Below are 57,671 nucleotides of genomic sequence, written 5' to 3' on the forward strand. Positions count from 1 at the left end.
CCCATCATCGACTCAATCTCCTCTTACGACGAAGATTGAATCAGTGCTTCAGGACTGCTGCAACCCGGACTTTTTCAACACTATCCACCCCTTCCGGTCGTTCGCATTTACGAGTCTACGACCAAGCAGGTGCGGGTCCACCGTGATGAGCTTCGTCGCCTCGCCCATGCGGAAGCGGAAATGGCGTCTCGCGGTTGCCCACACTGGCGAGTTCCCCCGAGAGGTCGGTGAGTTGGTGGGCGACGAGGTGGACCACTTCGCCCTCACGCTGGATCTTGCCGCGGACGCTGAGCATCGAGGAGGAGAGCAGAACGCGGCGAAACTTCTCGAAGACCTTGACCCAGACCACGACATTGGCGGCGCCGGTCTCGTCTTCCATCGTCAGGAACATCACGCCCTTTGCCGAGCCGGGCCGCTGGCGGACCAGCACGAGACCTGCCGCCTCCAGCCAGCGGCCATCGCGGGCCTGCATCGCTTCCCTGCAGAAGACGATGCGGCGCCGGGCGAGATCGGCACGCAGGAACGAAAGGGGATGGTTGCGCAGGGTGAGACCGACATGACCGTAGTCCTCGACCACTTCCCGGCCGGCCGTCATCGGACGCAGCGTCAAAGCCGGTTCATGGATTTCCGACACGGTTTTCTGCTCGCGAGCCGATGCGGCGGCAAAGAGCGGCAGCGGTTCGTCACGCAGGCCCTTGAGCGCCCATAGCGCCTCGCGGCGCGCCAGACCCAGATCGGGACGGAAGGCGTCAGCCTCGGCGAGTTGGACAAGCGATGCCGCCGGCACGCCAGCGCGATGCCAAAGATCGTCGATGGAAGCGAAGGTCTCGTCGGCCCGGGCCGCAACGATCGCGGCAGCATCTGCATTGGCCAGCCCCTTGACCATACGCAGACCAAGCCGGACCGCGAAGCGTCCATCGTCGCCCATCGGTTCCAACATGCAGTCCCAGCGGCTCGCATTGATGCAGACGGGCCGAATCTCGACGCCATGGGCTTGGGCGTCTCGCACGATCTGGGCCGGCAAATAAAAGCCCATTGGCTGGGAATTGAGCAGGGCGCAACAGAAGACATCGGGATGGTGGCATTTCATCCAGCTCGAGGCGTAGGCGATGAGCGCGAAGCTGGCCGCGTGGCTCTCGGGGAAGCCGTAGCTGCCAAAGCCTTTGAGTTGTTTGAAGGTGGTGGCGGGCGAATTCCGGCGCGTAGCCGTTGGCGATCATGCCGCCAATCAGCTTGTCGCGGAACTTGCTAACGCCGCCGGTGTGCTTGAATGTCGCCATGGCACGGCGCAACTGGTCGGCCTCGCCGGCACTGAAGCCGGCGCAGACCATGGCGACCTGCATGGCCTGCTCCTGGAACAGGGGAACCCCTAAGGTCTTGCCGAGCACGCGCTCGAGTTCGGGAGTCGGGAACTCGACCGGCTCCTTGCCTTCCCGGCGACGAAGATAGGGGTGGACCATGTCGCCCTGAATCGGACCGGGCCGAACGATGGCGACCTCGACGACGAGATCGTAGAAGGTGCGCGGCTTGATGCGGGGAAGCATCGACATCTGGGCGCGGCTCTCGATCTGGAAGACCCCGATCGTGTCGGCTTTGCGGATCATGGCATAGGTCGCCGGGTCTTCGGCCGGGATAGTGGCCAGGTCGAGGGTCATGCCCTTGTGCTCGGCCAGCAGGTCGAAGCTGCGCTTCATGCAGGTGAGCATCCCGAGCGCCAGGACATCGACCTTCATGAACTTGAGGATGTCGATATCGTCCTTGTCCCATTCGATGACCTGGCGGTCGACCATGCGGGCCGGCTCGATCGGCGCCAGGTCATCGAGCCGGTCATTGGTCAGAACGAAGCCGCCTGGATGCTGCGACAGGTGCCGCGGCGTCCCTTCCAGTTGCTGTGCAAGCTCGAGAGTCAGCCGCAGCCGGCGATCGGCCAGGTTGAAATTGAGCTCCCGGGCACGCGTTTCGTCGATGCCTTCACCATGGCCCCAGACCTGGGAGGAGAGCATCTTGGTGACGTCCTCGGGCAGACCGAGGGCCTTGCCGATATCGCGGACGGCGCCCTTGGTGTGATAGCGCACCACGGTCGAGCAGAGGGCGCTGTGGTCGCGGCCATAGGTGTCGTAGACCCACTGCATGACGATCTCGCGCCGTTCATGCTCGAAGTCGACATCGATATCGGGAGGTTCGTTCCGCTCCTGCGAGACGAAGCGCTCGAACAGCAGATTGTTGCGTTCCGGATCGATGCTGGTGATGCCCAGCACGTAGCAGACCGCTGAGTTGGCGGCCGAGCCTCTGCCCTGGCACAGAATGTCCCTGCTGCGCGCGAACTGCACGATGGCGTTCACGGTCAGGAAGTAGGGGGCGTATCGCAGGGTTTCGATCAGGCGCAGTTCATGCTTGATGAGAGCCACCACCTTGTCGGGCACGCCCTCCGGATAGCGCCGCGCCGCGCCTTCCCAGGTGAGTTGTTCGAGCGCCTGCTGCGCCGTCAGGCCGGGCAGCATCCTTTCTTCGGGATATTGATATGCGAGTTCGTCGAGCGAGAAGCGGCATTGCTGAGCGATCTCGACGGTACGCGCGAGAGCTTCCGGGCTGCTTTGCCGCCGCGTTTCTTGCCCAAGGTCAGCAGCCGGCACAGTCGGGAATAGGCGGCCCGGTCGGTCGGATAGACCAGCACCGACATGCCGTCGACTAGATCGAGGCGGCAGCCGACGATGAGCCTGACGCCAGTGTCCTTGGCGGCCTGATGGGCCCGGACGATGCCGGCGAGCGAATTGCGATCGACGACCGCCAGGGCCTCGATGCCGAGCGAGGCGGCCTGCGCGAAGAGGTCATCGCAAGAGCTGGCGCCGCGCAATCGGACTCGTTGCATCGCTGCCCAGACTGCACTCTGTCGCGTTGCGGTCTATCTTGAAATGCCGACAGGTGACGCAGGGACGACGAAGTGGGCGAGCGAGTTGACAGCGGCCTAGAAGTGGATGCGCCGAGGGCAGGCACGGCCATCCTTCGAAAGATCATCCATGTCGACATGGATGCCTTCTTTGCCTCGGTGGAGCAGCGCGACAATCCGGAACTGCGTGGCAAGCCGGTGGCGGTCGGCGGCTCGGCGGCCCGCGGTGTGGTGGCCGCCGCCAGCTATGAGGCCAGAAAGTTCGGGGTCCGATCGGCCATGCCCTCGATCACCGCGAAGCGTAAATGCCCAGAGTTGATCTTCGTGCCGCCCCGCTTCGATGCCTACCGGGCCGTCTCACAGCAGATCCACGCGATCTTTGCCGAGCACACGCCACTGATCGAGCCGCTTTCGCTAGACGAAGCCTATCTCGACGTTACCGACAATCTGCAGGGCATCCCGGTCGCCACGACGATCGCCGAGATGATCCGGGCGAAGATTAAGTCCGAGACTGGCCTCACGGCTTCGGCCGGGGTCAGCTACAACAAATTTCTAGCCAAGCTCGCCTCCGGCGAGAACAAGCCCGACGGGCTGTTCGTCATCACCCCAAAGCTGGGGCCGGCTTTTGTCGAGGCCTTGCCCGTGCGGAAGTTTCATGGGGTCGGTCCGGCGACCGCCGATAAAATGACCCGGCTCGGCATCGAAACCGGCGCCGACCTGCGCGCACAGAGCTTGGCGTTTCTCGAGGAGAAGTTCGGGAAGTCGGGCCCGTACTATTACTGGATCGCCCGCGGCATCGACGAACGCCCGGTGCGGGCCGATCGCGAGCGCAAGTCGGTCGGCGCCGAGGACACCTTCTCGACCGACCTGTTCGATATCGAAAGAGGTCTTAGGGAACTACGGCCATTGATCGGAAAGGTCTGGCGATATTGCGATGAACGCTCGATCCGGGGCCGCACGGTGACGCTCAAGGTGAAATTCGCCGATTTCCAGCAGATCACGCGAAGTCGCACGATCACTGGCGTCATCGAAACCGAGACTGCCCTCGCGAGCGTCGGCGCCGCGCTGCTCGATCAGGTATTCCCCGTCACCAAGGGGATACGCTTACTCGGGGTGACGATCTCGAATTTGAGCGAAACGCGATCCGAGCCAGATCGGCAATGTCGCTGACCATCTAGGAGGCTGGAATGCGATTGCACGTCACGTCGGACCTACCGAGTGGAAGGGCGTCTTACAGCGGTGGCGCGAAAACGGCAAAATCTTGCCTTTCAAGTCGCGGGCACTTTAAACGGTAGCACGAACTGTCCGTCCGGTTCAGCGTGGAAGCTGGCGCGGACGCTCGTGACCCCCAGTCGTCCAAGGTCGTCAGTCGCATCTTTGCCGAAGAATTCGATTGGTGAGCCACCGATGCCGCCGGGCCGTTGCCAAGTCGCGAGCCGGGGGCCGGAGCGTCGGGAACGCCGAGACCTAAGAGAGCGTCCCGCGCGTGCGGGCTGAGTTCACAACCGTAGAAGATGCGGGACGTGGCGTGATGCAAAATCTCGTCACTCTTAACACCGAGGGCATCAAGGCCTTCTCGTATCTGGCGCAGTCGCGGGCTTGTCCCCTGACCGAAGCGGCTATTCACGTGAGGAGAGTCGTGACGGGCGATCGCCCTGCTACGCGAGGCCTGCACAGTCTCTCTTCCCAGATGCTTTATACGCGGGATCGAGTCATCCCCGATTGATGATTTACTCCATGAGCGCCTTGAAAACTGCGTCAGCACCGTCCTTGTAAAATTCAATGCTGATTTTCGTCCAAAGGTCGTCGGGAAGGTCATTCAGCTGCCGGCGTGCGGAGACAGGCATCAGAAGAGTTTGTGCTTGTTTGTCGATCGCAAGTTCCGCAATTCGAACAGCGTTCGGTATCATCTCAATAGAGCCGCCAAGGTTGAGCGCGCCGACAACGATGGTCCCGCCTCGTGTGTTGCGTCCAAGAAGGCCACCGCACAACGCGACGAGGACCGGGATCCCCAGTCCGGTCCCGGTCTTATCGGAGTCCATCGGACGCATCTGAACCGTGAATTCCTCCTCCCGCGGGTTGCGGTCCCCAACCAACTCCTTGGATCTGGAGTAAAGATTTTGTTCGCCGACGCGCACACTCTCGCGAAACGGGGGTGGGGTGGGTTGATTTAGGATCTTTACGCCGCCACCGGGTCCGCAGGTCACGTCAATCCGATAAAGTCCAGGGCCAGTTTCACCCGCTCCTAAGCTGACACCCCAAACCTGACCGGGCGGTAAGGGGTCGCTCTCAATCGCTTCATCGGTATGCAGCTCTGGAGTCGATACGAACTGCTCGGCACCATCGGGTCCCAAAATATAGCTGAAATGTGTATTGCGAAATTCACTCTTGAAGACGCGCCGCTGCTGCTCCTTCACACGGCGCCTGGCCTCCAAGGCAACTCGAACGATCCACTCAAGGTCCTCGTCGGGGACAGGCATTTCCGAATCAGGAAATAATAGCTTTGTCAGCCCACTCACGGTCTTGTTGACCGCCTCGAGGTCTCGACCGCTTAGCGCACCGCCCAGATGGACGCGACCCTGCAACACCGAAACGCGGTTGCCGGCGCGTAGCCTGGTCCAGCACTCGCTGAGGAAATCGCTCACGAGACCAAAATGATCGGTCAGGTGTTCGCTGGGCTTCAACTTCGGATAGTCCCAGCCAGGCGCGTAGCCATGAATTCGATCCATGAATGCCGTATCATCGCGCATCTCGGGTGGCATCGGGCTCAGGAGGTGACCGACCTTCTGCTGTTGCTCTACATCGACGTCTAGATTTCCGACCATGACGACGCTGCCCTCGGCGCGGATGCTCTCTTTACCGCGGCTGAATTGGCCGGAGGCCATGTAGCCCTTCATGACGTTGACGCCGTCCTTCTGGTCGAAGGAAATCCCAGAAACTTCGTCGAAGCAGACGACATCATATTGGCAGACCAAGCCGCGTTGCCCGCTCGCGTTGTTTACGAACATCTTCGCGACTGTCGCCTTGCCCCCCGAAATCAAGTGGGCGTAAGGCGATATCTGCTGGAAGAGGTGACTCTTGCCAGTTCCGCGGGGCCCGAGCTCGATGAGGTTATAGTTCCGTTCGACGAAGGGGACCATGCGCAACAGGACAACGCGCTTTGCGCGCTCATTGAAAGCGGCTGGCTCGAGACCAATGGAACGCAGCAAAAAGTCTATCCATTGATCAGTGCTGAAGCTGCCGCGGGCCTTGGCATAGACGTCGAGCACATCGGCCTTGGACATTTGGATGGGGCGAAGGGAAGACACCCCGAACGGGCGCCCACCCTTTTCCTGAGCGATGATCCCGTCGTACGCGAGGGTGACCTCGGCATAGAAGCCGTCTGTCAACATCCGCTCATTGTCGCGCACGAGCTGATCGTCGATGCGGACGTCGCGTAAATTCAAGCTCGGCAGCTCCGCGACATAACAATCGTTTTTTGCGTCAAGCTTTGCGCGCAGGATGTCGATGATCTTGACCGATCCCGTCTCCTTGGCGCGGGCCTTGAACAACTCTTCATCGCCGGTTCGGACGGTTCGATCCTTGAGCTGCTTTTCGACGATCTCCAGCCCTTCGGCGATTTCGCTTTCGTTGACGCTGGCACAATAGCGTCCAAGCAGGAACTCGACGACATAGGTGGGAACTGGATACTGGCGGGAGTATTTTCGCACGAGGTCCTTGCGGACGAGGTATCCGTCGAAGACCGAGGCGGCCAGTTTGTCGAGTTCGTCGAGTTCTATGCTCATGCGTCTTCTCCGACGGTTGTCGGCTTGGAATCGAGTACCCGTCCCGAGGCGTCGGTGACGACAACCGAGGCAGCCGCGCCCTCATGCTTATCGTCCGAGACCGCGAGGCTCGCTTCGCCGTTGCTTCCCACTTCCTTGTCAGACGCGACGATGCTCGAGGCTGGCTGTTTCCAGTTGAGACGAAGGTCGACTCGTAAGCCGACAGCCTTGGATTTCACGGCTACCCTACATCTCATGCCGCGCCAGCTGATCTCGGCGATCGTGGCAGTCACGGCCTCCTCGCCGCGCTCCACGATGAGTTCGGGAATGACGCATTCCTGAAGGCTGATGCCGCCATGTGCGTATTCGGAGTTCGCCACGAAAGCGCCGATGCCAGCTGGCGAAGCGATGCGCAGCACTGGGTTCCAAAACCAGGGATAGGTGGGAATGCTCGGGGCGGAGCCGCCTTTGACGGCGGCGCACCGGGACCACTTGGTCGCAACCAAGTGTGGGGAAAGCTCGACCTTCGGCAAGCCGCCGGGAAGAAGGAGCCAGCCATGATCCGTGACGACACGAACCTTGCTCCATCCAGCGTTCAGTAAGCCGCTGATACGATCGAGGAGGGCGTCGATTTCCGGGTCTATCTGACGAACAAGGAGCGCATCGAGCGAATGTCCCAGAGCGTCGAGCTTACCGCTCTCGGTCCAACCGCCCCCTTCGCCACTTGCGGCCATTTTGGACTGGTCCTGGTCGAGAATTTCGACTCCCGCACGCGCCATCGCATCGCGTAGCCGAGAGGCATTCGCGGCCTGATTGGTTGACGTGATGATCGGGGTGAAGTCTTCAGCATCGGCTTTGCCGGAACACGATCCGTGCCCCGGAGACGCGACCGGTTTCGCCGTCGCCGTAACCGTCGGTATCGGTGCAATTCGATGCGAAATTCGCACCCGCAAGCCCTGGGCTTCCAGGCGCTCCTGCAGGGTCGCCCCCACATCAAAGCGAAGCCCGTCGGCAAACAGCACGCATGTGTCTCGTTCCGCGGCGACGGCCAGGGTCAGCTTGTGCGGATCCACACCTGGGGCGGACATCAGCTCCTGAAACCGACGCGCTGAGCGATCGAGCCATGGTTCGTAAAGCGCCCGCACGACCTTCGTGACCAGGCTATTTTCAGCGCCTTGCTTTAGACGACAGAGCGCCTCCATCGCCGCACGGTCGCAATACCAGCCGTGGGATGCATAGTCTGCCGCAATGGCTTCAGCCGTGGCGCCGCCGAGCGTGGTCTTGGCCGCTTTCGCAAGCCGTCCGAGCGGCTCAAGGGCCACGGCGTAGGGGCTCTCTCCGAGTTGCGCCCAAACCCAGCCACGCCGTTCCTTATGCTCGTTGTCGAGCTTCTCGACTTTGTCGCAGGCCTGGGCATGCGGGAGGGACACGGTGGCTTCGAGTTCGTTGCGAAGCCTGTCCTCCTGCTCTTCGTTGAGTCCAGGCCGACGGGAATGGTCTGCGAGGCCAAGCAGATCGCGCGGGCGGGCCTGGCGCAATACAGCCGACACACCTGTATAAAGGCGCGGTGCATCGCAAAAACGCCTCCAGACGTCATCCCATTTGCCCCCGCCGTGAAGCAGGGCATCGGCGGCCCCTTGGGTTCCGTCCTCGTCAGGATCGAAACTAAATTCGCGCCAGCAAATATCTTTGAAGGTCGCCCAGCGATTTGGATCGCAGCGTCCCTCGAATCCATCCTTGTCGCTCATCCAGCTGAGCAGATCGCGAACTGGGTCGCCGATGGCCAGTCGGTCGAAATCGTCAGCCTCCAACCGGCGTCCACGCAGGCCAGCGAGTGGCTCGGGCGCCAACAACGCCAACGCCCGGAGCATGGAGTCGCGGGTGCGATTGTCCCTGGCGATATCGAGCCCGACGCCATCCTCGGACGTCAGGAAAGCATCCACGGTCCAATCGCGACCGTTGCGCTGGTGCCAGACCGCGCCGCGATATTGGAGCTCGATTAGGGGCCGTAAGTTGGCGGCGCAATCGCCGCCGGCCCGAAGATCCTGCCGACTAACGTTAGGCAGATAGAGGATCGGCACCACGTCAGCCGCCGGCGAGCCGTCTGGCAGGCTCCGCTCGACGATACACCTAAGCCAGATGACCGGCCCCTGCCGCTCTTCAGGCGCGAAGGACCCGAGCGCGTAGAGCTCGGGAATGGCTTTCGTCAGCGTCGGAATAAGCGGCCGCCACTGCCCGTCTGCGTCCGTCCAAAGGAGCGCGACTGGTGCGGCGGTGCCATCCGGCGAGCGCAAAGCACCGGTAAAGGACTGCAGCAGGGCATCGATGAGCGTCTTGGGAACAGAAAGCGTCAAGCCTTGCCTCCCACGGACGGGCGGTGGCGATCACGAGCGGACTGCTTCATGGCACGGCTGTAGTGGAGGTCGTTCCAGCGATTGCCATCGAACTCCGCGCCGCCCGCGAAATCAGCGCTCGACTCGTCCCAGCTCGAGAACCAGGGATAGTCGGTCTTGTCGCGAGTCGGCTCCTTGCCGCGATCTTTGTCCCATTTGATCTTCGGCGTTGCGCGTAGGATGCAAGCGTTCGCGCCGCGAGCGTTAAGCGGGCGTGCGGACATGAAGGGGCGTATGTTCATCCTCACGCCGTCGTTGATGTCTGGGTCCCAGCCGATCGACTGTTCATGTAACGGCTTCCAGCGCACGAAGATGTCGTAGGGCGCCTCGCCGTTCAGAATCTTGATGAGTTCGGCCTTCAGATGCTCGGCGTGCGCGACGCGTGCATCCGCGCCCTCGATGTCCGCACTCTGATCGGCGCGCTGGCGGTCGATCCAGTCGCCGAGATAGGAGTAGATTAGCTTTTCCAGCGTTCGCCGGCCTTCGCCGTTCGGCGCGGCAAGGTAGTGATAGTTGACCAGCGCATGGAAGCCGTCGCGCCGCCCGTCCCAGATGTGCCAGATGAAAGGTCGCTGGTGGAACAACTCGCAATGCCGCGCGAAGAACCCGTCACGCAGCCAGTCATCGAGCGACTTGCCGGCATAGCCGGCATCGGACAAAAGGCCGGCGAGTTTCCCGGCCGACCAATCGGCCCCGAAGGCGTCGGAGAGAAGCGCGTTCAGGCGCTGCTCGGCCGGCGGCTCGCCTTTGAGTGCGGTGAGACAGACGATACCATCGGTGTCAGCATGTGGCTCAAGACAATCGCCATCGATGCGAGTGCAACCACCTAGCTTGCACCCCGACTGACGTGGCCACAAATACCCTGCAAGACGGATCGTGCCAACCTGCAAGGTCTCGTCTGTGCTCCGCGGATGTCCGCTAAAGAGCCATTGATTTGGATCATCTGATTCCGGCGCGGGAAGGTCGTCGTCAAAATCTGCGATGGAGATGGTTTGCCATCGATCGATATCGAATGGAACCTTCAGCATCGTTAGGTTCGGTATTTTCAATGAGCTCCCATCAATCTTCTTCACTTCTGAACGGAAGTCGTCCGATCTACAAAATGAGAAAATAGCCCCTAGGTGATCCTCATCTTTTGGGATTATGACAGCTGTATTTTCGTCAAACAGGTCGCCGGAGTACAGTGATGTACTGAGGCTACTCATCTGACTTACGGCGATGCCCCGCCGTCCCCACGCTTCGCGACCGCGAAGCCAAGCCCCCGTCTTCCCCTCGCCCAGCTTTTCAGTCACAAACTCGAGAAGATGCCCGCTTCCCGACTCCCAAAAAATCGCATCCGATCGGCCGCCATAAATAACGTTCTCGCCGACGCTCACCTGTAGCGGAGCCCACAGCCCACGTTCTAGCGGATACTCCCAGAATTTTCCGATGAATCGATTGAGGTCACCCGTCGCAACTCCCTTGTATGAGCTCGCGTACTGCGAGAGCAAAGGGAGATCGTCTTGGTCACTCAATCTTAGTCTGGAATCGGGGTTTTTCAGCTGGTCAATTTGTTTAGTGCAGAGAACATCGCGCGTCCGCAAGCCTAGTGCTTTAGCTCGCGGGTCGAGTTCCTGAGTAACATCAACTGTCGAAATCTGACTTTCCTGATCCCAACTGTCCTTGGTCGCCGCAGAAAGGGAAACATTCACGATCTCTCCCGTGATCGTCTCAAACGCGCGCGGGCCAAGCGGGCACAAGAATTGCCAGGACAGATTCTTAAGCAATAATATCCGCGCGCCCTTATAGGGGCCAAGATAGAGCCAACTTTGAGGGGACACTTGTGAGATAGTCCCGCCGGCATGCGAGAGTTTCTGCATCCTTAAAAGGAAGGCGACTGCGATGTCGCTTTTCGCATCTTGATATTTGTCGTTTATAAACTCCCTCAGATCATCATCCTGCTTCCCCCGACCAAGGTACGGGACGTTGGTCGCGACCAGCGTGAACTGCTTGCTCAACAGCTCCGCTGCCCTCGCCATACCCTGCGCGGCCACAGTCATTTCACGCGCATCATCCGTGTCGGCCGCTGCCAGGATCGACGCCAGCAGCGGCTCCAACTTGTCGAAACCCTCGCGGAAAATGTCCGCGCCGGCACGGCGGGGGTCGATCAGGCTGCCGAGCCACGGCGCTTTGGCGAACAGGTCGTAAAGCGCTTCAAGCCCGTTTTTGACGCGCTCTTCCAGCCCGACCGTCAGCAGGTTCTTCTCGACACCAAGTAGGTCGCGCTTCGCCGCGGGGTCGGCCGCCGTCACCGCCTTCTCCGCCAGCTTTAGCCACTCGGTTTTGGTGACGCCGATGGCGAGACCTGAGCAGGCGAGATTGAGCTGCGGTAGCAGCCGATGGCCGACCTTACGCCACGCCGCGAAGGCGAGATTGAAAGCGGCAATCTGCGTGCAGCGCGGGTCGATCTCAAGCCCGAACAGATTGTCCTTGAGCACGGCATCGACGGCCGCGGATTGCGACAGAGCTTCCTCGGCCATGCGGATGGCAACGAGAATGGGCAGTGTGAAGACGAGGAAATGGCCCGAGCCCATGCAGGGATCGAGCACGGTTAGGTCTTTCGCGGCCTTGGGCCAGCCCTCGAACACTCCTCCGGCGGGACGCCATGGTCCCTCCGTTCCGTCCTCACTCTTGTCGCGCACGAAGCGCAGATAGGTCCAGTTGACGTCTCCAACCTTGCAAGCAGCCCGCAGTTCGTCCTCGCTCTTCGCCGAAGCGGCGAGTGCCGAATTTACCGCCAGCATCTTGCCGGCCCACCAGGCGCCCAGCGTGTTATGGAGCAGGAAAAGGACCATGTAGTCCTCGGTGAATAGCTGAGTGACGGCCGGCAGCTCATCGGCGCCGATCTTCACCTCAGACTTGTTGACCTCGTCCTTCTTGTCCGCCTGCCAGAACTGATAGACCCAGCCTATGCTGTCGTCGGCGTCGAACACCGGCTTCGTCAGACTTTTGAGCAGGTCCTCCATCTCCGAACGCGTTTCGGGCGGTAGCGAGATCTCAAGCACCGGATCGTCCTGGCGGAAGATCTGCGGCAGCATCCGCTCGGCATAATCGCTGGCGAGCGGCAGCCAGTCTGTCGCCTTCTCGCGGGCAAGCTCCTGCACCTCTTCGAGCGTGATGGCGACGCCGGACTCCGGCTCGATTAGCATGTCTGATTCAGCGAGGAAGCGTGCAAATAGCATGCGGTGCCAGTGCTCGTAGGCGCACTCTTGCAGCAGACGCGCGCTTGCCTGCACGCCCGTTTTTGGGTCGCGCCGGTCGCCCAACTGTCGGCTATGCGCGCGCAGCCGATTGCGAAGCGCGCGTTGCTCGGCCGAGAGGTGCTTCGGTGCTTCTGCCTCTGACACGCCAAGCTGCGCCAGAGCCTTGCGAGCGCCGGCCTCAGCCACGCGCCGCGCCTTCCTAACGGTGGTTTCAAGTTCCTTGCGTAGAGGCCGATCGAGCGATGCCATCGTGCGTTCCTCAGCTCACCAACACGGGGCCGTCGGCGACCTTCGACAGCAGCATCGTTCTCTGTCGTTCAATCCAGCCTTCGACCTCCGCCGGATCCCGAAGTGTCGAGCGCTCGAGCGTTACGGTTTGAACCTTGGGCTCCAGAAGTCGTGCTGCGCGTTCAATGGCCTGATTGATTCGGCCGGCAATGGCGTCGACGTCGGCCTGGCTTCCGGAAAGCGGTTTGCGGTCCAGCGTGTCGGCAAGGGCTTCATCCGTTGCCACATCCGGCCTAGGCGGCGCGGTGAGGCCGACCGCCGATTTGATGCTGTCCTGATCGGACGGCTTCAGCTTCGCCCAGATGCCATTCGTTGCCAGCGTCGCTTTCGCAGCCGTGAATGCTGCGTCGTGAGCAGCATGGCCCTTCTGGACGGCGTCGCGCAAAAGGGTGGCGAGAGCCTGACGGACAGCATTGGCTGGGTCGCCGGTTTCAAGGAGAAGACGCTGCGACCGGATCGCGTCGATCTGGTCGAGCTGCGGCTTCGCTTCAGGGATCTCTGCCGCGTGTTTTGCAAGACGGCCGACGATATCCCAGGCGGGGAGGCGCCTTGCAATGAGGTCGCGCGTTCCACTCCATGCCTTTATTCTGTCCTCCCACTCGGTCGCCTTGATCTTGATGGCGACTAACTGCTCGTTCCCGATCAGCCGTTGGACGTCGTCGATCTCGGTCACTGCAGGGGCGGCTGGGAGCGGAGCATCTCCGCCCGCGGCCTTCGCCAGCGCAATCAGCCCGGCCAGGAACTCGCCGGCGCGCACGGCCTCCTCGCCGCTCTTGCAGGACAGGCTGAGGGCTTGGAACAGTTTGCGCAGGACCAACCTATCGCCCACCGACAGTGTCGCATGCTCGAGGCGGAACTCGGCCTTGGCGATCTTGTTCTGATCGAGCTGGCCAAGAGGAACGGCCTGTCCGTTGAGCGTTGCCGTAATGTGCTGCAGCCGGTGAAGTGCGATCAGTGCGGCATCGACCGCGTCGCGCGGCCAGCCAAACGGCGACCCGCCGAGCGTTTTGCGAACGTCTGACCCAGACTTGCCGGCTCCGATCGTGGCGATCACCTGCTGGCAGACGGCATGCTTCTCGGTGGCGTCAGTATGGCCGGTCGGCTGGAAGGGATGATCTGCGCCCTCCCTGGCGCGCTTGATGACCGCTTCCCAGGCCGCAGAGTCCGCGTCCTTGAATCGCGGAAACATCCGGACTAGCGAAGCCTCTGTGGCCGTCTTGATTCGCTCATCAAGCGACGTCAGCAGCACCTCGCTCCCGCCGCCCTGAAAGACCTTGGCGTTCGCCACGACCTCCCGGATCAAACGATCGCGATCGCCCACCGCGCGCGCTCGGCGACTGTCCATGCTTTGGCGGGCTTCCTGGCCTTCTGCTGTCGTTGGATTGCCCTTGGCATCGAGTGTTTGTTGGACAGCATCGGCCTCGACGATCAGCCGTCGAACGTCCTCGGCCGACTGGCGCGGAATGAACACGAACAGGATCGGACTATCGGTGCCGGCAGAACGCGCCGCCTCCACGACATCTTTCTCGGCGCAGGACCAGCCATCGCGAATCCAGATCGGGACGCTGCTGCCATCAACCACCGGTGCGGTCTGTTCCCGATGGATCAGAAATTGTCGTGGTTCTTTCGCTGCGCCGTGCATGACGCGGACTGCGCGAACCGATTTATCGATATCGCCGTACAGAAGTTGGTCGCGCTTGAACTGGATCGCCGCATCGTCGTTGTTGAGCTTGGTTTGCCGGTTGCGGAATTCGCGGTCCCAGTCACTGCCTTCTCTGGTCTGAAGACGATACTCGTCGCCGACAGGCATCAGCATGCCCCGGTCGCTCAGCTTTTTGAGCTTGTCTTCCACCTCCGACCGCAATTTGCCGTTGTCCGCCGCCAAATCGTCGATTAGCAGATCGGCTATGTGATCCTTTGTAGCCCGAACGCCGATATCTGCGCCGGCTTCGCGCTTGAGCTTTCCGATCAGAAAGACCAGGCCGCAAATGCGCTGCGCGATCGGCCCTTCGGTTCGGCCCACCAGAATGATGCGCTCGTTGATTTCACGGAGCAGCACTCCCGTATTCACCATCTCCGGTGCGAGCGCCTCGAAAAGCTCGTCGGCGGGCACGACCGAACCGAGGGGGCGGTCGGAGACATTGGCAACCGCGTCGTGGATGATGCGCAACTGGGAGCGGAGTTGGCTGCTTGTGCCGGCCGCATCGATCTGGCGGAAACAATTCTCCCAGAACCGTCGCCGAACTGGCAGCAGCGGGTAGTCATCGACGATGATCGCACGATCCTCGATTGTCTCGCCGATGCGCGTGCCCTGAAGCTGCCGCGAGACTTCGCCCGCGTGCTTGTCGAGCAGAGCGCGCACATCCGCGACTGCTGTAGGCTTCTTTTGCAACAGCACCTTGCGAGTGACCGTCTCGACCTCGGCGTCCGACAGTGGGACGCGGATCGTGAAGCGGTCGAGCAGGTACGTCAGAAGCTGAATCTCGGTCAGCGCACTTTGACCTGCCGCGACGACCATGACGTGGCCGTCCAGTTGCTTTGAGACCGCTTCGGTCACCTCGGTGAGAAGCGACGCGCGTTGCTGCGAGTCACCGATGTACTGCTGAGCTTCGTCGAGAATGAGCAACGTGCAGGGAAGCCGGCCATCTTTGGCTCGGAGCTTCAGAGCCTCTTTTGCGACCAACAGGAATTGTTCCGTGGTGATGTCGGTGGCCTGAGGCGGAAACTGCGCTTTGAGAAGCTGTCTTGCTTCTGCTTCGCTGGCGGCGAAGTTGGCATCGCTCGCCATCACCGCACGGGCAATTGGGCCACTGACATAAAGGTTGTTGAGTTCGCGCTCAAGGGCCTTTCCGCTGCCTTCGACGGCTGCTTTCACCTTGTCGAACTGACCTTGCGAGTACAGCCACAGGCAGAAGCGGGCTTGTGGGTATTGCTCGGGAAGACCGACGGCGCGAAGCAAGATGGACAGTATTGTCAGCCGTACGTTGTCGGACGTGCCGCTGAGCAATGCGCCCGCGGCGGCGATCAGTCCGCCAGATCGCTTGCCGGCGGTGTCGAGCTCCCGAAGTAGGGCACGAAGATCATCGGGCATCGAAGGCACTAAGTTCCTGGCGGTAGAGCCGTCAGGGAAACTCGTGTCCTGCCACAAGTGGCAGAGCATCTTCAGCAAGTGTGATTTGCCGCTGCCGAAGAATCCGCTCACCCAAGCGCCGCGTTGGCTGGTCCTGCTGGAGTTATCGAGGAAGGAGCGAACGATCTTTTGAATGCCATCCGCGTACTGGCCTTCACAGACGAACGTCTCAAGTTCACCGCGCAGTTCAGCTTGTGTGCGCTCGTCGCCGCTATCGGGAATTCGAGCCTGGCCCTGGTTGACCAGAGGATGGGAAGCGGGATCGCGCTGTAGGGCGTCTTTGATTTTCATGGGGTTCCTCCTTCGCTGTGCAACGTGATCGGCACGGCGAGGTAATTCCAACCGTCTCGCGCATCGAGCAGCCGGTAGTTGTTACGTTCAAACTGACCTGGGAAAAACACGACGAGGCGCCCTCGAATATCGGCCTCTACAATCTTCAGCACTTGAGAAATTCGAGCGAATCCGAACAGGGCGCCCACACCTAGAACGGCAACAACAGTGTTAGGCGTGACATCGGATTTCTGAAGCTCTGCCCGGAGGCGTTCCGCCACGAACTCGGGAAACTCGGCATCGAGCTTGAGTTGAAGGTCCTCCGGCGATCGGAAGTATTCGTCGCGATAGTCGTCCGCCGCCATCCACTCTGCGAAAGTGCCGGAAAGGTCGATTTGACGCCAGTCGTGCCCCGCCTCGTGGGTCGCCGTTTCAAATGCAAGGACGCGTGCGCGCAATGAGCGTTCAAGCTCTTTGTCGTACACCACCATCACAACGCGCTGCGCGCCGGCAATAGTGCGCTGCCACGGAGTGGCTATATGGCGTCCATAGCGCTCGGCGAGATCTTCAATGCGCGCCATAATCATGCCTTCGCGGTGTAGGGATCGAGGCGCGACAAATTGAGCTCGACAACATCACCGGCCATTCGCAAGTCGAGCAAACCAATCCGCTTTGCATCGAGTGCGAGCTCGCGGGCCTGAGACGGGTCGCAGTCGAGCACCCTCAGCCACCCGGACGAGAAGATTTCAGCGCCTCGGAAGCCGGCGGCATGGGCGAGGTAGATGGCGAAAGTCACCGCGGTCGGTGATGGCGTCACCATTCGTCGCTTCTTAAATGTTCGACCTTCCAGGTGGCCCGATTGCGCCCAAGTGCTCGCCGCATTGCGGCACACCTTTTCCAGCGTGCTGTCGTTGAGCCGATTTCTGACGGCGGCTTGAAGCGCGCCCTTCAGTGCTTCACGCTGAAGCTCGGAATTCGCGGGCATAGTGACAATCGCTGGGCAGGTCGCGGCCAGTAGCGGGTCTCTGGCGATCGCCGCCAGAACCGCGAGAAGCGGCCGGCCATCAGCGCCTATATCCCACAGCCTGCGGAGGATCCGGAATAGGGGGATCGTGGGATCCAGACCATAGAGTTCGCCGAGCCTCTGGTTGCTGAGTCTGCGTGTGGATGCGGTTGGCTTTGACAGGCAATTGCCGTCAATGATTGCAGCCGCGTAGTCGGCCCGCCGAGCGTCCTGATTTGTCGCTTCCAGGACGCGGCTCAGCTCCTCCAACATCATCGTCCGGCTGGTGTGCGTTCCCTTCGCTCCGAATCGGAAGCCGATCGCTTCTGGATCCCGGCCGGGTCGTAAGAGCAAAGAAAAAACACCAGCTAGTTCCATCCAAATAGCCCCATCCGCCGGCAAACTTGCCGGCGCAACATGAGTGATCTTGACTCCTGCGTCAACTCATATTAGAGGATAGTCACGCCGGCAAGTTTGCCGGCGATGGCCACCGCCATCAGCGCGCGCCGAAACTAGGGCTGTTGGCTGCAATGCCATCCGCCCATCAGAAGGGCGGACCGCATGGGGGCAAAGATCGCGTTTATGCCGATTGGCGACCGCTGCGCGATGCTACACCTATGAAAAAGGTCGGGGGATCCTTCGAGCTCAGCGCGACCGACCTGGTTGGCTATCTGAACTGTCATCACCTCGCAGGCCTGGACCGCGCGGTGGCCGAGGGGTTTCTATCGAAGCCGAAGGTTTGGGACCCGCTTCTGCAGATCCTGGCGGAGCGCGGGGCGGCGCATGAGCAGAGTTATATGGAGCACCTCGCCACGGCCGGACTGGACGTCGTCCGGATCGACGGTGTTGAAGTTACGCTGGAGGCTGTTGCTGAGACGCGAGCGGCCATGCAGCGCGGCGTTCCCGTCATTGCTCAGGCAGCGCTTGCGCATCAAGGGTGGAACGGACGCGCCGATATTTTGCGCCGGGTCGAAGTGTCGAGCGCGCTGGGCGGCTGGTCCTATGAGCCGATCGACACCAAGCTTGCGCGTGAAACGAAAGCCGGAACGATCCTTCAGCTCTGTCTTTATGCCGACCTGATGGCAGCGATGCAGGGCCTACCGCCCGAGTACATGCATGTCGTTGCGCCGTGGTCCGAGTTTCAGCCGCAGCAATATCGCTTTGCCGACTACGCTGCGTATTTCCGGAAGGTGAAACGCGCGCTGCTGACGGCCATGGCCGCGCCGCCGACAGATGACACCTACCCCGATCCAGTCGAGCATTGCGATATCTGCCGTTGGCGAGAGGCTTGCGACAAGCGTCGCCGCGATGACGATCATCTCTGCCTCGTTGCCGGCATCTCGAAGGTTCAGATCAGTGAGCTGAAGGGGCGCGACATCGCGACGGTGGAAAGCTTGGCCGGCATGCCTTTGCCGCTCGAGTGGAAACCCGATCGCGGTTCGGCCGATTCCTATATCCGCATCCGCGAGCAGGCGCGCGTCGTGGTCGAGGCGCGCACGACCGGGACTGGGAAATTCGAGCTGCTGCCGGTGGAGACCGGCTTCGGGCTCACCCGTCTACCCGACCCCTCCGACGGCGATGTATTTCTCGACCTAGAAGGCGATCCGTTTGTCGGCGAACACGGTCTCGAATATCTGTTCGGCTATCTATTCAAGGACGGGCACGGTGCGCCTGTCTATGAGGGCGACTGGGCGCTCACGCGCGCTGACGAGAAGCGCGCCTTCGAGGCATTCATCGATTTCGTCATGGCACGCTGGGCGCAGTTTCCCGGCCTGCACATCTACCACTACGCCCCCTACGAGCCGGCGGCCTTGAAGCGCCTGATGGGCCGCTATGCGACGCGCGAAGAAGAACTCGACAGGATGCTGCGCGCCCGCCTCTTCGTCGATCTCTATCAAGTCGTACGCCACAGTCTCCGCGCGAGCGTCGAAAGCTATTCGATCAAGCGGTTGGAGTCCTTCTATGGCTTCGAACGCGAAACGTCTCTGACCGATGCGAATGTCGCGCTCGCTAATCTCCAGGCCAATCTCGAGCTCAGCGATGCGCCGTCGATTGCCGAAGAGACCAAGGCCGTGGTGCGCGCCTACAACGAGGATGATTGCCGTTCGGCCATGGTCTTGCGCGACTGGCTCGAAGCGCACCGGGCGAAGCTGATCGCTGACGGGACAGATGTGCCCCGCCCGCAACCTGGCGACGGCGCGCCGAACGAGAAGATCACCGACTGGCTGATCAAGATCAACGCGCTGATCGAAAGACTGACGGCTGATGTTCCGGCAGATCCCGCTGAACGGGACGAGGAGCAGCAGGCCCGCTGGATCTTGGCAAACATTGTTGATTGGCACCGCCGGGAAGAAAAGGCGGTGTGGTGGGAGTATTTCCGGCTGGCCGACCTCTCGGCCGAGGATTTGCTTGAGGAGCGCGCCGGACTCTCCGGTCTCGTCTTTGTCGGCGCGGCCGGCGGCACCGTGAAGGCGCCGATCCATCGTTACCGCTTTCCACCGCAGGAGACTGAGATTCGCGGTGGCGAGGAGCTCTGCAATCTTGGTGGCGCCAAGTTCGGCAAGGTCGAGACGATCTCGTTCGCAGACAACACTGTCGATATCAAGAAGCGCCAAGACACCGCCGGTGCCCATCCGGAGGCCGTGTTCGCCCATCGCCATGTCGGCGGCGAGGTGATGGCCCATGCGCTGGTGCGCATCGGCGACTATGTCGCCGATCACGGGGTGCGCGGTGACGGGCCCTATCAGGCTGCGCGCGACCTCCTGCTCAGAGAAAGCCCGCGCGTGGGCGGCGAACCGCTGCATCGCTCGGGAGAGACGACCGTCGAAGCGGCGGTTCGACTCTGCGCGCATCTGGCCGGCGGCGTCCTGCCCATTCAGGGCCCGCCTGGGGCGGGCAAGACCTTCACCGGCGCGCGCATGATCTGCGAGCTGGTACGCCGCGGCAAGAAGGTCGGTATCACGGCCAATAGCCATAAGGTCATTCGCAACCTGATCGATGAGACCATCAATGCGGCTGACGAGCTGGGAATCGACCTTCAATGCTGCCAAAAGGCCGATGAGACCGAGGACCTGCAGCACCGCCTCTTCTTCGCGAAGAAAAATGAGGGCCTGTTCACAGCGTTGAGCGACGGAACCGCATCCGTCGGCGGCGGTACGGCCTGGCTGTGGTCACGGCCGGACGCATTCGAAACGGTGGATGTGCTGTTCGTCGACGAGGCCGCGCAGATGTCCCTAGCCAACGTGCTCGCGGTGTCGCAGGCGGCGAAGACGGTGGTGCTGATCGGCGATCCGCAGCAGCTCGATCAGCCGATGCAGGGCAGCCATCCGGATGGCACCGACGTGTCGGCTCTCGATCATATTTTGGGCGGCGAGCGGACGATCCCTGCGGATAAGGGTCTGTTCCTCGAAGAGACCTGGCGGCTCCACCCCGCGATCTGCGCCTACACTTCCGAGCTCTTCTATGACGGCAAGCTCCGGTCGAAGGAGGGGCTCGAGAAACAGGTCATCGAGGGAGCGGGGCCGGTCAGCGAGTCCGGTCTTTATTTTCTTCCGGTCGCGCACAGCGGCAACCAGAATTGCTCGCCTGAAGAGGCGCAGGCGGTCGGTCGTCTCGTGCGGGCGATCCTCGCCGGCAACGCGACGTGGGTTGATCGCGAAGACAAAGAAAGGCCGGTCACGGTCGACGATGTCGTCATCATCACACCCTACAACGCGCAGGTCTTCGAGATTCAGCAATGCCTGCCGGGCGCACGCGTCGGCACGGTGGACAAGTTCCAGGGGCAGCAAGCGCCGATCGCGATCTATTCGACGGCGACGTCGAGCCACGCGGATGCGCCGCGCGGGATGGAATTCCTCTACAGCCTCAACCGGCTCAATGTCGCGACCTCCCGCGCCAAGTGCGTTTCGATCCTCGTCGGCTCGCCGCAGATATTCGAGGCGGAGTGCCGGACACCACGGCAGATTCAGCTGGCGAACGCCTTCTGCCGCTATCTCGAGATGGCAAAAAAATGCATTTCGTTCAGTTGAAGATTTCCTGCTTCGGCGGAGCGCGGCCGATGGGCATAGCGCAGGGCCTGTCATGCCGTTCTGGTCGGCGAACAACAGCAGTACGACAATCATCGCCGAAGTGGTGCAGGCCCTGTCCCTTTGATCATCAAACTGGTTCGGCGAAGAGCAAAACAGTGTCTAGCAAAACGGGAGTCGGTAATGGCGAACGCAGACATGCAGGTTGAGCAATTTCTTCAGGCGCTGCTGGATGAGCTCGCCATACCCGAGTCTCGGTATGAACAGGCCGAGACGCGCTACAAGTCCTTGGGTGATTGGTTCCACAGGGACGAGAGCGCGGTCCGGGGCTTCGATCCGGCTGTCTACGTGCAGGGGTCATTTCGTCTGGGAACTGCGATCCGACCGATTAACGACGCCGAAGAATATGACGTCGACTCGGTATGTGAGTTGAAGAAGCTCTCCAAAAACGACCTTACACAGTTCGACCTGAAGCAGCTCTTGGGTCGGGAGATAAAGGCCTATCACGACGCCAAGGGGATGACGAAGCCCGTCCGCGAAGGGCGACGCTGCTGGATCCTCGATTACGCAGATGGCGCCCAATTCCACATGGACGTCGTTCCGGCGCTCCCGAATGGCGCCGAGCAGAGGCTACTTCTCGAAAGGGCCAATTACGATGCTCGGTGGGCAGAGACCGGAATCGCCATTACCGATCGCGAAGAACCAACCTACACGGTTCCGACGACAAAGTGGCCGCGTTCTAATCCCAAGGGATATGCCGAGTGGTTTAAGGCCCGGATGGCGGCGGTCTTGGCCCGACGCAAAGAAATGCTCGTGGAGTCTCTGAGGCGGCGGGGTGTTACCGCAAGTGTCGAGCAATTGCCGGACTATCGCGTACGTACGCCGTTGCAGGCGGCGGTGATGCTCTTGAAGAGACATCGCGACAACATGTTCGCACGCGATCCCGATCTGAAGCCCATATCGGTCATCATCACGACCTTGGCAGGCCACGCCTATGGCGAGGAGGACACGATTGCTGGCGCGCTCTTATCGATCCTCGAGCGTATGGACCAATACATCCATCACGTTGGCAGCAAGTACGTGATTCCGAACCCGACTGACCCGTTCGAGAATTTCGCAGACAAATGGGAGAAGGAGCCAGGTAAAGCGCAGGCCTTCTCGGCTCGTATGGGAACAGCGCTGACGGACCGGGCGGTGAGGAAGATCAGCGGGAGCGGCGGCGGGCTGTTGCGTGCTGCCTCTGTTGCTCCGGCAGCGGCTGTCCCAAGCTTCGGCAACGCGCCTAGAGTACCAACGACGCCCAAGGGCTTTGCATGAGCTGGTGGATTACCAACACCTCCCGTGCCAAGTCCGAGCAAATCGCTCTCGCCCAAGTGGTGGAGCGCGCTGGATGGTTATCGAGTGTCACCTGGAGGATCGGCGAGAATCTTCAGCTGATGGTTGATTTCGACATCCAACATAACGGTGAGACCTTCGTCCTCTCGATGGCGTATCCGTCCACCTTTCCGGATACCCCACCGATGGTCCGGCCCCGGGACGCCAAACGGCTTTCCTGGCACCAGTACGGCGCCGGAGGAGAACTTTGCCTCGAATTCCGGCCTGACAACTGGGATCCCGCCATTACCGGCGCGATGATGGTCGAGAGCGCATATCGTCTCATCTCGGGCGAGAGGCCGCCAGGAGACGAAGTGGGTATTGTCCCGTCGGCTCATCAGACTTCGGTTGGCCGCGAAGTTCGCGGCGAGTTTACGAGGTTCGTGATTCCTCGCGGCGCCATTGATGCCTTCGGCGGCCTTCCCAAGTACGTTCCCATACCCATTAAGGCTTGGGACAGGCTTGAGAAACCCACTTGGGTCGCTTCGCTCGTCAGCGTCGGCGACGAAGGTTCGATCATCTGGTCGGACAGCGCTCCTCAACCTTCAGGATCATCAATAGTAAAAGGGCTTGTATTACGAACGGAACGGGAGGTCGCGCGTTTTCGGGCTGATCCGCGCAGTTTCATCGGAGCGCTGCCTGCCGAGTTTCCTGAGCTCGCCCATCGGCTTCCTGAAAATCCTTTCGATGGCTTCGTCTTGCTGGGTGAAGGCGACCTATGGACTGCTTTGAACCTCTTCGCCTACGAGGGTAGGCAGTCTGCGTTTCACTACAAAACAATAATCGCACCCGAAACGTCCGGGCGGCTTTCCTCCGACTATGCCGTGCTCGCCGAGAAACGGGTGGCGATCATCGGATGCGGTTCGGTCGGATCCAAGATGGCCGCCACGCTCGCCCGATCCGGCGTCCGACAGTTCACCCTCGTCGACGATGACGTCTTCTTCGCGGCCAATCTCGTCAGGAATGATCTAGATGCTCGGGCAATTGGTTTGCACAAGGTCGATGCCTTGACGGCGCGTCTCAAGGATATCGTAGTAGATGGTGACGTGGAATGCCGGCGTGTCGCTCTTGGCCAACAGGAGAGTGCCGGGACCACCGAATCTGTGATCGAGGAGCTTGCGCGCGCTGATCTGCTGGTTGATGCCACTGCCGATCCGCGCGCGTTCAACCTGGTGGCGGCAGTCGCACGTCGGCAGCGGAAGCCGATGGTTTGGTGCGAGGTGTTTGCCGGAGGGATCGGCGGGATTGTCGCGAGGGCGCGACCAGATGTTGATCCGACCCCAACGCATGCCCGCGGCCAAGTCCGGGCTTGGTGCGACAAGCATGGCGTGCCATGGACAGGGGCCGCCGACATTGAATATGGCGCGCAATCCGAGAATGGATCGCCGCTTGTTGCCGACGACGCCGATGTGAGCGTCATCGCCGGACACGCAGCCAGATTGGCTCTAGACGTTCTTACGCGCGAACAGAGCATTTTTCCCTCTTCCGCCTATGCGATCGGATTGACGGCTGAATGGATCTTCCAAGCGCCCTTCGATACGTGGCCGATCGACCTACGGTCAGAAGGAGAGTGGGGCGAATCCCAGGACGGCGCATCGGCAGATGATCTGAAAGACCTGTTGGCGTCCCTCTTCCCGGAGGTCGCGGCGTGATCCGGGTCGGAATTCCTGCGGACACGCGAGATCGTATGAAACAGGCTCTTCGACGTGCAGGAGCACGTGAGATCGGCGGCGTCCTTATGGGACGGCAACTGGAGGCGGTATTTTTGCGATCGTCGACTTTTCCGTGGACGAGATTTCAGGCGAGCGCGCCCACTTCGTGCGCGATGCCGAACACCATCGGCAAGCTCTGGAACGATTTTTCGATCGGACAGACCATGACTACCAGACGTTTAACTATCTGGGCGAATGGCACTCGCACCCGAGCTTCCCGCCGCGGCCGAGCGTTACCGATGTTCGCTCCATGCAAGAACTCGTCGATGGCGAAAGGCAGATCGATTTTGCCGTGCTCCTGATCGTAAAGCTGGGATTTTTCCGATGCTTCGTTGCTTGGGCGAGCCTTCATAGGCGCGGCCAGGCGCCGGAGCCCGTCGCGCTGACGACCAATTAAAGAGAACCGCGAATGAGCTGGGATACCTTCGACTTTGTGATTCGATCTGTGGTGGCCTGGTTCTTTCGCGCGCGTCATGCGGAGAGTTGGATTTTCCGCGGCGCCGTGGTCGCGCTCGTTGCAGTGCACGGCGCCAATTGGGTCTTCAAATATTCCGGTCCCGTGTGGGGCATCCCCGGATCGGTCGAGATCGGCACAGGTGGGACAATTCCCGACGGAATCCTCTGGGGCTTATCGGGCGTCTGCGCGCTCCTGATGGTCGGGTCGGCATTCTGGGCATGGAAGCGCTACGCAGACGAACAGCAGAAGCTCTCCCGGAAGAAGGTCTTCGTCATCGAGGGAAGGGGTTTGCGTGACGATGACGGCTCGCCGTTGAAGGCTGCCATTCCTAACAGCTTTGTCGGGGCGAGGATGGACTACCTCCTGGACCTGCGCCAGCGGAAGGACGGCGTTATCGTTGAACCGGACGATCTGCTCCAGCCTGTTGGTGCTATGAAGACATGGCTTCACCAGGCTCAGAGGGGAAATGACCGAATAGACCTGACAACTGTTTATGGCGGCCTGACCGCAGTTCCCTTGACCTTTTTGACGGGAGTACTTTTGGACGACGAGGGCAACGTTGTCGTCATGGATTGGGACCGAATTGGCAGTCGGTGGAAGTTGCTCGACGACGCTGACGATGGTTTGCGGTTCGATGTTTCGGGAATCGAGGAGGCGCGCGGTGCCCGTGAGGTCGTACTGGCCGTCTCGGGCTCATATATGGTGAAATCGGAAGATCTGGCGACCACCTTCACCCATCCGGTCGTTCGCATGACGCTGCCCGATTTTCAGTCGTCGCATTGGTCTCAGGCTAAGCAATCGGCTATGGCCGATCAGTTTCTCGGTGTATTGAAACAACTCGACGCGATAGGAGTCGACCGGATTCATCTCATCTTGGCCGCTCAGAACAGCGTCGTTTTCAATCTGGCCCGCCGTTACGACAAACGGAATTTGCCTAGAGTCACAGTGTATCAGTTCGAACGCGGACAGAGTCCACGATATCCATGGGGCATCGAGATGCCGGTCGCGAGCGTAGCGACCCTTCGCGTTGTGCATACAGCTAAAGCTGAGCCGCCCTTTTCGAAATGAGAACGGGGCTCGTGTCATGAGCTGGGCATACGAACCTGGGGAAGTCCTCTGCGATGAGTACGTGGTCAGGCTCCTCCTTGGACAAGGCGGGATGGGGGAGGTCTATCTCGTCGAACATGTGTCTTCGGGAGATTTGCGCGCGGCCAAGGTCATGCGGGTTCGCAGCGGCGCGACCGATGCCGATTTGGTCGGCTTTCGGCGGGAGGCGCTCTCGCTCCTGAATCTCGGCAACCATCCTATGGTCGTCCGGTTGTTCGACGTGCGGGAAGATGGGCGGGATACCGTGCTGTTGATGGAGTACGTGGCTCCCGAATCCGGCTGCACGACGCTTCAGGACTGCATCGGTAGAACCCAGGACTACAATGACCGCCTGATCGGGGCGTGGTCGGTAGAGTTCTGCGTGGGTATGGAACATGCCTTGGCTTGCAGGATGGCGGCGCACCGGGACATCAAGCCGGGAAACTTGCTGATAGGCTCCAGCCCGTTCCTAAAAATAGCGGACTTCGGCCTCGCACTGGCCGCGAGTCACCATCCGGCGGTCGTTGACGACAAGCCTAGGCGGGTATCGCAACTGCAATGGCTGAAATCCGCCGACGGTCGGCTGACGTGCGGGACGCCGGGATACATCGCCCCCGAACTGTTCGCTGGCGGCAAGGCCTCGCCGCAAAGCGACATGTTCAGCTTTGGCGTGACACTATGGCAGGTGGCCGCTCGGTCGCTGGCTTCGGCGTATGAGGTTACGTTTGACGGCGATCCCACGGAGTATCAGCGCGCGATCCTCAAGAAGGCACATGCTCACGCGGTGAGGCCGATCGACTCGCCGTATTTTGAGGTCATTCGCCGCTGCCTCGCGCCCGACCCGTTACGGCGCTATCCCGACTTCCCTTCTTTGCGCGAAGCGATCAAGAGCGCGGCAAAGGCTGCCGGTGTCTGCGCGATGGATTTCATGGTGGCCGCCGGATTTCGCGGAAGCTTTGAGGAATTCGTAACCCGGGGCCGATCCTACCTTGTCCTTGGGCGCTATGAACGGGCGCTGCGGATTCTCGATCAGGCGGTGCAGCACAAGCCGGATTCGCCGGAAGCTCTGGTGGCGCAGGGCGAGGCGCTGACCCATCGCGGTCAATTCAGACAGGCGGTGCGCGCCTATGAGTCTGCTCATCGTCTGAATCCGGACTCCGACGCGCCGTTGACGGGACTCGCCTTGGCATGGCTGGACATTGGTAATACGGCGCAGGCCCGTGCCGCGCTCGATCGCGTGCTGTCCCGTCACCCGGCCAACCTCGACGCGCAATTAATACTGGCGCGTATCATGGGTGCGGAAGGAAACAACCGGGGCGCGCTCGATGCTGTAGAAAAAGTGATCGTCGCCGACCCGCAGGACTGGCGCGCTCACGACTATCACGGGCGCGCGTTGTGGGGGCTGGGAAAGCTCGTGGATGCCGCGAAGGCCTTCGGCACATGTTTGCGAATCAATCCACTGACGCTTGACGCGCGTCTTTCGCTTGCATCGGTGCTGACCGAGCAAAAGGACCTTTCGGCAGCCGACGCCGAATATCAGCACGGGATTCGCCTGTTTAAAGACAATCCCGAAGCACTCAATAAGATTGCGGCGCACATGGCCGAACACGGCCACGCCAAGAAAGCGATAGGGCTGTTTGAGGCCATCGCTGACGCTGAGCCTGGGTCACGGTCCATCATGCTGGTGAATATCGGGAATGCCCATCTTCGTTTGGATGACAGACAATCGGCCATCGAGTCCTTTCAACAAGCGATCAAGGCCGATCCCGAAAACGCCCTGGCCTACAGCCGGCTGGGTGATATGGAGAACGAGAACGGCCGTATCGAGAAAGCGGCGGGCTATTTTGCTCGCGCCTGCACGATTGAACTCGACAATGCCAGCTATCACGCAAGTGCAGGAACGGCCTATCTGCAATTGAAGGACAATAACCGGGCCGCAACGCACCTGCGCCGTTCGGTCGAGCTGTTCCCCGAACAACCGCTTACGCTTTACAATCTTGCCGTGGCTCTGCTGTTTACCGATACCGAAGACGCTGCCATCAAGGAACTGGCCAAGGCCGTGCGTATCGACGATGGATATGCGCGGGCGTGGTATCTGAAAGCGCAGGTCGAGAAGCACCTCGGACGAACGGCGGACGCGGCGGCCTCCGCCCGCCGTGCTGCTGCGAAACTCTCCGACCTGGCCGCTCACGAGCGAGAGGCATTGCGCGCCCTGATCGGGTAACCACAATTGGAACTTGAGCACTAACTGTGACGGCGTTCTCTCCGTCGCCAAGCTCAAAGCATAGCGAACTCTCCCGACCAAATTCCGGCCGCGCGATCCGAGCTTGTTGAAGGCGCCAGCCTCAATCTGCCAAAGATGTGTAGAGTATCTGTATCGACGTGCCAGTACAGTGCCCATCGCTAGGCCACCCAAACTCTTCTCAAGGAAACGCGAGCTAGTGCACCTACGCGGATGTAAGCGGGCGAAAACGGAACGCCTCGATTGGCCATCCCTCGTACGGCCGCTGCTTGCTGTGGCCGCTTTCTCCGATCCTGCGTCGAGCGACGATGCCGAAGATAGTTCATGCCGCGATCAGCTCAGCGGGTTCGGCCGGTCTCGTAGCCTCCGCAAACAATCGTTCCATCGCGGCCTGGCGCGACGCGCGATCAAGGGCATAAGAGCTTTGCTTGAACTGCACCCCATCTAGCAGGCCTTTGATGTAGCCGGCCACGGCATCGGCCGCCATGATGAGCGCGGTATCGACCGAATGGATGTAGCGGCTCGTGACGGTGCCTTGCGCGTGGCCTAGAAGAGCCGCGACGGTCGATCCGGTGAAGCCCAGATCGTTCGCCACGCTGGCGAAGCTGTGGCGCAGCACGTGCGGCGTGATGCCTGACAGTGCCGTATCGGCAAGGATTTTGTGCCAATGCTTTGGAAAGCCGACGAGCGGCTTGCCTTCGATCGTGCCGCCAAAGACCGGACCCGCAGAGTGCTCCGGGCGACGCGCATTTAGAAGATCGACCACCGGCAGGCCGATCGGGCGTACCGAAGCGCCTTCCTTGCTGTCGGTGAGGCGCAGGCAACTATTGTTCGCGTCCACCTCTGGCCAGATCAGGTTGATGATCTCGCCGCGCCGGCATCCGGTGAGCGCGATGGCTCGCGCCATCTCGGCGGCGGTCGCAAGCTGATCGTCCTGCGCCGCCTTTCGAATGAGCTTGCCAAGTAGGCGATACTCGTCCTCTGAGAGACGCCGCGTGCGCTTCCGGTCGGCGGCCTTGCGGATGCCGTGAGCTGGATTGACGTCGATGATCCCATTCTCGCGCGCATAGGTGAGGATGGCGCCGAGCAGTCCGACGGTGCGCGTGCCCGTGCCGATGCCGCCACGCACGATCGAACGGCCGCGCTTTTTTGTCGTCTCATCGGCTTTGGTCTTGCCTGATGCGACGTCGCGCATGAAACGTGTCACGTCTGCGGCGGTGATGTCTTTCACGCGCCGCGTGCCGAGCAGCGGAATGATGTGACGCCGGATGCGCCCTTCATCGGTGTAGATGGTGGATGCCTTTTTCGGGCGGCGCTTCTTGCCGAGTATCAGGCCGTTCTTCGCGTCCTCGAGATAGCGCTCGCACAGCTCCTTGACGGTGATGGCCTTGTGATCAAGCTCCCGCTCTTCGGCCGGGTTGTCGCCTTGCGCGATGCGGCCGAGCAGGATGCGCGCCTGCACGCGGGCGGTGTCCGGTGTCCAGACTCCGTGCGCGCCGATCGTGAAGCGTCGCGTGCGGCCTTTGGCGCGATACTGCACCAGGTAGCTTCGCTTGCCCGACTTGAAGACGCGCAGCCCAAAGCCGGGCAGTTCATCGTCCCAGATGAAATAGTCTTTCTCGCCGGCCTCGGCTTGATCGACGGTACGCTTGCTTAGCTTCGCCACGTGACATACTCCGGCGGCTGTGCCGCTTTCCGTTGGACCGCTTCCGCGGAAGCTCCGCGGAAGCACCCAGGCGGAAATTTGGGGTCGTCACAGGATACTGGCTTCGGCGCGCTTATCCAGAAAAGATCAATAGCTACAGTGCTTTAGCGTGTTCTAGCGTGCAAAAAGAAACCGTAGCGAAAACCGTCTTTTCGGGCTCCGAAGGCAGAGGTCACAGGTTCGAATCCTGTCGGGTCGCTCAATGGGCGCCTCCCGCGTCCGGCTAGCCAACGGCCTCCTGCTTATTGTAGAGCGCGCTCCGCAACGGTCACTCCGTCCGCGACTCTGTCGCTCGGGTGCAGAACAACACGATCGCCAGCGGCTAGTCCCGACAGAACCTCCGCCGTGCGATTGTTTCGCTGACCGACCTTTATGATCGTCGCCGCTGCACGACCCTCCCTGACCGCGAACATAGCCCAGTCGTTCCCTAGTCGGAACAGGGCGCTCACCGGCACGGTCAGGACCCCTTCGGCCTTCCAAATCGTGACATGCACGATCACCCGATAATCGTGTCCCAGCGCTGACCATTTCGCGGGAGGGTCGGTGAAGTCGATGGTCGTGCGGACGCGTTGTTCCTCGATGCCAAGTGCGGAAACCTTGGTGAAGCCCGTTGGATCAACGCGGGAGACGCGGCCCCGGAGGGGTGGTCCACCCCAGCTGTCGATCATGACGGGTGCGCCAGGCTTGATCCGGACGGCATCGGTCGACAGCAGATCTGCGACCATTTCGAGATCGAGCGGGTTACCGATTTCGATCAGCGGCGCACCGGCTTGGACTACCCCTTCGCTCTCCTGAATGATCTTCAGGACGCTGCCTGTGACGGGGGCGCGCAACTGTATGCAGCAGGCGGGATCTGGCTCCGGCGCGGTTCCCGACTGCTCACCAAGCCGGACTGCAACGCTGTCACGTTCGTTTCGGCGGACCTCCAGCTGAGCCTTCGCACTGGCCAGCGCTGCTTCGTTGGTTTCGACATCGAACTTGGCTCCGTCGAGGGCTTTGATAGAGATTGCCTCGGTGCGCGCAAGCGCTTCGGCCCGCCCGAGCTCCGTTCGCGAAAATGCAAGCGCGGCCTCGATCCGGCGTATTTCTGCTGCCGCCAGGTTCACAGCCGCATCGGCCGCAGCCAGCGCCGCCCGCAGCTCCCCATGCGTGCGTGCATCGTGAAAGCTCGGCAACGTCGGTTGCATCACCGCCATGACCGTTTCGTCCTTTGTGACCTGATCCCCGATATGGCGAGGCGGGGAGATGCGCAGGACCTTGCCGGCGATGGGGGCAGACACCGTATAGACGTGACGCACACGCGTCTTTGCCTCGTCGTCGATCGTAACTTCCATGGGGCCCCTCGTCAGTGTTGCCAGATCGACTGCAATCGGCCGCGGCCATGCGAACCAGACGGCGCCGGCGCCCAAGATGGTCAACGCTGCAATGCTCAACGTTCGCTTCATCCAGATCGTGTGCATGGTTCAATCCCGTGTCTTGAGAACGGTGACAAGGTCCAGCTCGTTGAGCCTTCGGCGAACGACGAGCGCGGAAAGCACGGCCGCGGCGATCACGATCGCGCTGGCGAAAACGTAGGTGGACTGCTCGACGATCAGGCGCACCCGCATCAATTCGCCGGCAAGGTTCTTCTGCATGATCCAGGCAAGGCCATAGCCGATGAGCCATCCAGGCGGCTGCGCGGTCAGTGTGAGCAGGGCGAGTTCGAGCAGCAGGATGCGCAACACTTCTCCCCGGGTGAAGCCAAGGACGCGCAAGCTGGCCAACTCCCGCGCCCGTTCGGAAAGCGAAATCCGGGCGCTGTTGTAGACGACACCGAACGCGATGACGGCAGCCAGCCCGGTGTAGATGCTGGCCATTGTCGTGATCAGCAAGGCAACCAGTTTGCGGAAATTCGCAAGCGACACACGCTGCAGAGCCAGGCCGCCGACAACCGGCATGTCCTTGATGGCGGCATAAAACGTTTCCCGGCTGTTCTGGTCGAGGCTGACATTGATGCTGTTCACCGACGGCGCTTCGCGCATCAGGCGCGCGAGCGTCTCTGAATCCATCATTCCACGGATGCCGAAGAAATCTTCGACCAAGGCTGCCACAGGAACGACAACGGTCCGCCGCGTTCCTTCGAGCAAGTCGACCTCGACGGAATCGCCGACCCTCACCCCGAGAATTCTAGCAAGCATGCTCGAAATCGCCAGGCCCGCTTCCGGCAGGACGACCGGCCGCAGGTCGACATCAATGATGCGGTTGAGATCGGCGTCACGCGGCCTGCCGCTGATCATGATCCGTCGCTCGACGTTCCCATTCCTTATGCGGACGGGCACCTCACGGTAAGGCTCGGCCGCGAGAACGCCCGGAAGCCGTGCGATCTGCAGCGCGACGTCCAGCGGGCGTTTTTCCACGAAACTCACGGTGGCGTCCTGTCGATCGGCTAGGAAATACGTCACGTCGATGAGCTGCTCCATCGCATCGCCGGTGAAAAGTGAAACGATCAAGATGGCTGTCGCCAATGCAATTCCAAGCGTCGTGAACAACGATCTGACCGGATGGCGAGTGATGTTGCGCAACATCATCGTGGTTGGCTGCGAAATGAACCTGTCGACTTTGAAGCTCGCAGGCAGCAGTCGCCGATAGCGCGGAGGCGCGGGCGATTGCATCGCGACGGCAGGCGCTAATCGCACGACCTCGCGAAGCGCGCGCACCGCCCCGATGATTGCAGCGACCAGACTAAGTGCGACGGCAATGACGTAGAGGTCCGGGCTCTTGGTGAAGACGAGGAACGGAAAATGGAAAAAGTCGCCGAACAGATTGGTGATGCGCATCCCCAGCCAAGTGCCCGCTGCACTGCCGATCACAATGCCGATCATCACGATGACGATGACGAATTTGAGGTAGTGCGTGACGATGCTGGCGTTGTTGTATCCCAGCGCCTTCATGAGCCCGATCTGCTCTCGCTCCAGAGCAACGAGCCGGCTGAGGGTGAGATTGACCAGAAATGCCGACACCAAAAGGAAAATCGGTGGCAGCGTTCGGCTCATGTTGTTGAGCATATCGAGTTCGTGGTTCAGCCAAGCGTGCGAAGTCTGGTCCTTCCGGCCATAGGCCGCTCGGCCGCCATAGCGCTCGAGCATCGCGTCGAGGCGCATCATGACCTCGCTCTCGGACGCGCCACGCAGCAACTTCAACGAAACGGACGAGAACGCATCATCAAGGTCATACGCGCTGGCGAGCGCTTTCTCCGACATCCAGATGAGGCCGAAGCGGCGGTCGTCCGGCATGACGTCGCCTGGCCCGACCGCGTAGATAAACTCGGGAGACAGCGCGATCCCGACAATCGTCAATTCGCGCTTTCGGCCATTCAATATTGCCGAGAAGCGGGCCCCGGGCTGAAAGCCGTGGGACAAGGCAAAGCCTTCGTTCACGACGACCTCTTCGGCTCGTCCAGGCTCTGGCATGCGGCCAACGCGCATGTAGAGCAGGTTGAGCGAAGCGTCATCGCTCTGCGGCAGGGAGATGACTTCGCCCGTGGCCGGCTCCAGATAGTCCGGTATGTCGAGCAGCACGAGCTTGGCTATTCGCGCGTCGACCGAAGCGACGCCGGGAATCTCTGCAATCTTGTCGACAAGTGTCCTTGGCGCTCGGCTCACCGTGGCGAAGACGTCAGCAAACCGGTAGCGTTCGTAATATGCGGTGCGGGTCTCGTCGAGGGATCGGTAGGATCCGACCGCGAGGATGAGCGTCGCCACGCCTCCGGCAATGACGAGTGCAATCGCCATCGCCTGCGCCCAGAGCCGGGCGAAGTCGCGAAGAAGCTTGATATCCAGCGCGCGCATGCGGATCACCAGACCAGCTCGGCGGCAGTCCGGCGCACCTCGTTCTTGGCAATTCTGGAGATTTGGCCATCGGCGAAAAACAGCACGCGGTCGGCGACATCTTGGATGCTGGCGTTGTGTGTGATGATAAGTGTGGTGGTGCCAAGCTGCGCGTTGATGCCGAGCAATGCCTCGATCACCCGGATGCCCGTTTTGGAATCCAGCGCGCCGGTCGGCTCGTCGCAGAGCAAGACATCGGGACGCTTGGCGATGGCGCGGGCAATGGCCACGCGCTGCTGCTCGCCACCGGAGAGCTGAGCCGGGAAATGGTGCATCCTCGGTTCAAGTCCAACCAACGCCAGGGCCTCGTCCGGGCGCATCGGATGATCGGAAATCTCCGTAACCAAGGCGACGTTCTCATAAGCCGTCAGGCTGGGGATCAGGTTGTAGAACTGAAAAACAAACCCAACGTGCTGCCGTCGATAGGCAGTCAGCCCCCGATCGTCGAGGTTGGTTAGCTCCTGGTCCCTGAAGAACAACTGGCCGCTCGTGGCATGGTCAAGCCCGCCCATGATATTGAGCAGGGTCGATTTCCCGCTGCCCGATGGGCCAAGCAGAACGACCATCTCTCCCGCCGAAATCTCAAGATCCAGCTTACGCAAGGCAAGCACCTGCATCTCACCCGAGGTGTAGGTTTTGGTCAGCGCTCTTGCGGTGAAGACGTTGTCAGCCATGGCCGCTGGGGATCGGATGTTCGAGGCATTTGTCGCGCCGGCGCTAAGATGAACCCGCGATGTCGCGTGCCACAGTCACCCGCCGAGGTGCGCGCGACATTGATGCAAATCAAAACCGTATCGAGGCGGTGATGTGTTCCGGTATCCGCAGTCGACAAATAGTGGGAGTAGCCGTTCAAGTCGCCCGCGTCGGTTGGTTCGGAGCCGGTATTGATTTGCCTCAAAGGAGGTCGGTGGCAACTACGCTAAGATGCCGACAATTGGTGCTCGGGCGCATGGTCACTTGAACTGAGCTAGGATGAGGCAGATGAAAGCAAAGGATGTAATGACTGCAAAGGTTGTTAGGGTGTCGCCTGACCACAGCGTACGACACGCCGCCCAAATCATGCTGGATCATCGCATCAGCGGCATGCCGGTCCTCGACGACGACAGCCGCCTGGTTGGGATTGTGAGCGAAGGCGATTTCCTGCGCAGGTCGGAACTCGGTGCCGCAGCGATCTGGCCAAGTGAGGCGCGTGGCTATGTGAAGGGGCACAGCTGGAAAGTTGCGGATCTGATGACTTCGGATGTCGTCGCGGCCGACGAGGAAACCCCGATAGAGCGGATTGCCGCGCTGATGCGGGAGCATGGCATCAAGCGCATTCCGGTCATGAGGGGGCGGCGCCTGGTAGGCGTTGTCAGCCGTGCCGACCTTTTGCGCGTCGTCGTTGCGGCGAGATTCGACGACGATACGGCGGCAGGCGACGATGCGATCCGGCGCAGCATTCTCACCCGACTGCGAGACGACGCGGGCGTCGAAGGAGACGCCTTAACGCTCACGGTCACCAATGGCCTGGTTCATCTTTCGGGAGCAGTCATATCGCAGAGTGAACGGGACGCTGTCCGCGTGGTTGCCGAGGGCGTCAGGGGCGTCAAAGGTGTGTTCGACCACCTGTACCTGGCCCATCCGTGAACAGCGGGCCGGGAAGGCATATAGCGATGCGATCGCATCCTCCCGAAGCCCATCATCTAGTGAACAACTCTGTTATACAAGACGATCTGGCGACCCTGCAGCGGGAGACATTCGACTATTTCATTCATGAAGCGAACCCCGCCAACGGTCTTATTCTGGACAAGACCGAAGCGAATTGGCCCGCAAGCATCGCTGCCACCGGTCTTGCGCTGGCGTGCTACCCAGTGGGAGTCGAGCGCGGATTCATGACGCGAAGCGCGGCTGCGGAACGCACTTTGACAACATTGCGCTTCTTCTGGGACAGTCCGCAAGGACCGGAGCCGGACGCCACTGGATACCGCGGCTTCTACTATCACTTCCTGGACATGCAAACCGGCCGGCGAGCCTGGCAATGCGAGCTGTCGACGATCGACAGCACATTTCTGCTGGCGGGCGCGCTGGCTGCGGGGAAGTATTTCGACGCCGACACCGAGGCCGAAGCCGAGATCCGCACGTTGGCAGAGGCGCTCTATCACCGAGCCGATTGGTGCTGGGCGCAGGACGGAGGAGAGACCGTCACTCATGGTTGGACACCCGAGCATGGGTTCCTGAAGTATCGCTGGGAAGGGTTTGACGAAGCGCTCTTGCTCTATGTTCTGGGACTCGGTTCACCGACCCACCCCCTGCCCAAGAGCAGCTACACGGCGTGGACCGCGACCTTCCGATGGGAGCACAGTTACGGCTACGACTATCTCTATGCGGGACCGCTGTTCATCCACCAGCTCTCGCACGTGTGGATCGATTTTCGCGGTATGCAGGATGCATTCATGCGCAGCAAAGGAAGCGACTATTTCGAGAACAGCCGACGCGCCACCTTCGTCCACCAGCGTTATGCTGTCGACAATCCGCGCGGATTCGAGGGTTATGGCGAACACTGCTGGGGCATCACCGCAAGCGAGGGTCCTGGCCCTTCCACGCTCAAGCTGAACGGCATCGAACGCAGGTTCGAGGGCTATGTCGGGCGGGGGGTCCCGTATGGTCCCGACGATGGCACGCTCGCTCCGTGGTCCGTCGCTGCCTCCTTGCCGTTTGCTCCCGAAATCGTCCGGCCGGCGATCAGCTTCTGCATCCACCAGGCCAAGCTCAAGGCCGCGAATGCCTATGGCTTCAAGGCGGCCTTTAATCCGACGCATCCGGGGACATCCGGCAACGCCTTTGGATGGTGGGTTTCGCCTTGGCACTTCGGCCTCAACGAAGGCCCCGTTGTCCTGATGATCGAGAACGAAAACAGCGGCCTGTTGTGGCGGTTGATGCGCTCGTGCTCGTATGTCCGCAACGGCCTGCAACGGGCAGGATTTGAAGGTGGCTGGTTGAGAGAGTTCAATCAGGCGTCGACGCCGGCTGCTTGATCGGCATGGATTGAGTTCAGGTGGATACGACGAAGGCTGAGAAATAGGCGAGCGTTAAGTCGGCGAGGGAAATCGCATTTCGACGGATGCGGTATGGGGGTGCGTCCTCACGACCCTTTCAGCGCCGGCCGGCAACAGCTGCGCGTAGGCGTCTTGGATTACGAAGCAGGGTAGTGGCAAGTGCGCGGGCTTGGTCCGTCGAAAGCGGGCCGAGCCCGCGCAATTCATGGCCTCCCCCGTGCAAGGTCACACGCATCACGTTCGCGATGCATATCGATGGAAACAGCCTATTCACTTGCTTCCCGGCCACTCACATCTTCTATGAGGATCCGGAAGAAAACGTGCGGCAAGCTATCTGACAGGGGAGGCATAACAGGCTTGAGTGCACCCGGCTCCCACCAGTCCGTGTGCTTGCTCAACACTGCCCATGCATGACCGCGTTGAAACTCGTGGCCGATCTGATCAGGCAGTTCTTCAAAGCGACCGTCGACAATCACGCTTCTCCATCCGCGTCCCTGGGTGTGTTCGATGATCTGGACGCACACCAGAGAGTTGGCCCGCATCCAGTCGATCTTCTTGCCCGGCAAAGAGAATGCATAGAGGTGGTTGTCGGCGTAGGCGTAGTTGAAGCAGACCACGTAGGGTTGTCCGTCCTTCGCGCATGCCAAGTGGCCGACGCGATTGGCAGCCAGCATTTTCGTGCATTCCAAAGTGGAGAGCGTGCGGATCAGCATCGATGCGACCCTCCTATTTTCTTACATTTCACATCTTGGCAGTTGCACTCGCAATGACCTGGATCAAACTGCTGCGTCCGTTTGGTCAGCAGGGGCCGGCCGCGCTTCGTGACGCGCGGGCGCCAATGGCAGCGGTAGGTTCAGGCTTGCGATTGCGGCGAGGCCCATCGCTGCGGCAGCAACAAGGAAGGCGGCGCCCTCCAGACGTTGGGAACCGAACAGCAGGCCGGCGGCCGCGGAGCCCACTGACAGCCCGAGGCTGACCGCTGCCGATTGGATACCGAGTTCCATACCTTGGCTTCGTGCGCTGATGCGCGACACCCAGTAGGCGAGCAAAGGGCTGATCACGCCGGCCGAAGCCGAAACAACGGAAACCGCAAGCAGCATTTCCGTGAGTCCGGCAAGTGTCGGCATAACCGCCAGACCGATCGCCATCACCAGGAAGGCAGGCGCCACAAGCAGCCTCGTCGCTGCCGGTTTGACGAGCGGCGAAAAGACGAGGCCCTGGACCGCAAACATCACAACGCTGCATGTCGCGAACATGAGGCCGAGCGCGGCTGGACCCATTGCGAGTTCAACGTTTCGCAGCGTGAGCCCGACCTCGAATGCGCCAAGCCCTGCCGCGGTCACGGCGGCAAGAGCGAGCAGCCGTATCTCTCCAGATACGAACATTGATGACCCGGGTTTGCTCGTCTCAACACGGGGGCCGGGCAGCATGTGTCCAGGCAGCACAGACCACACGCCAAGAGCTGCCGCCACAGCGAGGCCGGACGCAAGGAGGAAGGGAATGGTCTGTGGCGGGATAGCCGCCACGCCCAAGTCAAGTTTCAGTTCTGCCACGAGCCCGCCGAGCATCGGCCCGACCAGAAAGCCCGCGATCGATGCCATGCTCATCCAGCCGAATACTCTTGTGCGGCGATCATCCTCACGTTCGGTGTCGGCAATGAACGCAAGAGCCGTTGGCCCCATGGCTGCCGCGAAGCCACCATTCAGGATCCGCCCGATATAAAGAACGAGCAAGCTCGGTGCCAGCGCCGATGCCGCCAAGGTCACGGCAAAGCCGATCAGGCCGATGACAAGGACAGGTCTGCGACCGATGAGATCCGACCACTTCCCCCAGAGGAAAGCGGCGACCACGGGCGCAGCGACATAGGCAGCGGTCAAAAGGCCAATCTGCCGCGCATTGAATGCCGGGTCGGTGGACCCGGCAAGCCGCTCGACCATCATCGGCAGGACCGGCAAGACAATTCCGTAGCCGAGCGCAACGACAAAGGCCGAGGCCAGGACCGCGCCCAGGCTCCATCGAGACGTGGGCAGGCGAGCTTGCATCGACACGCTCATGCCAGCGAGCCGCGCGGGTGCTGATGAGCGACGCCTTCGGTCGTCGATGCGGCGGCAGGTCGAATGCCTTCGAGCCTGGTTCGCTTGAGCAGCAGGGCGTTGATGGCCACGAGAGCCGAACTGCCCGACATTGCCAGCGCCGCTAGCTCGGGGCTCAGCAGGAATGGGTAGAACACGCCCGCCGCGATCGGGAAGGCGATGAGATTGTATCCGACCGCCCACCACAGGTTCTGGTGCATCTTGCGCAGCGTGGCGCGCGAGAGCGTCATCGCCCCGACCACATCGTAGGGATCGCTCCTCATCAGCACGATGTCGGCACTCTCGATAGCGACATCGGTTCCCGCACCGATGGCGAAGCCGACGTCGGCTTGCGTCAGAGCCGGCGCGTCGTTGATTCCATCACCGACCATGCCGACTTTCAGGCCTTGCCCTTGCAGGTCCTTGATCTTTTCTGCCTTCTGCCCTGGCAGCACGTCCGCGAGGACGATGTCGATGCCGAGCACGTCCGCGATGCGCTTGGCGGTGCCGGCGTTGTCACCCGTGAGCATGGCCACGCGCACGCCCTGCTCGTGTAGTTTGGCAATCGTTGCAATGGCCGTCGGGCGCGGCGTATCGGCGATCGCGATCAGCCCGAGCACCTTGCCGGACCGTGCAACATGGATGACGGTGCGGCCTTCGCCCTTTAGCGCCTCGGCTGTTTCGCCCAACGCCAGAAGATCAATCTTCTGCTCGTCCATGAGGCGCCGGTTGCCGAGGAAAGCCTGGTCTCCACCAATCGTGGCACTGGTGCCCTTGCCTTCGATATTCAGGAAGCCCGACACTTTGGGAAGCTTCATAGCCGTGGCCCGCTGGACGATGGCGACGGCGAGCGGGTGATCCGACCCTTGATCCACGGCAGCTGCGACCTGCAGAACCTCGTCGGGCGAAACGCCGGCAGCCGAGACGATTTCGACGACCTTGGGCTGCCCCATGGTGAGCGTGCCGGTCTTGTCGAAGACGATTACGTTGAGCTTGGTCGCCTCCTCGAGAGCGGCTGCGTTTTTGAACAGAATCCCGTTTGCGGCACCAAGGCCGGTGCCGACCATCACGGCCATGGGTGTAGCGAGGCCGAGCGCATCGGGACAAGCGATGACGAAGACGGTAATGGTCAAGGTCATCGCGAACAGCAGAGGCTGGCCGAGCCACCAGAACCAGACGGCGAAGGTCGCCAGCCCGATGAGGATCGCGGCAAGCACCAGCCATTGCGAAGCGCGATCGGCGAGCAGCTGCGCCGGCGCCTTCGAGTTCTGGGCTTCCTGGACCAACTTGACGATCTGGGCAAGCGCCGTGTCGGCGCCCACCTTGGTAGAGCGGTAGCGCAGCGTGCCGCTCTTGTTGATGGTCGCCCCGATGACTTTGTCGCCGACCTTCTTGGTCACCGGCATCGATTCGCCGGTCAGCATCGATTCGTCGATCGTCGACGTGCCCTCGACCACCACGCCGTCGACGGGAAGCTTGTTGCCGGGTCGCAGGACCACGATGTCGCCGAGCACGACGTCGGCGGTCGCAACCTCGACCTCCTTGCCATCACGGAAAACGGAGGCCCTGGGCGGGGCGAGGTTGAGCAGGGCCCTGATCGCGGCCGATGCCCCGGCGCGGGCGCGCATCTCCAGCCAATGGCCGAGCAGGATGAACACGAGCAGCACGCTCGCGGCCTCGTAGAATTGCTGCCCCTCGAAGAAGAAGGTCGCGCCGAGGCTGAACAGGTAGCCGGTGCCGACGCTCAGCACCACCAGCACGGCCATGTTGAGGACGCCGTTGCGCAGGGCTCGCCAGGCGGCAACAAGGAAGGGCCAGACCGGATAGAGGATCGCGGCGCTGGCAAGGAAGAACATCGCGACGTCTTCGCTCAATCCGAAGGGTGGGCGCAACCAGGGTTCACCCAGACCCATCGGCTCCATGGCGAAAATCGGCAAGGCGAAGATCAGGCTGATGAAGAAGCGGTTGCGCATGTCCTTGACCATGGCCTGCATGTCCATGCCGGCGCCGTGTCCCATCTCATGGGCCATGGCGTCGTGCGGCGCCTTATCCGCAATCGCCCTCGGACCTGCTGCACCGGGTTCGGTCATGGCGGCGTGCCCCCCATGATCGTGCTCGGCGTGAACATGCACGACATGCCCGGAGGTTGCTTGCGGATGGCCCGGCGGAATGGTCGTGCTGCCGGGAATGCACAGATGCCGCGGCACGACCTCGCCACGGCAATGGAAGCCGCAGGCCTTGATTTCGCGGACAAGGACCTTTGGGCTCGTCTGCCCCTCGTTGAATTCGACGCTCGCGGTTGTCGATCCCGCGTTCATCGCGACACTGGCGACCCCCGGCAGAGCCGCGAGGCGTTTTTCGACCGCCGCGAAATCCATCATGCCGACAAGGTCGCGCACTTCCAGATTGACCTTTTTCATCATGGTTCTCCGTGCCGCGGTTCGTGGCGGCAATCGCACCGACTGCGGTGTCTCAGCTTCGGTAGGCAAAGGTCGACATCATGCCGCTCGCCATGTGGTAGAGATGGTGACAGTGGAAGACCCATTTGCCGGGATTGATGGCATCGACGGCGATGGTGATCGAGCGCATCGGCGGCACCAGCACGGTGTCGCGAACGGCGCCATGAAAGCGCTGCCCGTCAATCGCGACCACCTGGAAACGATGGCCGTGAAGATGCATCGGGTGGGCCATCATGGTGTCGTTGCGCAGGGTGACCTCGACGCGATCACCCCTGTCCACGAGGAGCGGAGCATTGGTTTCGAGGCTCCAGCGATAGGCAGCCATGTCGCCGGTCAGCGCCATGTCGAACGTCTTGTCGGCAGGGCGTGATGCAAGTGGCGCGATCGCCCGAAGTTGTGCCTCAAGCGCCAGGTCTAAAACCGGAGCGTCGACACCAGCCGCCGTCCCGAGCTTAGCCACCGCGGCCCCCGCCGGGCGCAGGACAATTCCGGTCCGTTCCTTGCTTCCCTCGCGCAGCGCCAGGATCGGAAAGGAGGAGCTGAGGTCGCGCGGCAACTGCACGCGCACGTCGATGCGCTGCCCCATTGTCATCGGAAACCGCCGGCCCCTGACCGGTTCGACAGGCTGACCGTCGACCGTGATCAGTTCGCCTTCAAGTTCCCCGAAATCGATTGTAAACGCCGTCGCCGTGGCGCCGTTGATGATCCGCACCCGCACGCGTCCGCCCCGTTCGACCGTGACGATCTCGGGGTCGTTCAGGGACCGGTCATTGGCCAGATAGGCGTCATAATCGATGTCGTTGATATCGGTCATCATGCCGCCATCGTTCATCCCAGCCATGGCGTCGGTTTGCGCTCCCGACATATCCATGCCGTCCATCGGCATGGAGCCGGTATTCTTACTCTGCAGCCTAGCCAGCAGCTCCTGAGGCGATGAGAACGAGAAATCGTGGAGCAGGATGACAACCTCCTGCTCGTCTTTTGCGTCATCGGCGGGATCGGCGACGATGAGCGGCGCCGCGAGCAGCAATTGTTCCTGCAGGGTATGGGCGTGCATCCAGAAGGTGCCGGGCTCGCCGACCGGAAAATCGAAACTGCGATCGGCGCGAGCGCCGATAAGCGGCAGTGGCGCGTCGGCGACTCCGTCGCTCGGCCACGGCGGCGTCAACCCGTGCCAATGTATGATCGTCGGCTCGGCAGTCTCGTTTCGAAGCAGCACGTTGAAGGCGTCGCCCGCCCGCAAGCGCAGGCCGGGGGCGCCGTCGGCCCTTTGCAGGCCGAAGACGCTTGCGGCTTTGCCGTTCACCTCGATCGTGCGGCGCGAGATGCCGAGCGGCTGGCCGCCTGACTGACTGGCGGAGGCTGCCGAGAGCAAGCTCGATGGGATTGCAAAAACTGCGGCGCCTGCCACCGCGCCCTTCAGGATATCTCGACGTTTCATAATAGTTTCCTTCGCTTCGATTGGGAGTTTCGTTGTTTCGTTCAGCACACAAAGATCAGGTTCAAACGCGTCGGCGATGAGCCGGTGCGATCAGGGCGCATGGTGCTTGCCGGCCGAACCGAACAATCTGGTCACATGCGGAAAAAAGGCGGGCACACGGGCGGCGTATCGGTCGTATGCGTCGCCGAACTCCTTTCTCGCTTCTCGCTCCTCGATGAAGGAAAGCCGCACATACATGCCGACGAGGATGGGAAACATCGCCAGCGTCAGCAGCGTCGGCCATTGCACGAGGAATCCCGCCATGACGAGGACGAAGCCGACATATTGCGGATGCCGGATGAAGGCATATGGGCCGCCCGTTGCGAGCCGATTGTGACGCTGGGCTTCGTAAAGCACTCGCCATGCTGTCGAGATCAGCATGAAACCGCCGCCGATCAGGAAGAAGCTGAGAATGTGAAACGGGCCGAAATGCGGATTGAGACGCCAGCCGAACATCATTTCCGTGAGGTGACCGGCATCATGCGAGAACCAGTCGATGCCAGGGTATCGTGACTGCAGCCACCCCGAGAACAAGTAAATCGTCAGGGGGAAGCCATACATTTCGGCAAACAACGCCAGCAGGAAGGCGCTGAACGCACCGAAGGAGCGCCAGTCACGGCCGGTTCGCGGCTTGAAGAAGCTAAATGCGAACACGATGAAAATCGCCGAATTGACTATCACCAGGCCCCAGAGGCCGTAGGCAGGAGGTTGCTCGACCATCGTCATGCTCCTTTATGGTGTGTGGTGCCGGCTTGCGCGCCCGGCTCGGGTTCCTTGTGCGCGGAATGACTGCCGTGACCGCCATGCCCGCGGTGGAATAGGTGAAGCAGAGGACAGGCGAGCAGCAGCAGAAGGGGAAAGACACCGAAGGTATGAGCTCGGTGCTCGGTGAGAAGGAAAAACGCGGCGATCAGCAGGAAGGCGATCGTGATCAGGCCGGCCTTCGAAGTCCAAAATCCGCCAGCCTCGGCCTCCGGTTCTGGTTCGGACCCAATCGGCGGATCGGACATGCGGTGAACGTTGTTGGTATTCATGGGATGGTTCCTTATTTGTCATCGATTGTCGTTGCCGGAGCTTTCGAGCCCATAGGCGATGAGGCTTACGGGCGTAGCCGCCGAGCACCCGGAAAACCTGGGTGAGCCACATCGCAAACCGTGGACCGACGGCTTCGAGTTCGGCCGCCGAGAGGTTGATATAGCGGATGTCCTCGGGCAGCAGGGGTGGCCTGAGGGCGATGAAATACAGTCCGATCCCGGCGATGATTATCCCCGCCAGAGCAAGAGTGACGGACGACGTCGTCCATGGATTGATGGTGGCTTTCATGGACTGAACCTTGACTTGCCTACCGGCGCCCTGTGGCGACGACATTGTAGATCGAGGCGTAGGCGACACCCGCAGGCAGCCCGACGATGCCAAGCCCGAGAACGCCGCAGAGAACTCGGACAGGGCTTATCGGCGCCGTAGACCTGACCGCACTGAGGTCGAGCCCGTGCATGATGGCGCCGAAGAAATCGAGTGTTGCCTCTGGCCAGATAGCGACGGCCAAAGCGCAGAGCATGCTCAACAGGGTCGACGTCACGCCCAGCGCAATGCCGACGGACAGGACGCTGAGTTTGTCCATGGATTCCTCCTGTCATTTCGCGTGTTGCTTGAGCCATTCCTGCATGGCGGCGATCTCGGCCTGCTGAGCCGTGACGATCTGATTGGCCCACACCTTGACCTGATCTTCCTTGCCGAATTGCAGGACCGCCCGTGCCATATCGATGGCGCCCTGGTGATGAGGGATCATCGCCTGGACGAAGGCGACATCGGGATCGGCGGCTTGGACGCCCTGCATCATCGGCGCGTCCATTCGCTTCATCGCCTCCATATAATTTCTGGAGGCCTCTGACATGTTGGCGGTGTCCATCGGCATGTTCGTCATGCCGCCCTGACCCTGCATCATCCCGCCTTGCCCACCCTGCATCATTCCGCCCTGCATCATCTGCTGCATCATCGGCATCATTTGCTGCATCATGGGAGCCATCTTCTCCATCACGGGCATCATCTTCTGCATCGTGGACATCATTGCGGTGCACTGCTCGGGCGACCCGCCAGGCATCGCCTCCGCGGCCGGTGCCGTTGTCGTGGTTTGTGGTGCGTCGGCCGCCGGATGGTGCGGATCTGTCTGAGCAAAAACCGCACCCGACAGGGTTGCGCATACGGCAAACGTGATCAATCGAAGGTGGGTTTTCATGGCTGTTTCCTTGTCGTTGATGTGAAAACCGACAGGCGAATTCAGGATGCGCAAGGCAGCCCGGATCGCCGCTACCGGTGTGGTTTCGCGGATCGTTCGGTCGTTATGGGGCCTTGATGGCACTGCTGGATTCAACAGTCCCGAGCACCGCGACGGCGCGATATCAGGCCAAGGTCTGGGGAGGTCGCAGGAGGCCCTCGGGGTCGATGCCCGTTGCCTGAAATGCCTTGCCCGGCATGAAGCGGACGGCAACCGGCGCGTCGTGAAGAACGCCGCATTCGCCGGCGGAAATGCCTGCAGCACAACAGCCGGAGCCGGTCGAGTGCACGCAATCCAGGCAGTCATCACATGGCGCGCGATGGTTATCCTGGTCTGTCAACGCGATGTGACCCATCACCTTGTGCAAGGCGCCCGTCGAGAGCGTCGCAACGTCAGTTGTGACGCCGACGCCCGTTGCAGAAGCCTGTTCTGCAAGACCAGCAATGGCACCGCCCGCGATCAGCAGGATCACGGCGAGCAGCAAACGAAGCTGAGCCAAGGTGATTTTCATGGATTCAATGTAGCCCAACTGCATGTCGCTACTTTGATGCAAATCAATGCCGCGCATTCCACCCAGACTACCGTCAGGATAGAATCCGCGGCCGAAACCGTGTTTGCCTATCTCGACCACCACAGGCATCAATGGCGCGCGAATGCGTTGGTGTCCATTCACTACGACTCGACAAGCAGAGGCGCGTCGCGATCCGGCGGCATTTGCAAACAACGCAACGGAGCTAAACATGACCGAGCACGCGAGAGTAGGAGTCCCCGGTGGGCGGCTGTCCGAAAGCCAGTTGCGCGACATTGATGCCTATTGGCGCGCCGCCAATTATCTCACGATCGGCCAGATCTATCTGCTCGACAATCCGCTGCTGCGCGAACCCTTGCGGCTGGAGCACGTCAAGCCGCGCTTGCTCGGCCACTGGGGAACTTCGCCGGGCCTAAGTTTCGTCTACGCGCACCTCAACCGAGCGATCCGGCTCAGGGACGCAAATGTGATCTATGTCTGCGGCCCCGGCCATGGCGGCCCTGCAATGGTTGCGAACACCTACCTGGAGGGCACCTACACCGAGATCAATCCGGATATGACAATGGATGAGCAGGGAATGCGAAAGCTGTTCCGGCAGTTCTCGTTTCCAGGCGGAATCCCGAGCCATGCCGCGCCCGACGTACCGGGTTCGATCAATGAGGGCGGCGAACTGGGCTACGCGCTTTCTCATGCCTACGGCGCGGCCTTCGACAATCCGGACCTTGTGGTGGCCTGCGTCGTCGGCGATGGCGAGGCCGAAACCGGACCACTGGCTGCGGCGTGGCATTCCAACAAATTCCTCAATCCGGCGCGCGACGGCGCGGTTCTGCCGATACTGCACTTGAACGGCTACAAGATCGCCAATCCGACGATTCTGGGCCGCATTCCCGAAGATGAATTGCGCGCGTTGTTTATCGGCTACGGCTATGAACCGCTGTTCGTCGAGGGGCACGAGCCGGCTCTGATGCATCAACGAATGGCGGCCGTGCTCGACGATGCGCTCGACCGCATCCGGGACATCCAGCATGCCGCGCGCGATGGTTCAGCGGGGCCGACTTCGCGACCGAAATGGCCGATGATCGTGCTTCGAAGCCCTAAAGGCTGGACCGGTCCGAAGGAGGTCGACGGGCTGAAGACCGAAGGCTTCTGGCGCTCGCACCAGGTTCCCTTGTCGGGCCTTGCGGACAACCCGGAGCATCTCAAGCTACTGGAGCAATGGCTGAAAAGCTATCGGCCCGAGGAGCTGTTCGACGCCGCTGGTGCTCTAGTCCCTTCGATCCGCGCCACCGCGCCCCAGGCCACGCGGCGCATGAGCGCCAACCCGCATGCCAATGGCGGCCTGCTGCGCCGGTCTCTCGATCTGCCCGGATTGCATGACCATGCGGTGGCCATTACCCGGCCCGGCGCCGTCAAGGCCGAGTCTACCCGTGCGATGGGGACCTTCCTGCGAGACGTCATGCAGTTGAACCAGGCCACGAAGAACTTCCGCATCGTCGGACCCGACGAAACCGCCTCGAACCGGCTTCAAGACGTTTTCGAAGTGACCGAGCGTGCCTGGATGGAAAAGATCCTGCCCGAAGATGTTCATCTTGGGCGTGACGGCCGGGTCATGGAAATCCTCTCCGAACACACCTGCCAGGGCTGGCTCGAAGGCTACCTGCTGACCGGGCGCCACGGCCTGTTCTCTTGCTACGAGGCCTTCATTCACATCGTGGATTCCATGTTCAACCAGCATGCGAAATGGCTGGATGCCTGTCGCGAAATTCCATGGCGTCGTCCTATCGCGTCGTTGAACTACCTGTTGTCGAGCCATGTCTGGCATCAGGAACACAATGGCTTCAGCCATCAGGATCCCGGCTTCATCGACGTCGCCCTCAACAAGAAGGCCGACATCGTTCGCGTCTATCTTCCGCCGGATGCAAACACCTTGCTCTGCGTGACCGACCACGTGTTGCAGACATGGAACCGTATCAACGTCATTGTCGCCGGCAAGCCGCCGTCATGGCAGTGGCTGTCGATGGACAAGGCGATCGTTCACTGCAGGGCGGGCATCGGCATCTGGGACTGGGCGTCAACGGACGACGGTGCGGAGCCGGACGTCGTCATGGCTTGCGCCGGCGATGTTCCGACGCTCGAAACGCTGGCGGCTGTCCAGATCCTCAGGCACCATGTTCCAGAACTCAGGATCAGGGTGGTTAACATCGTGGACCTGATGACGCTTCAGCCGAAGGAGCATCACCCGCACGGGCTATCGGATCGAGATTTCGACGCGCTGTTCACCACCGGCAAACCCGTCATCTTCGCCTATCATGGCTATCCCTGGACCGTTCATCAACTGACCTATCGCCGCACCAATCATGACAACATCCATGTGCGTGGCTTTAACGAGGAAGGCACGACCACCACGCCCTTCGACATGACGGTACTGAACGGCCTCGACCGGTTCCACCTCGTCCAAAGCGTGCTTGATCGGGTTCCGGAACTGAAGAGCGTACGGGTTGGGCTGAAGCAGATGATGGACAGCAAACTGCTTGACCATCGAGCCTATATTCGCGCCCATGGCCAGGACATGCCGGAAATACTTAACTGGAAGTGGGGGCAGGATCCGGATGCGGCGATGACTCGTTCGGGTTGAGCCGATGCCCATTATTCCGGAAATCGCCGCGACAGCATATCGGACGCCCCTATGACTGACGCCATCCTCGTTCTGAACGGCGGTTCCTCGAGCCTGAAGTTCGCTGTATTTGAGGGACGCGACGAACTTCCCCTGCTGTTGCGCGGCAATGTCGCCTCGCTCGGGCAACATCCGCGGCTGCGTGTGGACGCCGCGGCGGGATGGCCTGAAATAGACAGGAGCTTGAGCGTCGGACCGATCGATATCGGGGAGGCATTCGCGACAGTCGCCTCTCTGCTTGCCGATCGCGATCTACTGCGCCGCATCGGCAGGGTCGGGCACAGGATTGTTCATGGCGGTCGTGATTTTACGGAAGCCACGCGGCTTGACGCGCGCGTGATAGAGGCACTGCGCCTGCTTGAGCCGCTGGCGCCGATCCATCAACGAATCAATCTCGAAATTGTCGCACTTGCTGCCGGCCTGCTGCCGCAGGCGCTTCAAGTCGGATGCTTCGACACCGCATTCCATTGCGCCCGGCCGGGGATCGCCAAGATCTATGGCCTGCCGCGTGCGATGACCCAGGCGGGCGTTGTTTCCTATGGCTTTCACGGGCTGTCATACAGCCATATTGCTTCGCGGCTGCGGTCCCGCTACGGCGCGGGCGCCGGCGGCCGGGCGATCGTTGCCCATCTTGGCAGCGGCGCCAGCCAGTGCGCCATGAATGCTGGACGAAGTGTCGCCACGACGATGGGGTTTTCGACTCTCGACGGCCTTGTCATGAGCACGCGTTGCGGCGCGCTCGACCCGGGGATCATTCTCCACCTCCTGCAGGACAGGAAGCTCTCGGCCGACGAACTGGTCACGCTTCTCTATGACCAATCCGGTCTGCTCGGTGTGTCGGGAATGTCCGGTGACATGCGAACGCTGATCGGCTCGGACGATCCTTTCGCCGCCGAGGCCATCGACCTGTTTGTCTATCGCATCGGGCGCGAGATCGGATCGCTGGCCGCCGCTCTCGGAGGTCTGGACACTCTGGTGTTCACGGCAGGCATCGGCGAAAACGCGCCATCGATCCGGGAAAAGATCGGAGTTGCTGCCGGCTGGCTTGGCGTCGGTATCGATCATGACCAGAACCGAAGAGGCGAGGAGATCATCAGCCTTGCCAATTCACGCGTCGAGGTTCTTGTAATCCCTACCAATGAAGAGAGAGCCGTTGCCAGCCAGTTGCTCTCTGTGCCTTCGCCGAGGCGGGCAAGCTTTGCCCTGCCATCGCAGAGGAGACACTGACATGCTTCCAGTCTCCAGCGTCGCGGAAGCCGCCATGTCCCCGTCGGCGCGACGCAATCGCAACTGCTTCTGCATCACGCTCGACCGAACAGCGCTTTGGGCAGCGCTGAACCATGAGGCCGGCGATCCCGGCTTCTGCGAAACCTTCATGGCGTCGAGGCCGCATCTGTTTTCCAACGTTCCGGTCTTCCTCGCCGCGTCCGCTCTCGATGAGATGCAAGCAATCGTCGTCGCCATTGAGGCAACAGCCAGGCTACAGGGCTATCGCGATACCGTCCTCTCCTGGCCCCCGGAAATCGCCCAACAGGATTTTGGACCCGTTGGCGCTCTGATGGGCTACGATTTCCACCTCGACGATGATGGTCCCAAGCTGATCGAAGTGAACACCAACGCAGGAGGCGCATTCCTCAATGCCTTACTGGCTAGGGCACAGAAGGCCTGCTGCTCCGAAGTCGATCGGGCGTCGATCGGCGCCAGGGACGATCACTTCGAAACCAATGTCATCGCGATGTTCGAGAACGAATGGCGCCGCCAGCGGGGAGCCGGTTCGCCGCGAACCATTGCGATCGTCGATGATCAGCCTGGGGAGCAGTATCTCTATCCTGAATTCGTGCTTGCCCGGCAGCTGTTGCTGAAGCACGGCATAGACGCGATGATCGGCGACGCGAGCGAGCTGAAGTATGATGGCGGAAGGCTTTTGTTCGGCGAACAGGAGATTGACCTCGTCTACAATCGCCTGGTCGATTTCACACTCGATCGTCCGGAACATGCCGCACTCAGAGTGGCTTACCAGGACGGCGGCGTGGTGCTCACGCCCAATCCGCACAACCATGCGCTCTATGCGAGCAAGCGCAATCTGACATTGCTGTCCAATCCAGAGGCGCTGGAAGCATTCGGCCTTTCTCCGGAGATGCGCTCGCGGCTCGCCGGCGTTCCGCGGACTACATTGGTCACGCCCGACAATTTGGATGCCGCCTGGCAATCCCGCAAGGACATGTTCTTCAAGCCGCTCTCCGGTCATGGCGGCAAGGCCGTCTATCGAGGCGACAAGGTGACGAAGGGGGTGTGGGCCGAGATCGCCCGCGGCGGCTATGTGGCCCAGGCGTTTGCCTCACCCGGACAACGCATGATCGAGATCGATGGCGCACCCACGCCACGCAAGATGGACGTGCGGCTTTATACTTACGATGGCCGCATGTTGCTCGCCGCCGCGCGCCTCTACCAGGGCCAGACCACCAATTTCCGCACACCCGGCGGCGGTTTTGCCCCTGTCTTGATTGTTTGAACATGCAGGGATCATCGATACTGACGGGCGATGGCGGCTCGTTGATCACCGAGATCGGACACAGGACCGGGAGAGAGGGGGATAAGCTGAAAATCGGAAGGGGGATCGCCCCACCCGTAGGGCCGGCCGGGCACTCGCTAGCGGATGTCCGGTCGGTGCTGCAGGCGGCAGGCCGAAGCATGGGGAAGGCCGGTTTTCTGCTTGTGGGGGGGAGAGAGGACAGCGCCCTTTCTTCCCTTCAGTGAGTCGAACAGGATGTTCTGAGCAGATCAGCGCCGGTTAGCCCCAAAGCCGTGTTAGGAACTTTTCCAGAATCGGGCGAAGCCGCCGTCACGAGACAGCCAGACCAATAACAGCACGCTACCAAAATAGCCGGCCTGAAGAAGCACTGCGCAGGCCAGCGTGCTGATGACTGTTGTCCATATGGATTGCGAGACGTATAGCGTCGCAAGAGCATAAGTGCATAGGATCAAAAGCAGGACGCGGAAAAATATCCAAAGTGACATACGAATCCAGTCATCCGTCAGTCTTGTATTTCCACCATTGCTAACAAATCAGCCAGTTCGTCGCCACCGAGTGTCGCCTTGGTATTACCAGAAGAGCTCTGACATATATGGGCTTGTTGAGTGCCTCTTTCTTCGTCTTTACACGGTGTGAAATAGGTTTTGCCGCGCTTCAGCCTCTTGACTTGAGCGGTTGAATTCAGCCGCAAGTATATGACCGTGAGCGCGAACGAACCCACTCAACTCGTTACGGCCTCGGCACCGAAACCGGGATAGACCAGCGAGTAGCCAAGGCCAGTCAGGCCCGCTCCGATGGCGGCGAGAATGGGCCCAGGCGCAAGCCAGATCAGCATCAGCCCTACCGCCTGGTGTCGCGCTAAATTTAATTTGCGCATGTCGTTGCTTCGGTCGGGCGCTCAATCCAAGAAAACCCCAGCCTCAATCTCAAAGAGCATGGGGTCGATGGCGAGCTTTGGCAACGGAGGCGGCACTGACGGAATCTAGGGTATCGGTGACTTGCGGCTCGGTCGGCATTCGCGAGGTAGTCTCAGGAACCTCTTGCCCCGGCGCAGCCACTTGACCAGGTCTGAGCCGCAGTGACGACGTGGGATTGGGGGTCAATCTCAAGCGACAGCCCAGTCCGTGATACTCCCACGCCAAGCGATGAACGATTGCCCGTCCAAAACCCAGCCAACTTCACCTTGGAAGGGCAGCAGCCATCCCTCGTGCTTGCGGTAATCGAAGAACCGTCCATGCCAGGGTCGCTCAACGAAGCCGGTTCCCTCCTTGTGCGGACGGTCTTTGGCGGTGACGGAGGCGATATGGCCGCTCTCGTCCAGTCGCAACTCGACTTCGCCACGAGACTCGCCGTGGCCGGCACCTACCCGTAGAGTTCGGTCATCAATGACAGCCCAGTCGAGGGAAGGATTGCCAAGGATTGCGTCGGGCGCCCAGGCAAGTTCCGCCAGATACCGCATTGTCTCGCCTTTCAAGAGCGCCGCCCCGCCTTTTGCGCGTGCAACCCGGAAGAGGTGAAAAACGCGTACGTCTATCTCTGCGCCTTCGTCCTTCAACGCGTCGACCACGGAGACGCAGCCAAATGGGCCGGTCGACGCGCGCCATTCGAACTCGCAACGCTGCAGGCTTATGCTCTGGCGCGCAGAGAACCGCATCGGACGCGCCGTCGGGCGATCACGCATCGTCCCAGACTGCATCAGCTTCACGAACGAAGTCGGAACCGTGCCCCTCGCGCCCAGACGCGCTGCCAAGTCATGAACCTCAGGCGGCAGAATTGGCTCGGTGCGGCTTCGGGTGCTCATGCCAGCAGCCTAGCTCATCATCGGCAGATGATTTGGCATTTTTCGGGCGGCAGGAACATTCCTCGAAGGAAAAGGTTGCCTTGCCGGATTGCGCCACCGCGACGACTAGGCAGCTGCAGAGTTGCCGGGACAAACGAACCGTGCTCAGCCGTCGGGCGGATCCTGTCAGTCGTTCGCATTGACATTGGCGGCCTGGAAGGCGTTGAACGTCGTTGCGACCAGATCGGTGGTGTAGATCGTCTCGCCGTCCTTTTCGTAGGATGAGTTGTTTATGCGCCCTTCGGCTATTACCGGCTGGCCTTTGGAAACGTTGTCCTTGATCCAGGCGGCCTGATCATCGAACACGGTGACGGTGACCCAATCCGTCCTCGTTTCCTTTTTTCCGGCGTCGTTGCGGTACCAAAAGATCGCCTTGTTGACGTCGCCGGTGAGTTCCGTCGCCGCCGAGATCACTTTCACCATCTCGCGCATCCGGCCCTGCAGGCGCTCCGATGAGGGGTTGCGGAGCGTGTTGCGGTGGACACCGGTCAGCTGGGCCAAGTTGGCCACCTTCACGCCCAGCGCCTCCGACAGGCGCTTCGGCGAGATATAAAGCGTGCGCGGCTCCTGCAGGCTATCGACAAAGCCTGAAATCACGGTGGAATGTGCGAGCTGTGCGTGGGCCATGACAAATCTCCGACCTCTCATATGCACAATATATGCACATTCCGATGCATAGCAAGTGGACGGAGGCCCTACTCCTTCCACCAGACTGCTTGCCCTGCTTGAACGGCTGGTGCGGCTGGCAGGGAAGACGGGTCTCAATTTGCGCCAGAGCTGTTTGCGGGTCGGCAAGCTGGCGCTGATCAAGCACCAGCGCTATGCCCACGCCAAGCAGTTCAAGCGGGCCAACAAGGCGCTGCGCAGGCTCAAAACCTATCTCGGCCGGACCATTCGCGATATCGGTCGCCAGATTGCCGGCGATGCGAGGCTGGACAGGCTCTTCAAATGGCCGCTCTACCAGGCCGCCACCGTTCTCGAGCAACGTCAGCGTCAGCGCGGCCGCAAGATCTACAGCCTGCACGCGCACGAGGTGGAATGCATCGGCAAGGGCAACGCGCACATGCCCTATGAGTTCGGGGTTAAGGTGTCGGTGGCCACCACGCTGAAGCGCTCCAACGGCGGTCAGTTCGCTCTGCATGCAAAGGCACTGCCCGGCAATCCCTATGACGGCCACACGCTGGCGAGCATCATCCCCGACATGGAAAAGACCATCGGCAACCAGATCGGCCGCGGCCACCCGCACCCCAGAGCCACAGGTTCAGGATCTTAACCGCGCCACAAGCGCCGCGTCACCCCGGCCATCAAGCGCCAGATGCGGCGGCGGTCGGCGATCGAACCAGTCATCGGCCACATCACGGCCGAGCACCGCATGGGCCGCAACTACATCGCCGGTCAGCAGGGCGACGCCGTCAACGCCATCCTGGCCGCCGCCGGCTTTCTCCCTCCTGCTCAGATGGCTGAAAGGTTTTTTCTCGCTCTTGATCGCTCTGCTTCAACTCCGGCCCAGTCGGTCGCCGCTTAGAGCCCGGATTGTTCACGGTCGACTATATAAATGAAATGAAAACCAAGGCGTGGTCACGATCGCAGCCGGTGCGTTCTCGATCCAGGCTTCGCCCTGTCACGACTGAACAACCCGAATATTGACGCGCCGCTCCTATATCCCCTTCAGGAGGGGCGTTTCGTCCAGCACCTCGGCCATATATTCAATGAAGGCACGTACGCGGTGTGGCAGCGGTCCGCCGCCGACATAGACGGCATGGACCAGTTCGAGGTCGCCTGGATTGCAGTCTTCGAGTAGTGGCACGAGCCTTCCCTCGGCTATTTCGGCGGCGACATGGAAAAGGCCCAGCCGTGCCACGCCGGCGCCGGCAAGTACCATCTGCTTCATGGTCTCGCCATTGTTCACCACGAGGCTTCCCGTAACTGGTTGGCCGACATCCTTGCCTTCGAAGCGGAAGGGCCAGGATGCCCGGGTGCGGCGAAAGTTGAATGTCAGGCAGTCGTGGCGTTCGAGATCGGCCGGCGTTGCAGGCCTGCCATAACGCGCGACGTAGTGCGGAGCGGCGCATACGACGCGCCGGCTGTGCCCGAGTTTGCGAGCAATCAAACCGCTGTCCGGCAAATTGCCCATGCGAATGACGACATCGGTCTTCTCCGCGACGAGGTCGACGATCCCATCCATGAAGCTGAGGTCGACGACGAGGTCGGGGTTGCGTGCGACGAAGGCGGCATAACCGGAGCAACGAACATGGTGCCGAAAGGGATCGTGGTGTTAACCCTCAGCCGCCCCCGAACCGCCCCGCCAGACGCTTCCTGATCGGCGTCGTTCAGATCCTGCAAGATCCTCAGCGCGGCATGATGATAGGCCTCGCCTTCCTCGGTTAACGTGATGGCACGCGTCGTGCGCAGCAGAAGGCGTGTGCCGAGGCGCGCTTCCAGCCGGGCGATCAGCTTGCTCACCGCAGATGGTGTAATGTCGAGGTTGCGCGCCGCCGCGGAGAAGCCGCCATCCTGCACCACGCGGGCGAACACCTCCATCTCGCCTGACCGTTCCATCAGAATACGCGCCACTGATGATCTCCATTCACAGGTGCATGTCTTGTAGTGGCAATAGTTCTTCCCGTGCTCAAATCATAAACAGCGTCTAGACACAATCTGGAGGCTCTTCATGGATCTGCAACTGAACGGCAAAACCGCTCTTGTCACCGGCGCCACCGCAGGTATCGGGCTCGAAATCGCCCGCGCACTCGCGCTGGAAGGCGCAATCGTCATCATCACCGGCCGCGACCGGGCGAAGCTCGATGCGGCGATCGCCACCGTCAAGGCGTCAGGCGACAAGGCCGTCAGCGGCGTTCTGGCCGACGCCGCCACCGCCGAAGGCGCCGCCCTGATCTCCAAGGCCGCGCCGGTAGTCGATATCCTCGTCAACAATCTCGGCATCTACGAGAGCAAGCAGTTTGGCGATATCACCGACGCGGACTGGAGCTATCTGTTCGATGTCAACGTGATGAGCGGCGTGCGCCTGTCTCGCGCCTATCTGCCTGGCATGCTGGAGCGGAGCTGGGGCCGGATCATCTTCATCTCCAGCGAATCCGGTCTCGCCGTCCCGGCAGACATGATCCACTACGCGACCACCAAGACGGCGCAGCTCTCGATATCGCGCGGGTTGGCACAACTGACGCGCGGCACCAACGTCACGGTCAACGCGGTGATGCCGGGGCCGACCCGTTCGGACGGCATAGAGATTTTCCTGCGCAGCCAGGCGGGCGACCCGTCCGCACCGATCAAGCAGATCGAGGCCGAATTCTTCGCCACCGCGCGCTCCTCTTCGATCCTGCAGCGCATGGTGGAAGCGGAAGAGGTCGCCAGTCTCGTCGCCTATCTCGCCAGCCCACGCTCATCGGCCACCAACGGCGCCGCGCTGCGCGCCGAGGGCGGCCTCATCAACACCATCGCCTGAGAGAGCTCTTCGATGTCACAGTCACCGCTTACCGTTATTGCCATCACCACCGCCAAACCCAGCAAGGAGGCGGCGCTCGGAGCCGCCCAGGAAAATCTGGTCGCAGAGACGCTGCTCGAAGACGGCTGCCTGCGCTACGAACTGCATCAGTCGCTCGATGATGGCCGGATCCGCATCTTCGTCGAGACATGGGAAAGCGAAGCTGAGTGGCGCGCCCATATGGACGGCGCTGCGATGCAGCGCTTCCAGGCGAGAGGCGTCGGTGACTATTTCGCCGATTTCGCCCTGCATCGCCTGACCAAAGTCGCAGGCTGACGAGGTTATGCTTCTCGATGGCTTGGGCATGGCAAATCACCTCCGTAAGGAAGTGAAATCACAAACCCAACATTAGCGAAATCCCTCGCGATTCAACATGAACGTCCGACCCTCTAGCCAGAGCGCAAGCTCCAACGTAGCCGCGTTTCGCTGCTGTCCGGAAGGTGCCTATTTGCAGACCAGGCGCATGATCGTATCGATGTTGAACTGCAGTCTTGTATCGAGAGATTCTCGCGACATCAGATCACGCTCGTAGATGATGGCACCGGTGAAGCGGTTGGTGAGGTAATAGTAGCCGATAGCCGCGATCGTGATGTTCAATTGAACCGGATCAATGCCCTCACGGAATACGCCCTGTTTCGCGCCACGCTCCAGAATGGTATCGACCATGGCGACAAACCGCCGGCTTAGGACCTGGATGACTTTGGACTTCTTGAGGTGGCGCGCCTTGTGCAGGTTCTCGCTGTTGACCATCGTCAGGAACTCAGGATTGTCGAGATAGTATTTCCACGTGAAGCGGACCAGCCGTTCCAGCGCTTCCTTGGGCGCGAGGTGATCGAGTTCCAGTTTTTGCTCCGCCGTCCGGATATCTACATAGGCGTCTTCGAGAACGCGTTGGAAGAGGCTCTCTTTGCTTTCGAAATAATGGTAGATCATGCGCTTGTTGGCTTTTGCACGCTCGGCGATGTCGTCGACGCGCGCGCCGCCCAATCCCTTGCGGGCGAATTCCTTCTTCGCCGCGTCGAGGATGCGTCTTTGCGTTGCTTCGGCGTCGCGCACGCGGGGCTTGCGCGTCGCCTCAACGGCCTTGTCGGGATCCACTGTAGTCAAAACATCCGCCTCTCTTTGGAAAGCCTCACGTCTCCGGCTTATCATATCGATCGTGAAAATCTCCTGATCCTAGGTTTTGATCGCCTTGCGGTTGAGAAAGGCTGCAACCCGTTGCTTGCGTTCCGGCGTATCGAGGATCAGCGCGGCGAGCAGCCGCTCCATCCTAAGCGATTGGCGCATCGGGTGCTCGGAGGCCTCGCGAATCACCTCCCGTGCAAAGCGCACCGCCGGCGCGCTGCGCTCTGCGATCTTCTTGCCGACCGCAATGGCTGTCTCAAAGACCTTGTCGGCTGGACAACTTCGCGCGGCGATGCCAAGCGCGCTTGCCTCCCTTCCTGACAGTGACCGGCCTGTCAATATCAAGTCCGAGGCGATCGCTCGTCCCGCCATCTGGATGAGGCGCTGGGTTCCACCCTGTCCGGCGATAACGCCGATGCCGGTTTCGGGCAGCGCCAGATTTGCGTCTTCGGCGCACACCAGAATGTCGCAGGAGAGCGCAAGTTCGAAGCCACCGCCCACTGCATGGCCACGCACGGCGGCGATCGTCGGCTTGCGGGCTTCAGCGAAGCGGTCGAATTCTTCAAGCCAGTCAGCCAAGACGGCGTCAATCGCGGTCATCGGGCTGACCTCCGCCAAATCCGCACCGACGGAAAAGTGGGTTTCGGTCCCTGCAAGCACCAGCGCGTGGATCGACGCATCTTGCTCGGCCTCGATCAACTCG

Annotated in this window: 39 protein-coding genes and 4 pseudogenes (2 of these 43 only partly in view); 16 read left to right on the forward strand and 27 right to left on the reverse strand. The window is 61.1% G+C overall.

Annotated features, from left to right (window positions below; translation table 11 throughout):
* Positions 1–115 precede the first annotated feature (115 nt).
* A pseudogene (locus NKJ20_RS21015) lies at positions 116–2,869 on the reverse strand (error-prone DNA polymerase).
* A gap of 156 nt (positions 2,870–3,025) precedes the next feature.
* On the opposite strand from NKJ20_RS21015, the gene dinB reads away from it, so the two are divergent.
* Complete coding sequence (dinB, locus tag NKJ20_RS21020; RefSeq protein WP_502902822.1) at positions 3,026–4,057, forward strand: DNA polymerase IV; 1,032 nt, start codon at positions 3,026–3,028, stop codon at positions 4,055–4,057.
* 560 nt (positions 4,058–4,617) lie between these two features.
* Here dinB and brxL read toward each other — a convergent pair.
* From brxL to NKJ20_RS21050, 6 genes are read right to left on the reverse strand one after another with little or no spacing between them, the layout of a single operon-like run.
* Positions 4,618–6,672, reverse strand: a complete 2,055-nt coding sequence (gene brxL, locus NKJ20_RS21025; protein ID WP_352746563.1) for a BREX system Lon protease-like protein BrxL — start codon at positions 6,670–6,672, stop codon at positions 4,618–4,620.
* Complete coding sequence (pglZ, locus tag NKJ20_RS21030) at positions 6,669–9,005, reverse strand: BREX-1 system phosphatase PglZ type B (RefSeq protein ID WP_352746566.1); 2,337 nt, start codon at positions 9,003–9,005, stop codon at positions 6,669–6,671. Before pglZ ends, brxL begins: the two co-directional genes overlap by 4 nt.
* A complete protein-coding gene (locus NKJ20_RS21035; protein WP_352746569.1) occupies positions 9,002–12,535 on the reverse strand; it encodes an Eco57I restriction-modification methylase domain-containing protein in 3,534 nt (1,177 codons plus the stop codon). The genes pglZ and NKJ20_RS21035 overlap by 4 nt, the downstream gene beginning before the upstream one ends.
* 10 nt (positions 12,536–12,545) lie before the next feature.
* Positions 12,546–15,995 (reverse strand): BREX system P-loop protein BrxC, encoded by a 3,450-nt coding sequence (brxC, locus tag NKJ20_RS21040; RefSeq protein ID WP_352746571.1) that lies wholly within the window; start codon positions 15,993–15,995, stop codon positions 12,546–12,548.
* A complete protein-coding gene (locus NKJ20_RS21045; protein ID WP_352746573.1) occupies positions 15,992–16,555 on the reverse strand; it encodes a BREX protein BrxB domain-containing protein in 564 nt (187 codons plus the stop codon). The genes brxC and NKJ20_RS21045 overlap by 4 nt, the downstream gene beginning before the upstream one ends.
* 2 nt (positions 16,556–16,557) lie before the next feature.
* Positions 16,558–17,355 (reverse strand): hypothetical protein, encoded by a 798-nt coding sequence (locus NKJ20_RS21050; protein WP_352746575.1) that lies wholly within the window; start codon positions 17,353–17,355, stop codon positions 16,558–16,560.
* A gap of 239 nt (positions 17,356–17,594) precedes the next feature.
* On the opposite strand from NKJ20_RS21050, the gene NKJ20_RS21055 reads away from it, so the two are divergent.
* The 6 genes from NKJ20_RS21055 (at position 17,595) to NKJ20_RS21080 (ending at position 27,855) form a co-directional block, all read left to right on the forward strand.
* Positions 17,595–21,005, forward strand: coding sequence for a TM0106 family RecB-like putative nuclease (locus NKJ20_RS21055; protein WP_352746578.1), 3,411 nt, complete (start codon positions 17,595–17,597; stop codon positions 21,003–21,005).
* A gap of 180 nt (positions 21,006–21,185) precedes the next feature.
* Positions 21,186–22,319: a nucleotidyltransferase domain-containing protein gene (locus tag NKJ20_RS21060; RefSeq protein WP_352746580.1), complete on the forward strand. Its 1,134-nt coding sequence runs from the start codon at positions 21,186–21,188 to the stop codon at positions 22,317–22,319.
* Entirely contained in the window at positions 22,316–24,028 is a 1,713-nt protein-coding gene (locus NKJ20_RS21065) for a ThiF family adenylyltransferase (protein WP_352746582.1), read from the forward strand. Before NKJ20_RS21060 ends, NKJ20_RS21065 begins: the two co-directional genes overlap by 4 nt.
* A gap of 133 nt (positions 24,029–24,161) precedes the next feature.
* Complete coding sequence (locus NKJ20_RS21070; RefSeq protein WP_352746585.1) at positions 24,162–24,485, forward strand: Mov34/MPN/PAD-1 family protein; 324 nt, start codon at positions 24,162–24,164, stop codon at positions 24,483–24,485.
* Between the two features lie 12 nt (positions 24,486–24,497).
* Positions 24,498–25,613: an SAVED domain-containing protein gene (locus tag NKJ20_RS21075; RefSeq protein ID WP_352746588.1), complete on the forward strand. Its 1,116-nt coding sequence runs from the start codon at positions 24,498–24,500 to the stop codon at positions 25,611–25,613.
* 16 nt (positions 25,614–25,629) lie between these two features.
* Complete coding sequence (locus NKJ20_RS21080) at positions 25,630–27,855, forward strand: tetratricopeptide repeat protein (RefSeq protein ID WP_352746591.1); 2,226 nt, start codon at positions 25,630–25,632, stop codon at positions 27,853–27,855.
* Between the two features lie 340 nt (positions 27,856–28,195).
* Here NKJ20_RS21080 and NKJ20_RS21085 read toward each other — a convergent pair whose 3' ends face one another.
* The 4 genes from NKJ20_RS21085 to NKJ20_RS21100 all read right to left on the reverse strand — a co-directional run bounded on the left by NKJ20_RS21085 (position 28,196) and on the right by NKJ20_RS21100 (position 34,118).
* Positions 28,196–29,539, reverse strand: a complete 1,344-nt coding sequence (locus tag NKJ20_RS21085; RefSeq protein WP_352746594.1) for a tyrosine-type recombinase/integrase — start codon at positions 29,537–29,539, stop codon at positions 28,196–28,198.
* A 281-nt stretch (positions 29,540–29,820) separates the two neighbouring features.
* Positions 29,821–31,038: an efflux RND transporter periplasmic adaptor subunit gene (locus tag NKJ20_RS21090; RefSeq protein ID WP_352746596.1), complete on the reverse strand. Its 1,218-nt coding sequence runs from the start codon at positions 31,036–31,038 to the stop codon at positions 29,821–29,823.
* Between the two features lie 3 nt (positions 31,039–31,041).
* Entirely contained in the window at positions 31,042–33,405 is a 2,364-nt protein-coding gene (locus tag NKJ20_RS21095; protein WP_352746599.1) for an ABC transporter permease, read from the reverse strand.
* Positions 33,406–33,410: 5 nt separating this feature from the next.
* Positions 33,411–34,118: an ABC transporter ATP-binding protein gene (locus NKJ20_RS21100; RefSeq protein ID WP_352746602.1), complete on the reverse strand. Its 708-nt coding sequence runs from the start codon at positions 34,116–34,118 to the stop codon at positions 33,411–33,413.
* 307 nt (positions 34,119–34,425) lie between these two features.
* Here NKJ20_RS21100 and NKJ20_RS21105 point away from each other — a divergent pair, with 307 nt between their 5' ends.
* Positions 34,426–35,070, forward strand: a complete 645-nt coding sequence (locus tag NKJ20_RS21105) for a CBS domain-containing protein (protein WP_352746605.1) — start codon at positions 34,426–34,428, stop codon at positions 35,068–35,070.
* A 26-nt stretch (positions 35,071–35,096) separates the two neighbouring features.
* Positions 35,097–36,458 (forward strand): glucoamylase family protein, encoded by a 1,362-nt coding sequence (locus NKJ20_RS21110; protein WP_352746607.1) that lies wholly within the window; start codon positions 35,097–35,099, stop codon positions 36,456–36,458.
* 287 nt (positions 36,459–36,745) lie between these two features.
* Here the strand turns inward: NKJ20_RS21110 and NKJ20_RS21115 are convergent, their stop codons facing one another.
* From NKJ20_RS21115 to NKJ20_RS21155, 9 genes are all read right to left on the reverse strand, one after another.
* A complete protein-coding gene (locus NKJ20_RS21115; RefSeq protein WP_352746608.1) occupies positions 36,746–37,192 on the reverse strand; it encodes a pyridoxamine 5'-phosphate oxidase family protein in 447 nt (148 codons plus the stop codon).
* Between the two features lie 63 nt (positions 37,193–37,255).
* The gene (locus tag NKJ20_RS21120) at positions 37,256–38,533 is read right to left on the reverse strand and encodes an MFS transporter (protein WP_352746611.1); all 1,278 of its coding nucleotides are present in this window, start codon (positions 38,531–38,533) and stop codon (positions 37,256–37,258) included.
* The gene (locus tag NKJ20_RS21125; protein ID WP_352746613.1) at positions 38,530–40,971 is read right to left on the reverse strand and encodes a heavy metal translocating P-type ATPase; all 2,442 of its coding nucleotides are present in this window, start codon (positions 40,969–40,971) and stop codon (positions 38,530–38,532) included. Before NKJ20_RS21125 ends, NKJ20_RS21120 begins: the two co-directional genes overlap by 4 nt.
* 52 nt (positions 40,972–41,023) lie before the next feature.
* Positions 41,024–42,451, reverse strand: a complete 1,428-nt coding sequence (locus NKJ20_RS21130) for a multicopper oxidase family protein (protein ID WP_352746616.1) — start codon at positions 42,449–42,451, stop codon at positions 41,024–41,026.
* A gap of 90 nt (positions 42,452–42,541) precedes the next feature.
* A complete protein-coding gene (locus tag NKJ20_RS21135) occupies positions 42,542–43,210 on the reverse strand; it encodes a methyltransferase family protein (RefSeq protein ID WP_352746622.1) in 669 nt (222 codons plus the stop codon).
* A 2-nt stretch (positions 43,211–43,212) separates the two neighbouring features.
* Positions 43,213–43,524: a DUF2933 domain-containing protein gene (locus NKJ20_RS21140; protein WP_352746625.1), complete on the reverse strand. Its 312-nt coding sequence runs from the start codon at positions 43,522–43,524 to the stop codon at positions 43,213–43,215.
* A gap of 308 nt (positions 43,525–43,832) precedes the next feature.
* A complete protein-coding gene (locus tag NKJ20_RS21145) occupies positions 43,833–44,111 on the reverse strand; it encodes a DUF5676 family membrane protein (RefSeq protein WP_352746627.1) in 279 nt (92 codons plus the stop codon).
* Between the two features lie 12 nt (positions 44,112–44,123).
* The gene (copM, locus tag NKJ20_RS21150; protein ID WP_352746628.1) at positions 44,124–44,726 is read right to left on the reverse strand and encodes a CopM family metallochaperone; all 603 of its coding nucleotides are present in this window, start codon (positions 44,724–44,726) and stop codon (positions 44,124–44,126) included.
* A gap of 163 nt (positions 44,727–44,889) precedes the next feature.
* Positions 44,890–45,405, reverse strand: a complete 516-nt coding sequence (locus tag NKJ20_RS21155; RefSeq protein WP_352746630.1) for a hypothetical protein — start codon at positions 45,403–45,405, stop codon at positions 44,890–44,892.
* 100 nt (positions 45,406–45,505) lie between these two features.
* Between NKJ20_RS21155 and NKJ20_RS21160 the strand changes: the two genes are divergently transcribed.
* Genes NKJ20_RS21160 through NKJ20_RS21170 form a run of 3 tightly spaced genes read left to right on the forward strand, consistent with a single transcriptional unit; the run spans position 45,506 to position 50,480 of the window.
* On the forward strand, positions 45,506–47,929 hold the full coding sequence (locus tag NKJ20_RS21160; RefSeq protein WP_352746632.1) for a phosphoketolase family protein: 2,424 nt from the start codon (positions 45,506–45,508) through the stop codon (positions 47,927–47,929).
* Between the two features lie 51 nt (positions 47,930–47,980).
* A complete protein-coding gene (locus NKJ20_RS21165) occupies positions 47,981–49,195 on the forward strand; it encodes an acetate/propionate family kinase (RefSeq protein ID WP_352746633.1) in 1,215 nt (404 codons plus the stop codon).
* A gap of 1 nt (position 49,196) precedes the next feature.
* Positions 49,197–50,480 carry an ATP-grasp domain-containing protein gene (locus NKJ20_RS21170; protein ID WP_352746634.1) on the forward strand — a complete coding sequence of 428 codons (1,284 nt, stop codon included), beginning with the start codon at positions 49,197–49,199 and terminating at the stop codon, positions 50,478–50,480.
* Between the two features lie 296 nt (positions 50,481–50,776).
* On the opposite strand, the gene NKJ20_RS21175 is transcribed toward NKJ20_RS21170, so the two are convergent.
* The 4 genes and pseudogenes from NKJ20_RS21175 to NKJ20_RS21190 all read right to left on the reverse strand — a co-directional run.
* Positions 50,777–50,986, reverse strand: a complete 210-nt coding sequence (locus tag NKJ20_RS21175; protein ID WP_352746636.1) for an exopolysaccharide production repressor protein — start codon at positions 50,984–50,986, stop codon at positions 50,777–50,779.
* A gap of 620 nt (positions 50,987–51,606) precedes the next feature.
* Positions 51,607–52,302: a DUF6544 family protein gene (locus NKJ20_RS21180; RefSeq protein WP_352746637.1), complete on the reverse strand. Its 696-nt coding sequence runs from the start codon at positions 52,300–52,302 to the stop codon at positions 51,607–51,609.
* Between the two features lie 165 nt (positions 52,303–52,467).
* Complete coding sequence (locus NKJ20_RS21185) at positions 52,468–52,647, reverse strand: single-stranded DNA-binding protein (protein WP_352746686.1); 180 nt, start codon at positions 52,645–52,647, stop codon at positions 52,468–52,470.
* Positions 52,648–52,689: 42 nt separating this feature from the next.
* Positions 52,690–52,968 (reverse strand): annotated as a pseudogene (locus tag NKJ20_RS21190) (hypothetical protein); the annotation flags it as partial.
* Between the two features lie 100 nt (positions 52,969–53,068).
* Between NKJ20_RS21190 and NKJ20_RS21195 the strand changes: the two are divergent.
* A pseudogene (locus NKJ20_RS21195) lies at positions 53,069–53,900 on the forward strand (transposase family protein); the annotation flags it as partial.
* A gap of 98 nt (positions 53,901–53,998) precedes the next feature.
* Here the strand turns inward: NKJ20_RS21195 and NKJ20_RS21200 are convergent.
* Positions 53,999–54,915, reverse strand: a pseudogene (locus tag NKJ20_RS21200) (LysR family transcriptional regulator).
* Positions 54,916–55,012: 97 nt separating this feature from the next.
* Between NKJ20_RS21200 and NKJ20_RS21205 the strand changes: the two are divergent.
* Positions 55,013–55,804 (forward strand): SDR family NAD(P)-dependent oxidoreductase, encoded by a 792-nt coding sequence (locus NKJ20_RS21205; RefSeq protein ID WP_352641526.1) that lies wholly within the window; start codon positions 55,013–55,015, stop codon positions 55,802–55,804.
* Between the two features lie 12 nt (positions 55,805–55,816).
* Positions 55,817–56,119, forward strand: a complete 303-nt coding sequence (locus tag NKJ20_RS21210) for a putative quinol monooxygenase (RefSeq protein WP_352746640.1) — start codon at positions 55,817–55,819, stop codon at positions 56,117–56,119.
* 168 nt (positions 56,120–56,287) lie between these two features.
* Here the strand turns inward: NKJ20_RS21210 and NKJ20_RS21215 are convergent, their stop codons facing one another.
* The gene (locus tag NKJ20_RS21215; RefSeq protein ID WP_502894872.1) at positions 56,288–56,950 is read right to left on the reverse strand and encodes a TetR/AcrR family transcriptional regulator; all 663 of its coding nucleotides are present in this window, start codon (positions 56,948–56,950) and stop codon (positions 56,288–56,290) included.
* A gap of 69 nt (positions 56,951–57,019) precedes the next feature.
* On the reverse strand, positions 57,020–57,671 hold the 3' portion of the coding sequence (locus NKJ20_RS21220; RefSeq protein ID WP_352746689.1) for an enoyl-CoA hydratase/isomerase family protein. 32 nt of this gene lie beyond the right edge of the window; 652 of the gene's 684 nt are visible here — the last part of the coding sequence; the start codon falls outside the window, past its right edge; the stop codon is at positions 57,020–57,022.
* Positions 57,650–57,671 carry the 5' end (the start) of a hypothetical protein gene (locus NKJ20_RS21225; protein WP_352746695.1) on the forward strand. It continues 134 nt past the right edge of the window, so the window shows 22 of its 156 coding nt (coding positions 1–22); its start codon is at positions 57,650–57,652; its stop codon lies off the right edge, out of view. The genes NKJ20_RS21220 and NKJ20_RS21225 overlap by 54 nt on opposite strands.

This window comes from Mesorhizobium sp. M0185 (assembly GCF_040322175.1).
Lineage (GTDB): Bacteria > Pseudomonadota > Alphaproteobacteria > Rhizobiales > Rhizobiaceae > Mesorhizobium.

Coding starts and splice junctions, on each gene's coding strand:
- dinB (WP_502902822.1), top strand. CDS start 3,026: ATGGATGCCTTCTTTGCCTCGGTGGAGCAGCGCGACAATCCGGAACTG.
- brxL (WP_352746563.1), bottom strand. CDS start 6,672: ATGAGCATAGAACTCGACGAACTCGACAAACTGGCCGCCTCGGTCTTC.
- NKJ20_RS21035 (WP_352746569.1), bottom strand. CDS start 12,535: ATGGCATCGCTCGATCGGCCTCTACGCAAGGAACTTGAAACCACCGTT.
- brxC (WP_352746571.1), bottom strand. CDS start 15,995: ATGAAAATCAAAGACGCCCTACAGCGCGATCCCGCTTCCCATCCTCTG.
- NKJ20_RS21045 (WP_352746573.1), bottom strand. CDS start 16,555: ATGGCGCGCATTGAAGATCTCGCCGAGCGCTATGGACGCCATATAGCC.
- NKJ20_RS21050 (WP_352746575.1), bottom strand. CDS start 17,355: ATGGAACTAGCTGGTGTTTTTTCTTTGCTCTTACGACCCGGCCGGGAT.
- NKJ20_RS21055 (WP_352746578.1), top strand. CDS start 17,595: ATGAAAAAGGTCGGGGGATCCTTCGAGCTCAGCGCGACCGACCTGGTT.
- NKJ20_RS21060 (WP_352746580.1), top strand. CDS start 21,186: ATGGCGAACGCAGACATGCAGGTTGAGCAATTTCTTCAGGCGCTGCTG.
- NKJ20_RS21065 (WP_352746582.1), top strand. CDS start 22,316: ATGAGCTGGTGGATTACCAACACCTCCCGTGCCAAGTCCGAGCAAATC.
- NKJ20_RS21075 (WP_352746588.1), top strand. CDS start 24,498: ATGAGCTGGGATACCTTCGACTTTGTGATTCGATCTGTGGTGGCCTGG.
- NKJ20_RS21080 (WP_352746591.1), top strand. CDS start 25,630: ATGAGCTGGGCATACGAACCTGGGGAAGTCCTCTGCGATGAGTACGTG.
- NKJ20_RS21090 (WP_352746596.1), bottom strand. CDS start 31,038: ATGCACACGATCTGGATGAAGCGAACGTTGAGCATTGCAGCGTTGACC.
- NKJ20_RS21095 (WP_352746599.1), bottom strand. CDS start 33,405: ATGCGCGCGCTGGATATCAAGCTTCTTCGCGACTTCGCCCGGCTCTGG.
- NKJ20_RS21100 (WP_352746602.1), bottom strand. CDS start 34,118: ATGGCTGACAACGTCTTCACCGCAAGAGCGCTGACCAAAACCTACACC.
- NKJ20_RS21105 (WP_352746605.1), top strand. CDS start 34,426: ATGAAAGCAAAGGATGTAATGACTGCAAAGGTTGTTAGGGTGTCGCCT.
- NKJ20_RS21110 (WP_352746607.1), top strand. CDS start 35,097: ATGCGATCGCATCCTCCCGAAGCCCATCATCTAGTGAACAACTCTGTT.
- NKJ20_RS21115 (WP_352746608.1), bottom strand. CDS start 37,192: ATGCTGATCCGCACGCTCTCCACTTTGGAATGCACGAAAATGCTGGCT.
- NKJ20_RS21120 (WP_352746611.1), bottom strand. CDS start 38,533: ATGAGCGTGTCGATGCAAGCTCGCCTGCCCACGTCTCGATGGAGCCTG.
- NKJ20_RS21125 (WP_352746613.1), bottom strand. CDS start 40,971: ATGAAAAAGGTCAATCTGGAAGTGCGCGACCTTGTCGGCATGATGGAT.
- NKJ20_RS21130 (WP_352746616.1), bottom strand. CDS start 42,451: ATGAAACGTCGAGATATCCTGAAGGGCGCGGTGGCAGGCGCCGCAGTT.
- NKJ20_RS21135 (WP_352746622.1), bottom strand. CDS start 43,210: ATGGTCGAGCAACCTCCTGCCTACGGCCTCTGGGGCCTGGTGATAGTC.
- NKJ20_RS21140 (WP_352746625.1), bottom strand. CDS start 43,524: ATGAATACCAACAACGTTCACCGCATGTCCGATCCGCCGATTGGGTCC.
- NKJ20_RS21145 (WP_352746627.1), bottom strand. CDS start 44,111: ATGGACAAACTCAGCGTCCTGTCCGTCGGCATTGCGCTGGGCGTGACG.
- copM (WP_352746628.1), bottom strand. CDS start 44,726: ATGAAAACCCACCTTCGATTGATCACGTTTGCCGTATGCGCAACCCTG.
- NKJ20_RS21155 (WP_352746630.1), bottom strand. CDS start 45,405: ATGCCTGTGGTGGTCGAGATAGGCAAACACGGTTTCGGCCGCGGATTC.
- NKJ20_RS21160 (WP_352746632.1), top strand. CDS start 45,506: ATGACCGAGCACGCGAGAGTAGGAGTCCCCGGTGGGCGGCTGTCCGAA.
- NKJ20_RS21165 (WP_352746633.1), top strand. CDS start 47,981: ATGACTGACGCCATCCTCGTTCTGAACGGCGGTTCCTCGAGCCTGAAG.
- NKJ20_RS21170 (WP_352746634.1), top strand. CDS start 49,197: ATGCTTCCAGTCTCCAGCGTCGCGGAAGCCGCCATGTCCCCGTCGGCG.
- NKJ20_RS21175 (WP_352746636.1), bottom strand. CDS start 50,986: ATGTCACTTTGGATATTTTTCCGCGTCCTGCTTTTGATCCTATGCACT.
- NKJ20_RS21180 (WP_352746637.1), bottom strand. CDS start 52,302: ATGAGCACCCGAAGCCGCACCGAGCCAATTCTGCCGCCTGAGGTTCAT.
- NKJ20_RS21205 (WP_352641526.1), top strand. CDS start 55,013: ATGGATCTGCAACTGAACGGCAAAACCGCTCTTGTCACCGGCGCCACC.
- NKJ20_RS21210 (WP_352746640.1), top strand. CDS start 55,817: ATGTCACAGTCACCGCTTACCGTTATTGCCATCACCACCGCCAAACCC.